This window comes from Cellulosimicrobium arenosum (genome assembly GCF_014837295.1).
Lineage (GTDB): Bacteria > Actinomycetota > Actinomycetes > Actinomycetales > Cellulomonadaceae > Cellulosimicrobium > Cellulosimicrobium arenosum.
The window spans coordinates 57672-114420 of sequence record NZ_JACYHB010000010.1; the positions used below are offsets into that span (position 1 = coordinate 57672).

At 72.4% G+C, this 56749-nt stretch carries 49 protein-coding genes, 1 tRNA gene and 1 pseudogene (2 of these 51 only partly in view); 18 read left to right on the forward strand and 33 right to left on the reverse strand.

Annotation, left to right across the window (positions count from 1 at the left end):
• The 9 genes from rhaI to IF651_RS12475 form a co-directional block, all read right to left on the reverse strand.
• On the reverse strand, positions 1 to 598 hold the 5' portion of the coding sequence (gene rhaI / locus IF651_RS12435) for an L-rhamnose isomerase (RefSeq protein WP_191829453.1). 569 nt of this gene lie to the left of the window's left edge; 598 of the gene's 1167 nt are visible here — the first part of the coding sequence; its start codon is at positions 596 to 598; its stop codon lies beyond the left edge, outside the window.
• A gap of 233 nt (positions 599 to 831) precedes the next feature.
• Complete coding sequence (locus tag IF651_RS12440) at positions 832 to 1836, reverse strand: LacI family DNA-binding transcriptional regulator (protein ID WP_191829454.1); 1005 nt, start codon at positions 1834 to 1836, stop codon at positions 832 to 834.
• A 62-nt stretch (positions 1837 to 1898) separates the two neighbouring features.
• Positions 1899 to 4343: a family 43 glycosylhydrolase gene (locus IF651_RS12445; RefSeq protein ID WP_191829455.1), complete on the reverse strand. Its 2445-nt coding sequence runs from the start codon at positions 4341 to 4343 to the stop codon at positions 1899 to 1901.
• A 108-nt stretch (positions 4344 to 4451) separates the two neighbouring features.
• Complete coding sequence (locus IF651_RS12450; protein WP_191829456.1) at positions 4452 to 5456, reverse strand: substrate-binding domain-containing protein; 1005 nt, start codon at positions 5454 to 5456, stop codon at positions 4452 to 4454.
• A gap of 91 nt (positions 5457 to 5547) precedes the next feature.
• Positions 5548 to 6609, reverse strand: a complete 1062-nt coding sequence (locus IF651_RS12455; RefSeq protein WP_191829457.1) for an ABC transporter permease — start codon at positions 6607 to 6609, stop codon at positions 5548 to 5550.
• A complete protein-coding gene (locus IF651_RS12460; protein ID WP_191829458.1) occupies positions 6596 to 7609 on the reverse strand; it encodes an ABC transporter permease in 1014 nt (337 codons plus the stop codon). The genes IF651_RS12455 and IF651_RS12460 overlap by 14 nt, the downstream gene beginning before the upstream one ends.
• A complete protein-coding gene (locus IF651_RS12465) occupies positions 7606 to 9126 on the reverse strand; it encodes a sugar ABC transporter ATP-binding protein (protein WP_191829459.1) in 1521 nt (506 codons plus the stop codon). The genes IF651_RS12460 and IF651_RS12465 overlap by 4 nt, the downstream gene beginning before the upstream one ends.
• Positions 9127 to 9265: 139 nt before the next feature.
• On the reverse strand, positions 9266 to 13684 hold the full coding sequence (locus IF651_RS12470; RefSeq protein WP_191829460.1) for a glycosyl hydrolase: 4419 nt from the start codon (positions 13682 to 13684) through the stop codon (positions 9266 to 9268).
• Between the two features lie 187 nt (positions 13685 to 13871).
• Positions 13872 to 14459, reverse strand: coding sequence for a sugar O-acetyltransferase (locus tag IF651_RS12475; RefSeq protein WP_206715305.1), 588 nt, complete (start codon positions 14457 to 14459; stop codon positions 13872 to 13874).
• 117 nt (positions 14460 to 14576) lie between these two features.
• Here IF651_RS12475 and IF651_RS12480 point away from each other — a divergent pair, with 117 nt between their 5' ends.
• On the forward strand, positions 14577 to 15401 hold the full coding sequence (locus IF651_RS12480) for a formate/nitrite transporter family protein (protein ID WP_191829461.1): 825 nt from the start codon (positions 14577 to 14579) through the stop codon (positions 15399 to 15401).
• A gap of 39 nt (positions 15402 to 15440) precedes the next feature.
• Here the strand turns inward: IF651_RS12480 and IF651_RS12485 are convergent, their stop codons facing one another.
• Both IF651_RS12485 and IF651_RS12490 read right to left on the reverse strand, forming a co-directional pair.
• Positions 15441 to 15842: a TIGR03618 family F420-dependent PPOX class oxidoreductase gene (locus IF651_RS12485; protein WP_191829462.1), complete on the reverse strand. Its 402-nt coding sequence runs from the start codon at positions 15840 to 15842 to the stop codon at positions 15441 to 15443.
• Positions 15843 to 15864: 22 nt separating this feature from the next.
• Positions 15865 to 16911 (reverse strand): YihY/virulence factor BrkB family protein, encoded by a 1047-nt coding sequence (locus IF651_RS12490; protein ID WP_191829463.1) that lies wholly within the window; start codon positions 16909 to 16911, stop codon positions 15865 to 15867.
• 126 nt (positions 16912 to 17037) lie between these two features.
• Between IF651_RS12490 and IF651_RS12495 the strand changes: the two are divergent.
• Positions 17038 to 18278 (forward strand): annotated as a pseudogene (locus IF651_RS12495) (APC family permease).
• A 27-nt stretch (positions 18279 to 18305) separates the two neighbouring features.
• Here the strand turns inward: IF651_RS12495 and IF651_RS12500 are convergent.
• Complete coding sequence (locus tag IF651_RS12500) at positions 18306 to 19856, reverse strand: SulP family inorganic anion transporter (protein WP_338403944.1); 1551 nt, start codon at positions 19854 to 19856, stop codon at positions 18306 to 18308.
• Between the two features lie 225 nt (positions 19857 to 20081).
• On the opposite strand from IF651_RS12500, the gene IF651_RS12505 reads away from it, so the two are divergent.
• The gene (locus IF651_RS12505) at positions 20082 to 20516 is read left to right on the forward strand and encodes a MerR family transcriptional regulator (RefSeq protein WP_191829465.1); all 435 of its coding nucleotides are present in this window, start codon (positions 20082 to 20084) and stop codon (positions 20514 to 20516) included.
• Between the two features lie 31 nt (positions 20517 to 20547).
• Here the strand turns inward: IF651_RS12505 and IF651_RS12510 are convergent, their stop codons facing one another.
• A complete protein-coding gene (locus tag IF651_RS12510; RefSeq protein WP_191829466.1) occupies positions 20548 to 20841 on the reverse strand; it encodes a DUF4287 domain-containing protein in 294 nt (97 codons plus the stop codon).
• Between the two features lie 109 nt (positions 20842 to 20950).
• On the opposite strand from IF651_RS12510, the gene IF651_RS12515 reads away from it, so the two are divergent.
• Entirely contained in the window at positions 20951 to 21931 is a 981-nt protein-coding gene (locus tag IF651_RS12515; RefSeq protein ID WP_338403938.1) for an ArsR/SmtB family transcription factor, read from the forward strand.
• A gap of 3 nt (positions 21932 to 21934) precedes the next feature.
• Here IF651_RS12515 and IF651_RS12520 read toward each other — a convergent pair whose 3' ends face one another.
• The 4 genes from IF651_RS12520 to IF651_RS12535 are packed head-to-tail and all read right to left on the reverse strand — an operon-like array spanning position 21935 to position 27671.
• Positions 21935 to 24445, reverse strand: coding sequence for a beta-xylosidase/alpha-l-arabinosidase (locus IF651_RS12520; protein WP_422110482.1), 2511 nt, complete (start codon positions 24443 to 24445; stop codon positions 21935 to 21937).
• 51 nt (positions 24446 to 24496) lie between these two features.
• The gene (locus tag IF651_RS12525) at positions 24497 to 25399 is read right to left on the reverse strand and encodes a carbohydrate ABC transporter permease (RefSeq protein WP_191829467.1); all 903 of its coding nucleotides are present in this window, start codon (positions 25397 to 25399) and stop codon (positions 24497 to 24499) included.
• Complete coding sequence (locus tag IF651_RS12530; protein WP_191829468.1) at positions 25396 to 26373, reverse strand: carbohydrate ABC transporter permease; 978 nt, start codon at positions 26371 to 26373, stop codon at positions 25396 to 25398. Before IF651_RS12530 ends, IF651_RS12525 begins: the two co-directional genes overlap by 4 nt.
• On the reverse strand, positions 26373 to 27671 hold the full coding sequence (locus tag IF651_RS12535) for an ABC transporter substrate-binding protein (RefSeq protein WP_191829469.1): 1299 nt from the start codon (positions 27669 to 27671) through the stop codon (positions 26373 to 26375). The genes IF651_RS12530 and IF651_RS12535 overlap by 1 nt, the downstream gene beginning before the upstream one ends.
• 161 nt (positions 27672 to 27832) lie before the next feature.
• Here IF651_RS12535 and IF651_RS12540 point away from each other — a divergent pair, with 161 nt between their 5' ends.
• The 3 genes from IF651_RS12540 to IF651_RS12550 all read left to right on the forward strand — a co-directional run bounded on the left by IF651_RS12540 (position 27833) and on the right by IF651_RS12550 (position 30708).
• Positions 27833 to 28834, forward strand: coding sequence for a LacI family DNA-binding transcriptional regulator (locus IF651_RS12540; RefSeq protein ID WP_191829470.1), 1002 nt, complete (start codon positions 27833 to 27835; stop codon positions 28832 to 28834).
• Positions 28835 to 28962: 128 nt separating this feature from the next.
• Complete coding sequence (locus tag IF651_RS12545; RefSeq protein WP_191829471.1) at positions 28963 to 29385, forward strand: transferase; 423 nt, start codon at positions 28963 to 28965, stop codon at positions 29383 to 29385.
• A 72-nt stretch (positions 29386 to 29457) separates the two neighbouring features.
• Positions 29458 to 30708, forward strand: a complete 1251-nt coding sequence (locus tag IF651_RS12550; protein WP_191829472.1) for a PrsW family glutamic-type intramembrane protease — start codon at positions 29458 to 29460, stop codon at positions 30706 to 30708.
• Between the two features lie 77 nt (positions 30709 to 30785).
• Here the strand turns inward: IF651_RS12550 and IF651_RS12555 are convergent, their stop codons facing one another.
• The gene (locus IF651_RS12555) at positions 30786 to 33047 is read right to left on the reverse strand and encodes an LLM class flavin-dependent oxidoreductase (protein ID WP_191829473.1); all 2262 of its coding nucleotides are present in this window, start codon (positions 33045 to 33047) and stop codon (positions 30786 to 30788) included.
• Positions 33044 to 33964 carry an LLM class flavin-dependent oxidoreductase gene (locus IF651_RS12560; protein WP_191829474.1) on the reverse strand — a complete coding sequence of 307 codons (921 nt, stop codon included), beginning with the start codon at positions 33962 to 33964 and terminating at the stop codon, positions 33044 to 33046. Before IF651_RS12560 ends, IF651_RS12555 begins: the two co-directional genes overlap by 4 nt.
• Before the next feature lie 90 nt (positions 33965 to 34054).
• Here IF651_RS12560 and IF651_RS12565 point away from each other — a divergent pair, with 90 nt between their 5' ends.
• Positions 34055 to 34597 carry a MarR family winged helix-turn-helix transcriptional regulator gene (locus tag IF651_RS12565; protein WP_191829475.1) on the forward strand — a complete coding sequence of 181 codons (543 nt, stop codon included), beginning with the start codon at positions 34055 to 34057 and terminating at the stop codon, positions 34595 to 34597.
• Here IF651_RS12565 and mnhG read toward each other — a convergent pair.
• The 8 genes from mnhG to dcd all read right to left on the reverse strand — a co-directional run bounded on the left by mnhG (position 34540) and on the right by dcd (position 42953).
• Positions 34540 to 34932, reverse strand: coding sequence for a monovalent cation/H(+) antiporter subunit G (mnhG, locus tag IF651_RS12570; protein ID WP_191829476.1), 393 nt, complete (start codon positions 34930 to 34932; stop codon positions 34540 to 34542). The genes IF651_RS12565 and mnhG overlap by 58 nt on opposite strands.
• Positions 34932 to 35336, reverse strand: coding sequence for an MrpF/PhaF family protein (locus IF651_RS12575; protein WP_191829477.1), 405 nt, complete (start codon positions 35334 to 35336; stop codon positions 34932 to 34934). Before IF651_RS12575 ends, mnhG begins: the two co-directional genes overlap by 1 nt.
• Positions 35333 to 35983, reverse strand: coding sequence for a Na+/H+ antiporter subunit E (locus IF651_RS12580; RefSeq protein ID WP_191829478.1), 651 nt, complete (start codon positions 35981 to 35983; stop codon positions 35333 to 35335). The genes IF651_RS12575 and IF651_RS12580 overlap by 4 nt, the downstream gene beginning before the upstream one ends.
• Complete coding sequence (locus tag IF651_RS12585; RefSeq protein WP_191829479.1) at positions 35980 to 37587, reverse strand: Na+/H+ antiporter subunit D; 1608 nt, start codon at positions 37585 to 37587, stop codon at positions 35980 to 35982. Before IF651_RS12585 ends, IF651_RS12580 begins: the two co-directional genes overlap by 4 nt.
• Positions 37584 to 38123 carry a Na(+)/H(+) antiporter subunit C gene (locus IF651_RS12590; protein ID WP_191829480.1) on the reverse strand — a complete coding sequence of 180 codons (540 nt, stop codon included), beginning with the start codon at positions 38121 to 38123 and terminating at the stop codon, positions 37584 to 37586. Before IF651_RS12590 ends, IF651_RS12585 begins: the two co-directional genes overlap by 4 nt.
• Positions 38124 to 38130: 7 nt before the next feature.
• Positions 38131 to 41175 (reverse strand): Na+/H+ antiporter subunit A, encoded by a 3045-nt coding sequence (locus tag IF651_RS12595; protein ID WP_191829481.1) that lies wholly within the window; start codon positions 41173 to 41175, stop codon positions 38131 to 38133.
• Positions 41176 to 41277: 102 nt separating this feature from the next.
• On the reverse strand, positions 41278 to 42363 hold the full coding sequence (locus tag IF651_RS12600; protein WP_191829482.1) for a hypothetical protein: 1086 nt from the start codon (positions 42361 to 42363) through the stop codon (positions 41278 to 41280).
• 14 nt (positions 42364 to 42377) lie between these two features.
• Entirely contained in the window at positions 42378 to 42953 is a 576-nt protein-coding gene (dcd, locus tag IF651_RS12605) for a dCTP deaminase (protein WP_191829483.1), read from the reverse strand.
• Between the two features lie 84 nt (positions 42954 to 43037).
• Between dcd and IF651_RS12610 the strand changes: the two genes are divergently transcribed.
• Positions 43038 to 43319 carry a hypothetical protein gene (locus IF651_RS12610; RefSeq protein ID WP_191829484.1) on the forward strand — a complete coding sequence of 94 codons (282 nt, stop codon included), beginning with the start codon at positions 43038 to 43040 and terminating at the stop codon, positions 43317 to 43319.
• A 6-nt stretch (positions 43320 to 43325) separates the two neighbouring features.
• Here the strand turns inward: IF651_RS12610 and IF651_RS12615 are convergent, their stop codons facing one another.
• On the reverse strand, positions 43326 to 43856 hold the full coding sequence (locus IF651_RS12615; protein WP_206715307.1) for an NINE protein: 531 nt from the start codon (positions 43854 to 43856) through the stop codon (positions 43326 to 43328).
• A 114-nt stretch (positions 43857 to 43970) separates the two neighbouring features.
• Here IF651_RS12615 and IF651_RS12620 point away from each other — a divergent pair.
• From IF651_RS12620 to IF651_RS12640, 5 genes are all read left to right on the forward strand, one after another.
• Positions 43971 to 44044 (forward strand) — tRNA-Gly (locus tag IF651_RS12620).
• A 106-nt stretch (positions 44045 to 44150) separates the two neighbouring features.
• Complete coding sequence (locus IF651_RS12625) at positions 44151 to 44882, forward strand: GntR family transcriptional regulator (protein WP_191829486.1); 732 nt, start codon at positions 44151 to 44153, stop codon at positions 44880 to 44882.
• The gene (locus IF651_RS12630) at positions 44879 to 45874 is read left to right on the forward strand and encodes an ADP-ribosylglycohydrolase family protein (protein ID WP_191829487.1); all 996 of its coding nucleotides are present in this window, start codon (positions 44879 to 44881) and stop codon (positions 45872 to 45874) included. The genes IF651_RS12625 and IF651_RS12630 overlap by 4 nt, the downstream gene beginning before the upstream one ends.
• 48 nt (positions 45875 to 45922) lie before the next feature.
• Positions 45923 to 47446, forward strand: coding sequence for a purine-cytosine permease family protein (locus IF651_RS12635; protein ID WP_191829488.1), 1524 nt, complete (start codon positions 45923 to 45925; stop codon positions 47444 to 47446).
• On the forward strand, positions 47446 to 48384 hold the full coding sequence (locus IF651_RS12640) for a PfkB family carbohydrate kinase (RefSeq protein WP_191829489.1): 939 nt from the start codon (positions 47446 to 47448) through the stop codon (positions 48382 to 48384). The genes IF651_RS12635 and IF651_RS12640 overlap by 1 nt, the downstream gene beginning before the upstream one ends.
• Positions 48385 to 48447: 63 nt before the next feature.
• Here the strand turns inward: IF651_RS12640 and IF651_RS12645 are convergent, their stop codons facing one another.
• On the reverse strand, positions 48448 to 49140 hold the full coding sequence (locus IF651_RS12645; RefSeq protein ID WP_191829490.1) for a FadR/GntR family transcriptional regulator: 693 nt from the start codon (positions 49138 to 49140) through the stop codon (positions 48448 to 48450).
• 107 nt (positions 49141 to 49247) lie between these two features.
• Here IF651_RS12645 and IF651_RS12650 point away from each other — a divergent pair, with 107 nt between their 5' ends.
• The 3 genes from IF651_RS12650 (at position 49248) to IF651_RS12660 (ending at position 51948) form a co-directional block, all read left to right on the forward strand.
• Positions 49248 to 49829, forward strand: a complete 582-nt coding sequence (locus IF651_RS12650) for a gluconokinase (RefSeq protein ID WP_191829491.1) — start codon at positions 49248 to 49250, stop codon at positions 49827 to 49829.
• Between the two features lie 81 nt (positions 49830 to 49910).
• Entirely contained in the window at positions 49911 to 51293 is a 1383-nt protein-coding gene (locus IF651_RS12655) for a GntP family permease (protein WP_191829492.1), read from the forward strand.
• 100 nt (positions 51294 to 51393) lie between these two features.
• Positions 51394 to 51948, forward strand: a complete 555-nt coding sequence (locus IF651_RS12660; RefSeq protein ID WP_206715314.1) for a gluconokinase — start codon at positions 51394 to 51396, stop codon at positions 51946 to 51948.
• 69 nt (positions 51949 to 52017) lie between these two features.
• Here the strand turns inward: IF651_RS12660 and IF651_RS12665 are convergent, their stop codons facing one another.
• From IF651_RS12665 to IF651_RS12675, 3 genes are all read right to left on the reverse strand, one after another.
• Positions 52018 to 53565, reverse strand: a complete 1548-nt coding sequence (locus tag IF651_RS12665) for a hypothetical protein (protein ID WP_191829493.1) — start codon at positions 53563 to 53565, stop codon at positions 52018 to 52020.
• Positions 53566 to 53647: 82 nt separating this feature from the next.
• Complete coding sequence (locus IF651_RS12670) at positions 53648 to 54904, reverse strand: hypothetical protein (protein WP_191829494.1); 1257 nt, start codon at positions 54902 to 54904, stop codon at positions 53648 to 53650.
• Positions 54905 to 55015: 111 nt separating this feature from the next.
• Positions 55016 to 56083, reverse strand: a complete 1068-nt coding sequence (locus IF651_RS12675; RefSeq protein WP_241744410.1) for a VIT1/CCC1 transporter family protein — start codon at positions 56081 to 56083, stop codon at positions 55016 to 55018.
• 109 nt (positions 56084 to 56192) lie between these two features.
• Between IF651_RS12675 and IF651_RS12680 the strand changes: the two genes are divergently transcribed.
• The gene (locus IF651_RS12680) at positions 56193 to 56564 is read left to right on the forward strand and encodes an FKBP-type peptidyl-prolyl cis-trans isomerase (protein WP_191829496.1); all 372 of its coding nucleotides are present in this window, start codon (positions 56193 to 56195) and stop codon (positions 56562 to 56564) included.
• Between the two features lie 10 nt (positions 56565 to 56574).
• On the opposite strand, the gene IF651_RS12685 is transcribed toward IF651_RS12680, so the two are convergent.
• Positions 56575 to 56749, reverse strand: the 3' portion of a protein-coding gene (locus tag IF651_RS12685; protein WP_191829497.1) for an Lsr2 dimerization domain-containing protein. The gene runs 35 nt beyond the window's last position; 175 of the gene's 210 nt are visible here — the last part of the coding sequence; the start codon falls outside the window, past its right edge; the stop codon is at positions 56575 to 56577.

The following is a 56749-nucleotide window of genomic DNA, read 5'->3' on the forward strand; positions in this document are numbered from 1 at the left end:
AGCTCGTGCCCCAGTCCGGCACGTCCGTGTGGTAGAACGCCGGCTCGAAGAACTTGTACTCGAGCACCAGGCGCTGGTCGTCGGCGAGCGCGGCGTAGATCGTACGCAGCGACTCGGCGACGCGGTCCTGGCGCGCACGCATGTCGCCCTGGCCCGGGTAGTTCGTCCCCTCGGCGAGCCAGATCTTCAGGTCGCGCGACCCCGTGGCGTGCATGATGTCGATGCACTCGAGGTGGTGGTCGATGGCCTTCCGGCGAATCTGCGGGTCGACGTGCGAGAGCGCGCCGAACTTGTAGTCGTCGTCCTGGAACGTGTTCGAGTTGATCGTCCCGAGCGCGACGCCCTGGTCCTTCGCGAAGGTGCCCAGGGCGGCGTAGTCGTCCACGTTGTCCCACGGGATGTGCAGCGCGACGGTGGGCGCGAGGCCGGTGTAGCGGTGAACCTGTGCCGCGTCGGCGATCTTCTCCTGGGGTGTGCGGGGCGTCCCGGGCGTCGCGAACACCTTGAAGCGGGTGCCGGAGTTGCCGAACGCCCACGAGGGCAGCTCGATCGCCTGCTCGGCGAGGAGCGGTGCGATGTCCGAGAACGTGGTCGCCATTGAGTCCATCTCTCTACGGGCCCGGTTCCTCCCGGGCTGCTATGAATCGTTTCACCGTTATACCTCCCGGCCCGGTCGCAACGCAAACGAGTGCCCGATCACGCTGCATCCGCAGAGGTTCCGTGGGCCCGGTGGTGCGCGGCTCGGAGCGCCGTCGGACCACGCTCCGGGCCGCGCACCGCAGACCGGCACGCACGGCTCGCTGCGGCACGGTGGCACGGTAGGGCAGCGCCTCAGGCCCCGGTCGAGGCCCGCGGGACGAGCTCCGGCTGGAACTCGATCTGCTCCCGGGGGGTGTCCGGCTCCTCCGCCTCGCGCACGAGGATCTCCACCCCGGTCTGGCCGATGAGGTGGCTCGGCTGGCGCACCGACGACAGGGGCGTGACCGTCGAGGCGGCGAACGCGATGTCGTCGTACCCGATGATCGCGAGCTCGTCAGGCACTCGGAGTCCTTCTGCCTGGGCGGCCGCCTGCAGGACGCCGACCGCGAGCAGGTCGTTCGCCGCGAAGACCGCGTCGGGCCGGTCCGCCGCGTCGCGCGCCGCGATGGCCGCTCCCGCCAGGGAGCCCTGGCGCACCGTGAGCGATTCGGTCTCGATCACCTCGAGCATGCACCCGGGTGCCGCCTCGACCGCCGAACGGGCACCCGCCAGCCGATCCCTCACCTGGTGAAGGTCTCGAGGTCCGCCGACGAACGCGATGCGCCGTCGTCCCTGTTCGATCAGGTGCTGTGCCGCGAGCCGACCTCCTGCGACGTCGTCCACGGACACGGAGGAGAAGGGCAGGTCGCCCGCTCGTCGGTCCACGAACACCGTCGCCGTCCCGCGGTTGCGCAGCCGCTCGAGCTGCTCCGTGACCTCACCGACCGAGGAGATCAGGACCCCGCGGACCCTCTGCTCCTCGAACAGGTCGAGATAGCGGGCCTCGCGAGCAGGGTCCTCGCCGCTGTTCCCCAGCAGGACCGCCAGGCCCAGCGCGGCCGCCCGCTCCTCGGCGCCCCGGGCGAGCTCGGTGAAGAACGGGTTGCCGACGTCGAGGATGACGAGCCCGATGGACTGGCTGCGGCCCGCCCGGAGCTGTCGGGCCGCGTCGTTGCGGACGAACCCGAGCTCACGGATGGCATCGCGGACACGGTCGACCGTGGTGCCCGACACTCGCTCGGGACGATTGAGCACGTTGGAGACCGTGCCCACGGACACGCCCGCGCGTGCCGCCACGTCACGCACGCTGACGGACATGCAACCTCCTACGGGATGGTGTTCCGACGTCGAGGATTATCCAGGTCTGGGGCATGCGCCGCTCACTCTCCTGTGCAGCTGAGCGCGTCGTACGTCACCGGGTACGCCTGTGAACCCTCGCCGTCGGGCAGGGAGCCCGTCACCGTGACCGATCCTGCACCCACGGACGGTGCACGCACTGCGAACGACTGGTACGCCGACCGGCCCGGCGCGACCGACGCGCTGACACTGTCGCCGAAGGGCGTCGACAACCGGATCGCGACCGGTACCTCGTCGTCGTTCGTCGCGCGCACCGCCACGTAGGCCGCCCCGGCGAGGCAGCGGGACTGCGCCGTCACGACGAGCTGGGGATCCGCCGCCGCCTGGACGTCCGCCTCGACGTGGAGCACACGTCCCGCCTCGACCGACCAGGTGGCGCCCGAGTCGTGGCTGATCGAGGCGACCCCGCCCGGGTACGGCGTGGTGTCGGAGTACGCGATGCCGTAGGACCCGGCGGTCGACGACGTCCGTGCGACGAGCACGAACCGGTCACCCGCGCGCACCTCACGCGGCTCGTCGAGCCGGACCTCGGCCCACGACGCCGCCCAGGAGATCTCGTCGGGCGGGATCTCCGACGTCGCGACGACGTCACCGGCGACTCCGTCGTCGCCGGCCTCCCGCAGCTCGAGGACGAGTGGCGCGTCGGGGTGGTCGGACTGGAACGTCGTGAAACGTGCGGCGGTGAGCAGTCCGTCGTCGGGGACGGTGAAGCCCTGGGACCGAGCGAGGCCCCCGCGGACGTCCCAGTGCGTGCGGTAGCCGACGTGCCCGGTCGAGACGGCTGCCGGCTCCGGGCCCTGCGCCTGCTCTCCTACCGGGATCGTGACGTCGTACGACCGTTCGCACCCGATCGGCAGGATCTGACCGTCGGCACCGAACGCGAGCGGCTGCCAGTAGTGCTTGGCGAGTGCCTCGTTCGGCTTCGCATCCATCCAGACGTCCGACTGGTAGAGGTAGACGGTGCCCTGCGACGTCTCCAACGGCAGGACGTCGGTGGGCTGGCCGCCGCACGACGTCCTGGTGATGTTCGTGCCCGTGATGCTCGACGCCGGCCGGTCCCACTGCTCGAGGCCGTCGTCGAAGTCGTCGGCGAGGAGGACCGTGCCGTCGGCGGCGACGACCCGCGCCGCATCGACCGCGACACGCTCGCGGTCCGACCCGCTCTCCCGGAACCCGACGCGCCCGGACCCGCTCGCGGTCGCCGTCGTCGTGTCGACGAGCTCACCGTCGATCCGCGTCTCGATGGTGTCCCCGTCGACCGTGATGTCGACGTCGTAGGCCTGGCCTGTGACGATCGGTAGGGGGAGCGGGACCGTCGTCGCGCCGTGTCCCGGGATCAGCTTGGTGAGGTTGCCCCCGGTCGCACCGGAGTGGGGATAGTTGCCGATGAGCCACTGGTACGAGCCCGCGTCGGACGCGCGGACGACGAAGCCCATCTGGCCGTACCCACCGGCACCCGCCTCCAGCGGGGTCGCGGTCGCGCTGAACGTGTAGTCGGTCCAGTCCTGGCCGTCGCGGCTCAGTCCGACATCGCCGCCCTCGACGTGCAGGACGCCGTCGGAGACGCTCCAGGCGTCGGGGGTCGATCCCGTGCCGGACCACGGGCCGAGCGGGCTCGGCGCCGTCACGTACCCGGTGCCCGTCGTCGTGTACCCGCGGTTGGGATCCGAGTACGTCAGGTAGTACGTCCCGCCCCGCTCGAAGATGGTGGGTGCCTCCGTCGAGCGGATGTTCACGCGCGTCCAGTCGCCCGTACCCGTCGTATACGTGTCGTCGAGCCGCTCGACGATCAGGTCGCCGCCACGGATCCAGTCGGTGAAGGCGAGGTACGCCTGCCCGTCGTGGTCGACGAAGACCTGGTGATCACCGTAGTTCACCCCGCCGGGTGCTCCCTCCGGCGCGGCGAGGTCGGGCTCGGCGACCTCGGTGAACGGACCGGCAGGGTCCGTGGCGGTGAGCACACGGTAGCCGGACCCGTTGTCGTAGGTGTTGATCCACAGCACGTAGCGACCGGTCGACTCGTTGTAGACCACGTGGGGGCGGTAGCAGCCATAGGTGGCTCCGTCGCAACGCTCCTGCCATGTCGGCGTCGACGCGTCGAAGAGCTCACCCAGGGCCGTCCAGTGCACGAGGTCCGGGGAGCTGTAGGCGACGAACCCGCAGAACGGGGCCCCCGGTGTGTTCCACTCGTAGCCGCACCCGTAGGTCGTGCCGTAGAGATAGTAGGTGTCCCCGAAGCGCTGGATCTGACCGTCGTGCGCGTCGATCGCCTCTCCGTCCACGTCGAACCGGATCGTCGGCTCGCCGTCGGCGTCCTGGTTCAGCAGGGTCACGGTCTGCTCGTCGCTCGTGACCGACGGGTTCCCGGCGGCACCGGCCGGGCCCGGCACGACGACCGCCGTCAGCGCGCTCACGGCCAGCAGGGCAAGGATCGCGCGGGCCCGCGCGCGGGCGGTGGTGCTCGACATCGTCGTCGACCTCTCCGTCGTCTCGGCACGGCTGCCGAGGTTGCTGATGCTCAGGGGTGGACCGGGTACCGGCGGACGGTGCGTGCGCGCCGCCCGCCGGTATGACTGCTACTGCAGGTAGTCCGCCACGTTGTCGGCGTCGACGAGCGTGACGGGCTGATAGACCTCGCGCTCCTCGGCGTTGTCGTAGTCGATCTCTTCGCCCGAGACGGCCTGGTCCGCCAGGTCGACGGTCAGCTCGCCCATCGCCGTCGGGTCCTGCGCGATCGTGGCCGACATGCCGTCGTCCGCGATCGCGGTCAGGGCCTCGGCGTCACCGTTGAAGCCCACGGTCACGACGTCGGACACGGGGCTGAGGCCGGAGTCCTTGATCGCGTTCGCGGCGGCGACACCCATCGGGTCGTTGCAGGCGAAGACGCCGGCGACGTCGGGGTCCTTGGCAAGGGCGTCCTTCATGATCTTGTAGCCCTCCTCCGCCTTCGAGTTGCCGGAGAGCTCGGTGACGACGTCGTAGCCGAGCTTCTGGATCTCGTCGACGAAGCCGACGTTACGGCGTGCGGCGTAGACGGCCGACGGCTCGCACGTGATCGACACGACCTTCTTCGACCCGCCGTTGGCCTGGATCTGCTCGTCCATGAACTCCGCGGCCTGCGCCCCGCCGTCCTCGTTGTCGGAGATGACGATCGCGTCGTAGGGCACGCCACCGCCACCGATGTCGTCGATGATCACCGGCACGTCGAGCTCCTGTGCCTTGGCGACGATCGGGCCGAGCGCGTCAGGCTTGAACGGGCTGATGATGAGCACGTCGACGCCCTTGTCGAGCAGGGCCTGCGCCCCGGTGACCATCTCGTTCTCGTCGCTCTTCTGGTCGTGGAGCTCGAAGTTCCAGCCCTTGGCCTCGGCCGCCGAACGAGTTCCCTCCTCCATGTACTGGAAGAACTCGTACTGCATGTCGTACACCGAGAACCCGACGGTGACCTGCTCGTCCCCGCCGGAGCTGGCTACGTCGTCCCCGCCGCTACCACCGGTGTCTCCGGTGGAGCATGCGGTGAGCACCGTGGCGGTGACCGTCGCGAGTGCTGCGGTCGCAACCCACTTCTTCGTGATCTTCATTGCGAATGCCTTTCTGGGACCGAAGCACGCTGTTCCGGGTACCTCGAGTGGGGGTGGGTGAGAGCGGGCAGGACGGTCGGGAGGACCGCCGTCATGCCGCCTTCGGTGTCCGGGGGCCGAACGACCTCCGAAGCAGGTTGACGCCTGCGAACCGCGTGCGCAGTCCGTCGATGGCGAGGGCGATGATGAGCACCGTGCCGAGGATGATGTTCTGGTAGGACGCGTCGACGCCGTGGGCGACGAGCACATCGTTGAGGACGGTGACCAGGAGGACCGCGGAGAACGTCCCGACGAGGGAACCACGGCCGCCCTGCAGGCTGGCGCCGCCGAGCACCGCCGCCGTGATGACGCTCAGCTCGAAGCCGTCCTGCGCCGCGCCGTCGGCTGTCCAGACCCGGGTGATGTACGTGAGCGTCGCGATCCCGACCGCCAGGCCGACGAGAGCGAACACCACGAACCGGATCCGCGCGGCGGAGACGCCGCTGAATCGGGCCGCGACCGGCGACGACCCGAACGCGACGATCCGGCGGCCGGTCGGGGTACGACGCAGCAGCACGTACGCGAGCCCGAAGACCACGACCATGAGGACGAACGGGAAGGGCACCAGAGCGAGGTTGAGGCTGCCGATCTGCGCGAAGGGCGAGTCGACCTCCGTGTACGGCAGCGTCGCCGGGCCGTTCTGCGTGAGCAGGTACGCGATACCACGGAAGACGAACAGCATCCCGAGGGTCGCGACGAAGGGCGGGACGCGCAGCGCGGTGACGAGGAAGCCGTTGACCATTCCGCACGCCGTCCCCGCCGCGAGCGCCGTCACGACCGCGAGACCCGTACCCCCGACGCCGTAGGCGAAGAGCGTCAGCACGCTGACGAGCGCGAGCTGGCCGCCCACCGAGAGGTCGAAGGCGCCGTTGATGATGAGGACGGTCATGGCGCACGCGACGATGCCCAGGTAGGCGCTCTCCCGCAGGATGGACTGCAGGTTCGAGATCGCGAGGAAGTCCGGGGTCGTCGCGACCGCGACGAGCACGAGCAGCACGAGCACGGACGTGATGCCCCACGTGTCCCAGAACGACCCGAAGTCGAGGCGTCGACCCGGGCGCGACGGATCAGAGGCCGGGGGCGTGGGCGCGGTGGTCAGGTCAGGGCTTGTCATCGAGGACCTCCACGGGTGCCTTGCGGCGGATCGCCTGGATCGCGAGGGCGGCGACCAGCAGGAGTCCAACGCTGATGCGCTGGTAGGCGGGGGGGACGTTGAGCAGGTTGAGACCGTTGCGGATCGTCTCGATCAGCAGCGCCCCGATCACCGTGCCCATGACCGCCGCGTGCCCACCGAGGAGGCTCGTCCCACCGATGACGACGATGGTGATCGCGTCGAGCTCGAACCCGAGGCCGAGCTGGCCGGAACCCTTCTGCAGCTGGGCGGAGATGAGGATCCCCCAGATCGCCCCCGCGACGCCGATCATCACGTAGACGGCGAGCCGGATGCGGTCGACGGGCAGTCCCGACAGATGTGCCGCATCACGGTTGCTCCCGATCGCCGCGACGTGCCGGCCGAACCGCGTGCGGTACGTGACCCACAGCATGACGGCGAGGGCGAGGACGGCGAGGACGATCGGCATCGGGATGCCGAGCGGCCGGCCGGCCGCCATGTACTTGAGCGTCGGGTCGTTGACGATGACGTCGCGCCCGCCGGACAGTGCCGTCGCCGCGCCGCGGACGATGACCATCGTCGCGAGGGTCGCGATGAACGGCGTGACGCCGAATCGCGTGATGACGAGGCCGTTGAGCACGCCCACGAGAGCTCCCGTGACGAGACCGGCGAGCATCCCGACGAGGCCGTGGGCCCCGTCGGCGATCACGGTGCACGTGATCACGCCGGTCAGCGCGACCGTGGAGCCGACCGAGAGGTCGAACTCGCCCATCGTGATGCACAGCGTCATGGCGAGACCCGGGATGACGATGATGCTCGCGGCGACGAGCACGTTCTCGAGGTTGCCCAGCGTGAGGAAGCGGGACGTGGCGAACGACAGCGCTGCGGCGACGAGGATCAGCGGGATCGTCAGGGGCGCGGACCGCAGCGCCGAGACGACGACGTCGACGACGGTCCGTCGGGGCGGCGCGCTCGTGGTTCGCCGCTCGGTCGTGGTGCTCATGCCGCCACCCCGATCCGGCGGCCGGTCGTCGCGCACGCGATGACGTTCTCCTCGGTACGTTCGTCGCCGTCGAGCCGGCCGACGACACGCCCCTGGGAGAGCACGACGACCCGGTCGCTCATGCCGAGCAGCTCGGGCAGGTCGCTCGAGACCATGAGCACCGCGACGCCGCTCTTGGTGAGCTCGCCGATGAGCTGGTGGATCTCGGCCTTCGCCCCGATGTCGACGCCGCGTGTGGGCTCGTTGAGCACGAGCAGGTCGCCACCGGGCGCGAGCGCGCGACCGAGCAGCACCTTCTGCTGGTTGCCCCCCGAGAGCTGGCCGATGAGCTGGGCCGGGCTGCTGGCCTTGATCCGCATGCGGCTCCGATAGCTGTCGTAGGTCTCCCGCTCCTTCGCGAAGGACAGGAGCCGCGCGACTCCGCGCATCCGGTCGAGGATCGTGATCGTGACGTTCTGCGCGACCGTCAGGTGCGGCAGGTTCCCCGCGGACTTGCGGTCCTCGTGGAGGAAGCCGACCCCGGCGCGCAGCGCGTCGGCGGGGCTGGACGGTGCGTACCTCTCACAGTGCAGGGTCATGCTCCCGCGGCGGGCCGCGAGCGCGCCGTACACCGCCTCCGTGAGCTCGGTCTGCCCGGCACCTGCGACCCCGCCGATCCCGACCACCTCACCGGCACGGACATCGAGGCTCACGTCCCGCAGGATGCGCCCGGCCGAGAGACCGTCGAGCCCGAGCACCACCTCCCCCGGGACACCGGGCTCGCGGGTGAACACCGAGGAGACCTCGCGACCCACCATGTGGCGCACGAGCTCGTCCTCGGTGGTGCTCGCGATGTCGAGCGTCGCGACGTGCTTGCCGTCGCGGAGCACCGTCGCGCGGTCCGCGATCTCGAAGACCTCTTCGAGGTGGTGGCTCACGTAGATGACGGAGCGCCCCTCGTCGCGCAAGCGGCGCACGACGTCGAGGAGCCGCGCGACCTCGCTGTGGGACAGGGCGGCCGTCGGCTCGTCCATGACGATGACCTGGCCCTCCACCGAGAGTGCCTTGGCGATCTCGACGAGCTGCTGCTCCGAGACGCTGAGGTCGCCGACCCGGGCGTCCGGGTCGATCTCCCAGTCGAGCATCCCGAAGACGCGACGGCACTCGTCGCGCATCACGCCGTAGCGGATGCCTCGGGTCGCAGCCACGACCGGCTCGCGGCCGACGAAGACGTTCTCCGCCACCGTCAGGTCGGGGAAGAGCGTGAACTCCTGGTAGATCACCGCGATGCCCGCGACGAGCGCGTCGTGCGGCTTCGCGGGAGAGTACGGGTTGCCGTCGAGGACGACCGTCCCCGCGGTCGGCGTGTTCACGCCACCCAGGACCTTGAGGAGCGTGGACTTGCCCGCGCCGTTCTCCCCGACGAGAGCGTGGACCTCGCCGCGGGCCACCGTGAATCCCACGTCGTCGAGCGCCCGGACCCCCGGGAACTCCACCGTGAGACCAGTGACCTCGAGCACCGGGTCGTGTTCCGACATCTGCGTCGTCGTTCCCTTCCGCATCTTCGCGTCGACGTCATGAATCGTTTCATGTCGCCGTTGCACGACTATAGGTGGCCGTTCGGCGACGCGTCAACACCATGCCCGCACGAGCACGGCACTGACACGTCTAGCGCTGTCATCCGCAAGAGGTCGCGCCGTACGACGCGGTGAGCTCCTGCTCGACGGAGCGTCCGTCGACCAGCGCCGTCACTCGCACCCCGGTCACGGCTCCAGGCACCTCTGAGGCGCGGGAGGAGAACGCCTGGTAGGCACTGTCGCCCACCTCGACGCCCGTGAAGGTCTTCGACCCGAACGGGGTCTCCAGGACGACGTCCACCGGGACGGCATCGGCGTTCACCGCTCGGACCGCTACGTAGGCCCGACCCGCCAGGCATCGAGACCGTGCCTCCACCTCGACGTCGACGGGGGTCTCGTCGTCGGCCGGGAGCGCCCACACGTCGGCGAGCGACGGATCGGCCACGTCGGGATTCGCACGGCTCTGGAACCGCACCGTCACCGTGTCGGACCGCACGAGCTCCGCGGGCACGACCAGTCGCCAGCCCTCGGTCCCCTCCCGTCGGACGTCCCGCACGTTCTCGCGCGTCGCCACGCGCTCGCCGCCGACGTACACCTGGTACCCCTTGACCTGCGGGTCATCGTTGTACGTCTCGAGACCCTGCAGCACGAACGACCTCCCTGCCTCGACCGCGAGGTCGACCTCGTACCAGGCGTCCGGCACGCGGTACCCCCCGTAGCGACGCGTCAGGCCCGCCTCGACGTTCGTCCCGCTCGTCGGCGAGCTCTCGAGGGCATGCGCGGCCTCCGAGTCGCGGTCCCCGAGGTCCACGTGATCGAGAGCGGCATCGGGTGGGGTGGCGAACGACGCGTCGAGCACGAGCGCTCGCGCCGCGACGAGCTGGTCGCCCACCGCGAACGTCGCCGTGAGGTCGGTGTCCCCGTCCGGTACGAACCCGGTGGACCGGGCCGTCGCGACCGCTGTGACCTCGCCGTGCGCCGGCAGGGTGACCGGCACGGCCACGCCGTCGACCCAGCCTGCCCCGAGAGCGCCGGGCACCCCGGTCACGGGCTCTTCGGAGTCGTTCTCGATCGTCAGTGTGACCTCGGCGCGGTCGCTCGTCACGGAGGTCTTCGCCGTGGCGGCGGTGATTCGCAGCGGGCTCGTCACGAGATCGCCCCCCGACGTCGCGAACGGCAGCAGCGCGACCGGGCCGAGCAGCCCCGACTCACCACCCTCGCCGCGCTCCGCGCCGTCCGTGTTGGTCACCGTGACCTCGACCGTGTTCGTCCCGACGACGAGCGCGTCGCCGACGTCAGTCCGGAACGGGGCGCGCAGGAGCGTCGCAACCTCTTCGCCGTTGACCGACACGCGCGCCGCGTGCGCGACGCGGCCGAGGTCGAGCGTCCAGTCGGCCGCGAGGTCGTCGGCGGTGAGCTCGAACGCCCGTGAGTACACGCCGTCGCCCGAGTACCGCGGCGCGAGGTCGTCCCACGAGCGCAGCGGTCGGTCGATCGCGTCGGAGCCGTCACCGAGCTCGAGACGCCAGTCGCCGTCGAGCCGGCGCTCGGTGGGTAGCGGCGGAGTCACGACGGCCCCCGTGAACGTCCGCGATCCGTCCGTCGCCGTGACGACGGTCGGTCCCGACCTGTCGGACCGCACGGTCACGCCCAGCGTCTCCTCGTCCTCGCCACCCGACGGGCCGACCGACCGGACCGTCCCGACGCCGTCGACGTGCACAGCGTGCGCCGACGCACCGGTCTCCGTCGAGATCGTCACGCCGACCGGCACGCCTGGCTCGAGCGTGAGCGGCATGGTGGTGCGGGCTTCCCCTGTGACGTACGACGGCGCACGGCGCACGTCGCCCGAGTCGAAGTCCCACAGCGCGGGGACGCCGCTCGCGGGGAACGTCGCGTCCGTCGTCATGGTGACCGTGCCCTCGTTGAGGAGCAGGTAGCCCGAGGACCCGTGCTCCTGGAAGCGCAGGACGCGCACGGTGGTGCTCGGGTCGTCGAGCACGACGGCGGCCCGCCCGAGCGACGCCGCGGCCGCTCCGGCGTCGGATGCCTCGTCCTGGACGACGACGCGGTCCCCGCCTGCGTCGACGAGGTGCAAGACGGCGGCGGCGAGCTCGTCGTCGCGGCCCTCGACCTCGCGCGTCGGGGCGGGGCCGGCGAGCACGACCTCCCCGCCCGCCTCGACGAGCTCGACGAGGCGCTGCACGGCCTCGAGAGACACGACCGGGGCGGTCGGGACGACGATGGTCGAGTACGTCATCTCGCCGACCTCCAGCCGTCCGTCGGCCGTGACGACCGCGTGCGCGAGGATCGACGGGTCGTCGCTGAGCGCGCCCTCGTCCAGCAGGTCGAAGTCGACCTGCCGGTCCTCGAGCGAGTGCTGTGCCGCGAAGAACGGGTCGTCGACCGCCGACTGCTCCTGCGCCGTCGACGAGGCACCTTGCGCGGCCTCGGCCGCACGCTGCATCTGGACGACGGCGGTCTGCGCGGCCGTGGTGTGCCGGCCGAACTCCATGAGTCGCCCCGTCCACTCCGACAGCTCCGGCACGTACTGCCACCACGCGTTCTCCTCGCTGAAGACCGGCGGGTAGGGAGCGGTGCCCGGTGCGTCGAAGGTCGCGTGGAACAGTGCCTTGTTGATCCCACGGACGGCCGACATCGCGGTACCGCGACGCACGTCCGCGATGCTCCTGCTCCACCCGGTCGCACCCATGAGCTCGTCGTAGACGAGGGGCCGGCCGAGCTGGTGGGCGACGCTCGCGGGCTCACGGGGCAGACTGCGCGCCCAGCCGCGCTCCACGTGGTCGTAGATCAGGTCGGTCCCGGGAACCTGCGCCCACTGATGCATCGTCAGGAGGTTGCCCGACTCGTGCAGGCGACCGGCGGGGCCGTACTCGTCGTACAGAGGGTTGGAGATCATCGCGACGCCGTGGGCCTCGGCCCACTCGTACTTCGTCTTCCAGTAGGCGTCGGCCCACTGGTCGGACATCGCGCGATAGAACCGGCCGCGCAGCTCGTCGCCCTCGGCACCCAGGTCGCCGTACACCGCGGCGATGGCGGCCGCGACAGGGACGCCGTCCTGCTCGAGTCGTTCGGCGAGGTCGGGCGACCACGGAGGCAGGTCGTCGCCGTGCCGGCCGACCTCGGGCTCGTCGTCGGCGAACCCGAGGAGCGTCGTCCCGAGGTACTCGCCGAAGCGGTCCGCATACTCGTCGAACACGACGTCGAGATACAGCTCCTGCGCCTCGACGGACATGCTGTCGAGGTACAGCGCGCGGTCGCCGGTGCGCGGCACCGACCGGTACGCCTCGATGCGCCACCGACCGTCCGGTGCGGGCCAGGTCCCGTCGTCCGTGCCGTAGAGGTCCGTGAGGTCGACGACGCGATCCAGGTCCTGCGCCCCCTCCCCGCTCGCCGGTCGGGCGGTCACGGCGACGACGTCGTCGAGCACGCGCGACCGTGTGTCGAAATCGGTGATCGAGGTCGCGTCCTCGAAGTCGTTCGCGTAGAGCGGGTCGCCGCCGGGCACGGTCGAGACCTCGAGGTCGTCCAGCGCCCACGCCTGCGGGCCGTCGACGCGCATGCCGACGCCGCCGCTCGCGTGCGCGGTGTCGGTCACCGTCGGCTCGGCGACGCCGTCGAGCGTCACGTCGATGTCAGCCCCCTCGACCCGGATCGTGATGTCGTGCGCGGTCGCGGGGTCCCAGCCGGGACGGGTGGTCGAACCGACGCGCAGGTTCACGAACGCGCCGCCGGTCTGCCGCCAGAAGTCCACCTGACCGTCGGCGCGGACGTCGACCAGGTATCCGTTGCGCGGATCCTCCGAGCGCACCATGAAGCCCGCCGTGGCGGAACGGATCGTGAAGGTCGCGTCGAGGCTGTAGTCCGTCCAGTGGGCCCCGTCGCGCAGCAGCGTGATCCCGGGCGTCCGGCTCGCGTCGGCCACGACCTGACCCTCCTCAGCAGAGAGCGATGCTCCGAAGAGGTCGTGCAGCGGCACGTCGGTGCCCCCCTCGCGGACGGCCGTGCCGCCGCTCATGAGCGTCTTGACCGCGAGGTCCGGTCGCGGCTCGTAGGTCCTGTCGCCCACCGTGCCGCCCTGCACGACGAACCCGCCGGCCATGCCGCTCGGAAACTTGGCGTCGTCGTCGAGCCACACCTTCAGGCCGAGCTCCTCGGACCTCTCGAGCAGGTGCCCGACACGGTCGAACCACGCCTCGCTGAAGTACTCCTCGGGCAACGAGCCGTCCCAGCGGAACACGACGACCTCTCGGAACCCCGCGTCGTGGATCGACTCGAGGCGCGCGTCCACCTGAGCCTCGGTCTGCGCCCGGTCCCAGAACCACAGCACTGCCGGCCGCTGGTCGGTCGGGTTCTCGAAGTCGCCGACGTCGAAGCCCGGGACGTCCGGTGGCAGCTCTGCGCCCATCTCCACGCCGCTCGCCCCGGCGCCACCGGCAGGGTCGGCTCCGCTCGGTGCGACCAGGGTCGCAGTCAGGCCACAGGCCACGAGCACTGCCACGGCGCCACGGCGGGCGTGCGACCAGCTGGTACGGAGTGACGTCGTCGTCATTGTCGTTCCCATCGTGAGCAACGTTGCCGAGGAGGAGTGAAACGATTCATCCACTCCGACATGTGACGCTACCGTGCGAGAGCATGGTGGTCAACGACTCCGGTCACCTGCCCGCGCGGGCTGCGGTCTCCGCCCGTCAGTCGAGCGCCCGCACCACCCGCGCCGGGTTGCCGACCGCGACGACGTCCGCGGGCAGGTCGCGCACGACGACGGACCCGGCCCCGACGACGGTGTTCGCGCCGATCGTCACGCCGGGGCACACGATCACACCGCCACCGAGCCACACGTTGTCCCCGATCGTGATGGGCTGTCCGCCCTCCCACTTCGCGCGGCGTGCCCCCGGCTCGGTGGGGTGCGTCGGCGTCAGGAGCTGCACTCCCGGGCCGATGAGCACGTCGTCACCGATCGTGACCGCTCCGACGTCCAGGCACTGCATGCCGTAGTTGACGAACGAGCGAGCGCCGATGCGCGTCTGGTAGCCGAGGTCGCAGTAGAACGGCGTCCGGATGTCGGAGCCCTCGCCGAACGCGCCGAGCAGCTCCGTGAGCAGGGCTCGACGCTCGTCGGCCTGCGACGGGTGCAGCGTGTTGATCCGGTGCTGGAGGTCTTCGCGGCGGGCGACGTCCGCCAGGATCTCGGGGTCGTCGGCCAGGTAGTCGTCACCCGCGAGCATCCGCTCGCGCATGGACCGCGTGTCATCGGTAGTCCCGTTCTCGTCCGTCATGCCTCCAGCCTAGGAATGTTGCGGGCATCCGCCTCGATCGGCTGACGACGGGCGGGCTCGCGCGCCCTGAGGCAGCCTGGTGTCGCGGCGACCGGCCCGCACGGACCGGAGGACGACGTGGACACGAAGGACGACCCGCAGCGCAGCCCCGACGCCCGAGAGGACGAACCCAGCACGACCGAGGAGAAGGACGAGGCGCTCGACCGCGTCATCGTCGAGGGCACGCCCCGGCTCTACCGCAGCACACCAGACCTGCTCGCCACCGGCGTCGTCGCGGGCATCGAGGTCGGCATCGGTGTGCTCGCCCTGCTCGTCGTCGTGCACGAGACCGACAGCATGCTGCTGGGGGCGCTCGCCTTCTCCGTCGGGTTCATCGCTCTCCGGCTCGGCCACAGCGAGCTGTTCACCGAGAGCTTCCACGTCCCCGTCATGGTGGTGGTCGCCGGCGAGGCGCGCTGGACCCACCTGCTCCGGCTGTGGGGCGGCACCCTGCTCGGCAACCTCGTCGGCGGCTGGGTGCTCGCGTGGCTCGTCGCCGTGAGCCTGCCGGACCTGCACTCCACGGCGGGCGCGCTGAACCGCGAACTCATCGACCGCCCCCTCGACCTGGGCACCTTCGCCCTCGCGGTGCTCGCGGGTGCGGCGATCACCCTGCTGACCAGGATGCAGAGCGGCACGGAGGACGACATGGCGAAGGTCGTCGCGGCGGTCGCGATCGCGTTCGTCATCGTGGGCACAGGGCTGCTGCACTCGGTGCTCGACACCCTGATCACGTTCGTCGCGGTGCACGCCGGGGAGCCGGGCGCCTCCCTCGCCGCGTGGCTGCCGTGGTTCGGGTGGGTCGTGCTCGGCAACCTCGTCGGCGGGCTCCTCCTCACCACGCTGCTGCGGGTCGTCCGCAGCCGCGAGCGCCTCGAGCAGTGGCGCAGCGCGGACACCTGATCGGCGGAGAGCACGAGGTCGTCCCCAGACCCGTGCACACTACTCCTTCGCCGCGCCCCAGCCGTACCAGCGCTCGACCTCGAGCAGGGCGCTGACGCGTGGGCTCGCACGGTCCGGGTACTCGTGTCCCGTGTAGTGCCGCGAGACGCGGTCGATGTCGGCGAGGTCGGGGTCGTCGCGCAGCTCGACGCTCCCGATGACGGTCAGGTGGGTGTACCAGTTCTCGTCGAGGACGGTCAGCGACACCCGCGGGTCACGCCGTAGGTGCTTGAGGCGGACGCGGGTCGCGTCGAGGTTGAGCAGGACGCGGCCGTCGTCGTCCCAGAGATACCAGGTCGCGGCGGTGACGGGTGATCCGTCGGACCGGACGGTCGCCATGACAGCGGCGTTCGGGCGACGCAGCAGCTCGACGAGATCGTCCGGCAGGGGTGGGTGGGGCACGTTCGCTCCTCGGGTAGGGCTGTCAGGGTCGGGTCGTCTCGTCCTCGGCGCGCGCCTCGGCCTGGTCCTCGGCGCGCGCGGCGACGCGCACCTCGCGGGCCTTGTCGACGTCGTCCTGCCGCTTGGCCGCGCGCTTCTCGATCGCGCTCGTGTCCTTCGGCCGGAGCTGGAGGGACTCCTCGGCGGCCATCCCCGCGCGGAGCTCGCGGGTGCGCTCCAGCTCGGCGTCGAGCTCGGCGCCGAACAGCATCGCGAGGTTCGTGATCCACAGCCACAGCAGGAAGATGATGACGCCGGCGAGGGTCCCGTACGTGGCGCCATAGCTCGCGAACCCGGAGCCGATGTAGAACGCGAACGCGGCCGACGCGAGCGCCCACACCCCGATCGCGACGAGCGCGCCGGTGCTGAACAGGCGGAACTTCGGCTTCCTCACGTTCGGGGTCACGTGGTAGAGAATCGCGACGAGGACGACGACCAGGGCGAGCACGACCGGCCACTTGAGGATTCCCCACACCGTCACGGCCGTGGAGCCGAGCCCGACGAGCTCGCCGACGGTCCTCGCGAACGGTCCGGTGAGGACGAGAGCACCGACGACCAGGGCCGCGATCACCACGGTGATCACGGTGACGAGGAGCATCACGGGGCGCAGCTTCCAGATCGGGCGCCCCTCCTCGACGGCGTACACGCGGTTCATCGCCCGGCCGAAGGCCCCGATGAACCCCGACGCGGACCACAGCGCCAGGACGACACCGAGGATCAGGGCGAACCCGGCACCGCCGCTGTTGCCCACGGCGTTCGCCACGAGCGGCTCGATCTGATCGGTCATGTCTTGGGGCACGAAGTCCTCGACCGTGGTCATGACCTGGTCCACCATCGTCTCGGGGTCGCCGACCAGACCGAGGAGCGAGACCAGCGCCAGCAGCGCGGGTGCCGACGCCAGCACCGCGTAGTAGGTCAGCCCTGCCGCCAGGTCCGTGCACTGGTCGCGCGAGAACCGTGCGAACGTCGCCTTGAGGACGTCGAGCGAGGAACGCGTGGGTGCGTCGTCGGTGCTGTCGGTCTCGGCCATCGGGGCCCTCCGTCGGGGTCGGTCGCCGCCGAGCGTCCTCGGCCTCCCTCAGACGGTATGCCGGTCCCGCGCGTCCACAACTCGAGGGGCTCCCGGCGCAGCGCGCCGACCTGCCACGATGGACCCGTGGACGCGCCCGGCAGCCTGGTCCGACGCCTCGGCACGCCCGACGCCGTGGTGATCGGCCTCGGCGCCATGCTCGGGGCCGGCGTGTTCTCCGTGTTCGCTCCCGCCGCCGCAGCAGCAGGGTCCGGTCTCGTCGTGGGGCTCGTGCTGGCGGCGCTCGTCGCGCTGGCGAACGCGACGTCGTCGGCCCAGCTCGCGGCCCAGCACCCGACGTCGGGCGGCACCTACGTCTACGGGCGCGAGCACCTCGGACCCTGGTGGGGGTACGTCGCCGGGTGGGGGTTCGTCGTGGGCAAGACGGCGAGCTGCGCGGCCATGGCGCTCGTCCTGGCCGCGTACGCGGCGCCGTCGGGGTGGGACCGCCCGGTCGCCGCGGGCGCGGTCGTCGCGCTCACCGCCGTCGGGTACCGGGGCATCACCCGCACCGCGAAGGTCGCGCGCGTGATCGTGGTGGTCGTGCTCGTCGTGCTCGCGACCACGGTCTCCGCCTCCCTCGCCGGAGGCACGCCCGCGTGGGTCCCGGTGCCCGACGGCGCGCACGGCGGCTGGTACGGGATCCTGCAGTCCGCGGGACTGCTGTTCTTCGCCTTCGCGGGGTACGCGCGGCTCGCGACGCTCGGCGAGGAGGTGCGCGACCCGCGCCGCACGATCCCGCGCGCGATCCTGCTCGCGCTGGGGATCGTGGTGGCCGTCTACGCGGTGGTCGCGGTGACGCTGCTCGCGACGCTCGGGCCGGACGGCCTGGCGACGTCCCCGGCGCCGTTGTCCGACGCCGTCGCCGCCGGTCCGTGGGCGTGGGCGGGCCCGGTCGTCGCGGTCGGTGCCGTCGCCGCGAGCGCCGGGGCGCTCCTCGCCCTGCTCGCGGGGGTGGCCGGACGACGCTCGCGATGGCCCGCACGGGCGACCTGCCGGGCCGGCTCGCGGCGGTCCACCCGCGCTTCGGCGTGCCGCACCGGGCAGAGCTCGCGGTCGGCGCCGTCGTGCTGGTCCTCGTGCTGACCGTGGACCTGCGGGGCGTGATCGGGTTCTCGTCGTTCGGCGTGCTCGTGTACTACCTCGTGGCGAACCTCGCGGCGCTGCGTCAGGGCGACGGGCGCCGCCGCTACCCGCGCTGGGCCCAGGTGCTCGGCGCGGCCGGGTGCGTGCTGCTCGTCGCCACGCTCCCGGTCACGGCAGTCGCGACAGGTCTCGCGGTGCTCGCTCTCGGCCTGGTGCTGCGCCGGTGGCGGCTGCGGGCCTGAGCGCGGCGTCGGGACGCGCGGAAGGGCTCAGTGCCCGGCGCCGAGGTTTCCGGCGAGCAGCTCGTAGCGCACGGCGCTGTCGTCGTTCAGCCCCACGACCTCGAGGTGCTTGCCCTTGGCCGCGTACTTGGTACGGATCGCGTCGAGCGCGGCGACCGTGGAGGCGTCCCACACGTGCGCGTTCGACAGGTCGATGACGACGTTCTGCGGGTCGCCCGCGTAGTCGAACTGGTAGACGAGGTCGTTGGACGAGGCGAAGAACAGCTCGCCGTCGACCCGGTAGGTGCGGGAGCCGCCGTCGGGCACCTCGGACCCGTCCGCGGCACCGGCGGCACCGGCGGCACCGGCGGGAGCGGCGGGAGCGGCGGGATCCAGGCGCGTGACCGTCGTCAGGTGGGCGACGCGGCGGGCGAACAGCACGGTCGCGGTGAGCACGCCGACGATCACGCCGTACGCGAGGTTGCTCGTCGCGACGGTCACCACGACGGTCGCGAGCATGACCGCGGTCTCGGACCTCGGCATCCGCCGCAGGGTCGAGGGCTTGACCGAGTGCCAGTCGAACGTGCCGACGGACACCATGATCATGACCGCGACGAGCGCGGCCATCGGCATGATCGCGACGACGTCGCCCAGCCCCACGACCAGGCCGAGCAGGAACACGCCCGCGAGGAAGGTCGAGATCCGGGTCCGCGCTCCGGACGCCTTCACGTTGATCATCGTCTGGCCGATCATGGCGCAGCCGCCCATGCCGCCGAAGAACCCGGTGACGATGTTCGCGACGCCCTGGCCCCACGCCTCGCGCGTCTTGTTCGAGTGCGTGTCCGTGATGTCGTCGACGAGCTTCGCGGTCATCAGCGACTCGAGGATGCCCACGAGCGCCATGCCGAGCGCGTAGGGCGCGATGATCTGCAGCGTCTCGAGCGTGAACGGCACGTTCGGGACCAGCAGCGACGGCAGCGACTCGGGCAGCGCACCCTCGTCCCCGACGGTCGGGACGTCGATCGCCCCGGCGACGACCGCGGCGGTGAGCAGCACGATGGCGACGAGCGGCGCCGGCACGACCTTGGTCCAGCGCGGCAGCAGCACGATGAGGGCGATCCCGACCGCGACCAGCGGGTACACCTGCCACGGCACGTCGATCAGGTGCGGGAGCTGGGACAGGAAGATGAGGATGGCGAGCGCGTCGACGAAACCGACCATGACCGAGCGCGGGATGAAGCGCATGAGCCGCGCGATCCCCGCGACGCCCAGCAGGACCTGGATCACGCCGCCGAGGATCACCGTGGCGATCAGGTAGTCGACGCCGTGGTCGGCGACGACGGGCGCGATGACGAGGGCGATGGCCCCGGTCGCGGCGGAGATCATCGCCGGCCGGCCGCCGACGAACGAGATCGTCACGGCCATGGTGAAGGCCGCGAACAGCCCGAGGCGCGGGTCGACGCCCGCGATGATCGAGAACGCGATCGCCTCGGGGATCAGCGCCAGGGCGACGACGAGACCGCCGAGCACCTCGATCCGCAGGCGGCGCGGCGAGCGCAGCGCGGCGCGCACGGACCAGGACTGGTCGGCCTCGGGCACCGTCGCGGGGGACGGGACGGGGGCGGGCAGGGGCGTGGGAGCGTCGTTCGGCACGCGCGTTCCTCCGGTGGGGACGATGCCCGACGCCGCGTGGCGGGGTCGAGCAGGACGGGGGCGCGCGGCGCTGCGCACGAGAGATCAGGGGGCGGCCCGGTGGGACCGTGCGGAACTCTACCCTTACGTGAGGGTAGAGTTCCACTCTCCCCGATCAGGAAGACTGTCCCCATGAGCGATCCCGGCAACGCCCCGACCTCGACGGCGCCCACGTCCCACATCGGCGCGGTCGCGGAGCGCACCGGGCTGTCGCTGCGGACCCTGCGCCACTACGACGAGATCGGGCTCGTCCCCCCGTCGGCCCGTTCCGAGGGCGGCTTCCGCCTCTACACCGACGCGGACGTCGAGCGGATCCTGCTCGTGCGCCGCATGAAGCCCCTCGGCTTCTCGCTCGACGAGATGGCAGACCTGCTGGAGATCACCGACCGCCTCCTCCCGCCCGACCGCGACGCCACCGCCGTCCGCGGCGAGCCGGGAGCGCAGGTCGACGAGAACCTGCGCGCCCGGCTCGACGCGTACGTCGTGGCGGCCGAGGAGCGCCGCGCCGACCTCGCGCGCAAGCTCGACTGGGCGGACGAGCTCATCGCGCTCCTCCGCTCGCGCTGAGCCCTCCCGGGACACGACGTGGCAGCGGGGCTCACTCGTCCGCGGGCCGGGACGCCTTCCCGTCGAGCCAGAGCGTGTCGCTCGCGTCCCGGTGCGTGCCGTCCGTGCCCACGTGCTTCGTATCGATCCGGTCCCCCTTGGTGATGACGTGCACCATCGCCATGGCGTGTCCGCGACCGAGCCCGTAGTCGGCGGCGAGCCAGGCCACGATCGGCGTCGCCTTCGTGCCGGGGCCGAAGCCCTGCTCGTGCGCACGCTGGACGAGCTCGCGCGGGGTCATGCCGGTCTTGGTCTCGACGGCGTCGAGGTAGGCCTGGAAGCTCATCAGCGGTTCTCCTGGATCATCGAGGGTGGACGCACCTGGTGCCGCGCGCCGTCGGAGCGCGACCGGGCCCAGCCTGTCCCGGGCGACGTCGTCCGGCTACAGTTTCGACGTGCGTCGAAAGATGGTCGAGCTCCGCCTGGCGCCCGACGACCTGTCGGCGATCCGCTTCGGCCTGTCGCCGGGGCACGAGCTCGCCCACGCGGTCCGTGTGCTGGTCCGGCCCCAGCACCACCCGCTCCAGTGGGGCTGGCTGCGCAGCACTCGTCCACGCGTCCCGCGCGAGGCGTTCGACCTCCTGCGGCTCGTCGTGGGCGAGGTCGGCTACCTGCCGGACTTCCTCACCTCGACCCCCGACTGGGACCTGACGCCCGACGAGGAGCTCGAACGTCTCCGACGGGCCGACGTCGGGCCGATGCGCGTCGACCTCGGCAAGCGGGTGCTGCGCACGACCGGTCACGAGCAGCGAGCTCTGCGGGCGATGGCGGCAGACCCGGCACGGACGCGGACGAGGGTCGCCGACGCGTGGGAGACCTTCTGGGAGGCCGCGCTCGCACCGCACTGGTCGCAGGTCGACCGGCTGCTGCGCGCCGACATCGCGGCCCGTTCACGGCGGGTGGCGACGCACGGCGTCGGGGCGATGGTCGCGACCCTCAACGAGGCCGTCACGTGGGGCTCGGATGCCGTCCGCGTCCGCACGGAACGCCACGAGGAGGTGCTGGACTGCGCCGGCAGCGGCCTGGTCCTGGTGCCTTCGGTGATGTCCGCGGGCTGCGCGGTGCTCACGGAGCGCCCGGCGCAACCGACCCTCTTCTATCCCGCGCTCGGTGTCCGCGAGACGTGGACCACGGACGGCCGGGACCTCCCCGCCGCGCTCGCCGCGGTCCTCGGCGACGGGCGGGCGCGCGTGCTCCTCGCCCTGCGCGAACCGATGTCGACGAGCGAGGTGGCGGCCGGCACCGGTCTGGCGATCTCGACGGCCTCGCACCACCTCGCCGTCCTGCGCGTCGCTCGCCTGGTCGACGCCCGGCGGGAGGCCAACCGCGTCATGCACACCCTCACCCCCCTGGGCGAGGCCCTGACCACCCGCTGACGCCTACCGCCGTCCAGCCGTGACCTCGACGTCGACCAGGCGGGCGTCGGCGGGCGTCACCTCGTGGACGTCCCCCGTGAGGCGCACGACGACGCGGGGCGTCGTCTCGCCCGGGAGCGAGCGACGCGCCGTCGGGCCCTGGGCGACGATCGCGCCGCCCGTCATGTCGTCGATCGCGGTCGCGGGACCGGTGCCGGCGTGCGCCGCGACCCACACCTCGACGTCGCCCGGCTCCACCACGCGCACGAGGCGCCGGTCGGAGAACGCGAGCCGCGTCGTCGGGACACGGAACCGCACGCGCCGCGACTCGCCCGGTGCGAGGTCGACGCGCGCGTAGCCGAGCAGCTGCACGGCGGGACGCGGGACGGACCCGAGGACGTCGCGCGCATAGAGCTGGACCACCTCGGCACCCGCCACGTCGCCCGTGTTCGTCACGGTCACCGCGGCGTCGAACGACCCGCTCGTGGGCACCGCGGCGTCCACGTCGAGGTCCGCGTAGGAGTAGGTCGTGTACGACATCCCGAACCCGAACGGGCGGACCGGCGTCGGGTCGGTCGAGGTCACGTCCGAGGGCCCGCCCAGCACCGGGTGCAGGTAGGAGTACGGCTGCGCGCCCGCGGATCGCGGGAGCGAGACGGGCAGCCGGCCGGAGGGGTTCACGACGCCGGTGAGCAGGTCCGCGATCGCGTGCCCGCCCTCCTCGCCGGGGAAGAACCCCTGCACGACGGCGGCAGGCAGGGCCCCGCCGGAGTCCGCGCGACCGGTCGCGGAGCCATCGACGGCGGCACCGTCCAGCGCCCAGCCGATCGCGTACGGCCGGCCGGTGAGCAGCACGAGCACGACGGGGGTCCCCGTCGCGACGAGCTCGGCCACGAGCGCGCGCTGCACGCCCGGCAGCTCGAGCGACTCGACGTCGTTGCCCTCGCCGACCGTCCCGCGCCCGAACAGCCCGGCGTCGTCGCCGACGCACACGACCGCGACGTCCGCCGCTCGGGCCGCCTCGACCGCGGCGGCGAACCCCGACGTGTCGGACCCGTCGACCGTACAGCCCGGCTCGTGGACGACGTGGGACCCGGGGAGAGCCTCGCGCAGCGCGTCGACGACCGTGGGGAGCTCGATGCCGCGCGGTGTGCCGGGGTGGTGCGCGAGCACGTGGTTGACGAACGAGTAGCAGCCCATGAGTGCCTCGGCCCGGTCCGCGTTCGGCCCGACGACGGCGACCGTCGTGGGCGCCGGCCGCGCGGTCGCACCGACAGCACCTCCGCCGAGCGGGAGCACCCCGTCGTTCGCGAGGAGCACGAGCGACTCCTGCGCCAGCCGACGGGCGGTCGCCCGGTGGGCCGGCGGGTCGAGGTCGACGACCGCGGGCGGGCCCCCGGCGAACGCGTCGGGATCGAGCAGACCGAGCTCCTCCTTCTGCTTCAGCACCCGCAGGACGGCGCGGTCCACGAGCGCCTCGTCGACGAGGCCGGCACGCACGCGGGCCGCGAGCGGCTCCAGGTAGGCGTCTCCCGACGGCAGCTCGACGTCGATCCCGGCCTCGAGCGCCAGGGCCGCGGCCCCGCCGCGATCGGCCGCGACGCGGTGCATGACCTCGAGGAACGCGACGGCGAAGTAGTCGGCGACGACGACGCCGTCGAAGCCCCAGCGACCGCGCAGGACGTCGGTGAGCAGCTCGGGGTTCGCGGCGACGGGGACCCCGTCGACCTCGGCGTAGGAGTTCATGACCGAGCGGGCACCGCCGTCGCGCACGGCCATCTCGAAGGGCGGCAGGAAGACGTCCGCCAGCTCGCGCGGCCCCGCGCTCACCGGCGCGTGGTTGCGTCCCGCGCGGGACGCGGAGTAGCCGACGAAGTGCTTGAGCGTCGCGTGCACGCCCGCCTCCTGCAGCCCGCGGACGTACGCGGTCCCGAGCGTCCCCACGAGGTACGGGTCCTCCCCGATGCACTCGTCGACGCGGCCCCAGCGCGGGTCGCGCACGACGTCGAGCACGGGCGCCAGTGCCTGGTGCACACCGATGCTGCGCATCGACCCGCCCATCTGCCGCGCCATCTCCTCGACGAGACCCGGGTCGAACGACGCACCCCACGCGAGCGGGGTCGGGTACGTCGCGGCCCGCCAGGCGGCGAGCCCCGTGAGCGCCTCCTCGTGGACGATCGCCGGGATCCCCAGGCGCGTCTCGCGCACGAGGCGGCGCTGCTCGGCCCAGAGCCATGCCGCGCGCTCGGCCGGGTCCACCGGACGCGTGCCGTACACGCGCGTGTAGTGGCCGATGCCGTGCTCGGCGATCTCGGCCAGGCGCCCCGATCCCCGCTGGCCGGCCGTCATCTCCGACTGCATCGGTGCGACGGTGCCGTTCTGGTCGATCCAGTAGCCCACGAGCTGGGCGAGCTTCTCCTCGAGGGTCATGCGCTCGTGCAGCGCGGTCACGCGCAGCGGCACGCCGGGCGTGGGGGCCGGGGCCGGATCGCTCGTGGTGGGTGCCTGCTGCAGTGCAGGGACGACGTCGGTCACGTGACCGTTCTCCTTCGGTGGTGCGAGGCGTGCGGCGCGGTGGAGGGCGCTCTAGCCCTTCACCGCTCCCTGCAGCCCGTTGACGATGCGCTTCTCGAGCGCGAGGAAGAATATGAGCGCCGGGATCATCGCGAGCGTGGTGAAGGCGAGGACGCCCGCAGTGTCCGACGCGTGCTCGGACGAGAAGTCCGCGACGCCGAGCGGCAGCGTCTTGGCCCCCGGGTCGTTGAGCACGAGCAGCGGCAGCAGGTAGGCGTTCCACGACGCGACGAACGCGAGCACGCCGACCGTCACGATCCCCGGCCCCGACAGCGGCAGCAGGATCCGCCAGAAGAACCCGATGCGCGACGTGCCGTCGAGCAGCGCGGCCTCCTCCAGCTCCTTGGGCAGCGCCATGAGGAACGGGCGCAGGATGACGATCGTCATCGGCAGCGCGAACGCCGCCTGCGGCAGGGCCACGCCCCAGAACGTGTTGTTGAGCTGCAGGTCCCGCACCATGAGGAACAGCGGGATGATCGCGACGGTCAGGGGGAAGAGCAGACCGAGCGTGAAGACGAGGAACAGCGCCTCGCGCCCCCGGAAGCGGTACCGCGCGAGCGGGTAGGCGGCCATGACGCCGAACACGGCGACGACGGCCGTCGTGACGAGCGCGATGACGGACGAGTTCAGCGCGTAGCGCCAGAACGTGTCGGACGTCAGCACGTTCGTGTAGTTGCTCAGCACCCAGGGGTCGGGGAGGCCGACGGGCTCCGACGCGAGCTGGGCGTTGCTGCGGAAGCCGCCCAGGACCGCGTAGACGACCGGCGCGACCGTCACCGCGACCACGACGAGCGCGATCGCGTACACGAGCGGGTTCCCGCCCGCGTTGACGCCGGAACGACGACGGCGGGGCGGACGCCCGCCCCTGGTGGTCGACGGCGCGCCCGCGGTGGGCGCGAGGACGGGGGTGCTCATGAGCTCACCTTCGTGTCACGGCGCAGGACGAACACCTGGTAGATGGCGGCGAGGATCAGCGAGATGGCGAACAGGAGCACCGCGACCGCCGACGCGTACCCGTACTGGCTGCGGTCCGTCCCCTGGTTGATGAGGTACGTCGCCATGGTCACCGTCGAGTTCGCGGGCCCGCCCTTGGTGAGGATCCACACCATGTCGAAGAGCTGGAGCGAGCCGATCATGGACAGGAAGCCCCACGTGCGGATCGTCGGGCCGAGCAGCGGCACCGTGATCCGGCGCTGCACCTGCCACCACGACGCGCCGTCGATCTGCGCGGCCTCGTACAGCTCGTCCGGCACGCCCTGCAGGCCGGCGAGGAAGAGGATGACGGCGAGGCCGAGGTACTTCCACGTGAGCACGACCAGCACGGTGTACAGCGCCACGTCCGGGTCCCCGAGCCACAGCTGCGTGAACCCGCCCAGCCCCACGGCGTCGAGCACCGCGTCGACCGGTCCGTCCGGCTGCAGCAGCATGAACCAGACGACACCTGCGACGACCTCCGCGAGGACGTACGGGACGAAGATCACGACGCGCAGGAACGTGCGGCCCCACATCTGGCGGTTCAGCAGGAGCGCGATGCCCAGTCCCAGCGGGAGCTGGACGACGATCGACAGCACCACGATCGTCAGGTTGTGCTGGACGGCGCTCGTGAACACGTCGTCGGAGAGCGCGCGGACGTAGTTCTGCAGCCCGACGAAGTCGTCCATCGGGCCGAGGCCGTTCCAGTCGTACAGCGAGTACCGTCCGGCCTGCAGGATGGGTACCACCACGAAGACGGCGAACAGCGCGAGCGCGGGCGAGACGAAGAACAGGATCTCCAGCCGCTGGCGCCACGCGGAGCTCAGTCGCCGGCGCGGGGCCCCGCCCGTCCCCGACCGCGCCGGGGCGCTGTCGGGGACGGGCCGGGTCGCGAGCGCGTCGTCGGCCACACTCATCACGCAGTGCCGGCCGCGGACTGGATCGAGTCGACGATGTCCTGCGGAGACGCCTCACCGGCGAACATGAGCGCGATCGTGTCGTTCATCGCGCCGCCGACGTTCTCGCCGAACGCGGTGTCGAGGTAGAGCTGCACGTAGGGCGCGTCGTCCCGGACCGTGAGCAGGTCGGCGAGCGCCGGGTCTGCGACGGAGCCGCTCGCGGCCGGGTTGGTGGGCAGACCCATCGACTGCTCCGCGAACCCGATCTGGACGTCGTCCGAGAGGAGGTACTCGATGAAGTCGACGCACTCCGGCGGGGCCTCCGCGGAGCAGGCCCACGCGTCGCCGCCACCGAGCGCGGCCGTCGGGTCGCCCTCCCCCTGCTGCACGGTCGGGAACGCGAACCAGCCCGTGTCGTCGCCGAGCCCGGTGCCGTCCTCGGTGAGGCCCTGCATGACGCCCGGCTCCCAGTGCCCGGCCAGCTCCATCGCGACCTTGCCCGACGCGAGGAGACCGGACGCGCTCGTCGGCCCCGTCTGTGCCGGCGTCGCGAGGAAGCCCGCGTTGAACGGCTCGGTGGCGATGAAGGCCTCGAGGTCCTCACCGGCCCGGAGGAAGCACGGGTCCGAGAAGTCGAGCGAGGTCACCGCGTCGGCCAGCACGTCCTGGGAGCACTGCCGCACCGCGTAGTAGTACCAGTAGTGGGCCGCGGGCCACTTGTCCCCGGCCCCGACCGAGATCGGCTCGACGCCGGCGTCCTTGAGCTTCTGGACCGCGTCGTCGAGCTCTTCCTGGCTGGTCGGCGGCTCGGTGATCCCCGCGTCCTCGAAGTGCGCCTTGTTGTACCAGAAGCCCACGACGCCGACGCTGAACGGCAGCGCGTAGGTCTTGTCCTCGACCTGCCAGCCGGCCACGGAGCCGCCCAGGTTCTCGATCGTGTCGGCCGCGGGCTCGGACAGGTCCATGGTGAGCCCGGCCTCGACGTGGTCGGCGAGCTCGCCGCCCCCGCGCTCCATGTAGACGTCCGGGGTGTCGCCGGTCTGGAACGCCGCGTCGAGCTTGGTCAGCATGTCCTCGTGCGCCATGGCCTGGACGTCGATCGTGACACCGTCGTGGTCCGCCTCGAAGTCCTCGGCGACCTGCTCGTAGTAGCCCTTGCCGGGCTCGTTGTTCGAGTTGTGCCACCACGTGAGGGTGACGTCCCCGCCGCTCTCCGCCGGGTCGTCCCCGCCGGACCCGCTGCTGCACGCACCGGCCACCAGGGCCACTGCGGTGCCCAGCGCGAGCACGGTGGCCGCGCGCCTGTTCCTCGTCATCGGAATCTCCTCGGTCGTCGTTGACGGATCACCGCGAGTCTGGCACCGCCCCCGACCCGTCGTCAATCGTTGTCGATAACGTTTTCGACACAACCCGCACGAGACCCGTCGCGGTCGATCCGGTGCGACGATCGAAGGCCCGGACGGCTACTGTCATCACCATGCAGGCGTCCGGGAGAGTGACCATCGGCGACGTCGCGCGCACGGCGGGCGTGTCGGTGGCCACGGTCTCCAAGGTCATCAACGACCGCTACGGGGTCGCCCCGGAGACCTCGGCCCGCGTGCACGAGGTCATCGCCGATCTCGGCTACGAGTCGTCGATCGTGGCCCGCAGCCTGCGCAGCCGCCGCACCAACGTGATCGGCATCCTCGTCGCGGAGTTCGAGCCGTTCTCGACCGAGCTCCTCAAGGGCATCTCGGAGGCCGTGGAGAGCACCGGGTACGAGCTCCTCGCGTACTCCGGCGGCCTGCGCCGCGACGACCGCGTCGGGTGGGAGCAGCGCTATCTCTCGCGTCTCGCCGGGACGTTGATCGACGGCGCGATCATCGTCACCCCGACGGTCGTCAACCCCCGCAACTCGATCCCCGTCGTGGCCGTCGACCCGCACCGCGGCCCGTCGGGCCCGCCGACCGTCGACTCGGACAACCTCGCCGGGGCCCGCGCCGCGACGGAGCACCTCGTCTCGCTCGGGCACACGCGCGTCGGGTTCCTGGGCGGGCGCCCGGACCTCGAGTCCGCCCGGCTGCGCGAGCAGGGGTACCGCGACGCCCTCGCGGACGCCGGGATCCGGGTCGACGAGGACCTGGTGCTCGTCGGGGGCTACCGCCCGGACCTCGCCGACACCCCCGCCCACGAGCTGCTGCGCCTGCCCGAGCGACCCACCGCGATCTTCGCCGCCAACGACCTGTCGGCGATCCGAACCATCGAGGTCGCCCGCGAGCTCGGGCTGCGCGTCCCCGAGGACCTGTCCGTCGTCGGCTTCGACAACGTGCCCGAGTCGGCCCTCACCGTCCCCCCGCTGACGACCGTCAGCCAGCCGATCCACCAGATGGGGGCCGAGGCGCTGCGGATGGTCGTCGACCTCATCCAGGGCAACCCGCGAGACCCGCACGTGCGGCTGCCCACCGAGCTCGTCGTCCGCGGCACGACGCGCGCGCTCTGAACCGCCGGACAGGCCGGCCCCCCGGGCCGGTCCTGGAATCCTGCGCGCCCCGGGGGCGTTATGTCAGCAGTGACCACGAGCAGCATGCGCAGCACGCGCAGCACTGCCGACAACCGGAGGAGGTCCGCATGGTCCGCCGACCCGCCCGCCGCGTCCAGGTGGAGAACGACGCAGGCAAGATCGTCAACTACGTCCGCCACACCGGCGACGGCGTCGTCTCGCCGCACGCCGAGGTCCCCGAGTCCGTGCCCGTCGGCGCGGGCACCTACGTCGAGTCCGGCGCACGCGTCGGCCCCGGGTCCCGGGTCGGGGACGGGAGCTGGGTCGACCACGACGTGGTCGTCGGGCGCGACGTGCGCGTCGGCGACAACGTCCACCTCGGCCCCGAGACCGTCGTGGGCGACCGCGCCCGCATCGGGCACGGCGCCCGCCTCGGCGCGCGCGTCCGGGTCGAGGCGGGCGCGCACGTCCAGCCCGACGCGGTCGTCCCCGAGGACGCCACGGTGCGCCGGCCGACCGGTGGTCGTTCGACGTACGACGTCGCCGCCTGACCTCACCCGCACCGCGGGACCGGGGACCGGACCCCGTGTCGCGCCGCGCGCGAAGTGCGTACGATCCGCCACGTGAGCCTCCCCGACCCGCGGTACGCACCGCCGCAGCAGCAGCCCCGTCCCGCGCGCCGGTTCGACCCGCGGGCCGTCCTCGACGGGCGGCCCCCGGGCCGTGCGCCGGTCGGCGCGATCGTGACGATCGTCGTCGCGAGCCTGTGCCTCTTCGCCGTGCTCGCGCTCACGGCGCTGCAGGGGATCGCCCCGTTCGGAGCCGGGCTGCTGCTCGCGCTGGTCCCGCTGGGCGTGTGGATCCCGGTCGTGCTGTGGCTCGACCGGCTCGAGCCCGAGCCGCCGATGAGCCTGACCGTCGCGTTCCTGTGGGGCGCTGGCGTCGCCACGCTGTTCGCCATGCTCCTCAACGACGCGGGGCTGCGGTTCGTCGCCCTGCCGCTGTTCGGTCCCGAGAACGCGATGTACGCCGTCGCGACGGCCGGTGCGCCGGTCGTCGAGGAGCTGCTCAAGGGCGCGGTGCTGTTCGGCATGCTGTGGTTCCGACGGCACGAGATCAACGGCTGGACGGACGGCGTGATCTACGCGGCGATGGTCGCGCTCGGCTTCGCCGCGGTCGAGAACATCACCTACTTCGTCGCCGCCTCGTACACCGGGACGCTGACCAGCACGTTCGTGCTCCGCGCGCTCATCTCCCCGTTGCTGCACCCCCTGTGCACGGCGCTCACCGGCATCGGCGTGGCCAGCGCCGCGATGAGCCCGCCCGGTCCGCGGCGGGTGCTCGCGCCCCTCGGCGGCCTGCTCGCGGCGATGGCGCTGCACGCCCTGTGGAACGGCTCGACCGGGTTCGGCTACGTCGGTCTCGGGTTCGCCTATCTCGTCGGCCTCGGTGTCCTGGTGACGATCGTCGTGCTCCTGGTCCGCGACCGGCGACGCACGGTCGCCACGATCTCCCAGCAGCTCGGGCGCTACGTGCCCTCCGGGCTCGTCACCCCGCCGGACCTGACCATGCTCTCCTCGCTCAAGGGCCGGCGACAGGCGCGGGGCTGGGCGCGCTCGTCGGGCGGAGCAGGCGCCGAGAAGGCGATGAACGACTACCAGCGGGCCGCGACAGAGCTCGCGCTCCTGCACGACCGCGTCGCTCGCGGCGCGACCGAGCCCGCACGGGTCGAGCCGCGCCGGCAGGGGCTGCTGGGCCTCATGGACGTCACTCGTCACGCGTTCGTCGTCCGCGCGCCGCAGCCGACACCCCCGCCCTGGTCCCCGCACGCGCCGTCGGGCTTCACGCCTGCTCCCCCGCACCGCACCTACTGACCCCTGGCGGTCGCTGCGGGGGCCGATCTCGAGGAGCCGGTCCTCGCGCGCCGGGAGCGCAGCGTCGGCATCGGGTGTCAGCTCTCGGCCGTCGGGGTGGGTTCCGGGCCGAGGACCGGCATGTTGTCGCGGAAGACGTTGCCCGGGTCGACGCGGCGCTTGAGCTCGCGGAGTCGCTCGAGCGTCGCCGGCGGGTACGCGTCCGCGACGCGCTCGGGGCGCTGGTCCGACTCGAAGCTCACGTACAGCCCGTCGAAACCGTCGGCGAGCGAGTCCCAGCGCGCGTCGAGCCGTCGCCGGCTCGCACCCATCGCGAGCACCGAGAAGTTCGCCGCACGGTGCGCGTACGCCGTCGCGTCCGCCGGGACGTCCGACGCCGCGCCCCCGGTCGAGCGGATCTGGAAGAAGTACGTCTCGCCGCTCGCGACGAGACCGGCGAGCCTGCCCGAGAGCTCGGGCGTCAGGTGCTCCGCGAGCCCCGTGCGCGACACCGGCTCGCCCGATCCCCGGTGCGGACCAGGAGCCGGCGGCGACACCACCGCGTCGTACGGCAGGATCTGCGCGGACTGCCCGAGCAGCGGCGCGAGGTCCGCGAACGGCTGCAGGCGCGCGACCACGACGTCCGGGTCGTCCGAGTCGACCATCGTCATGGACTGCGCCACGACCGGTTCGCCCGGTCGGGGCCGGCCCATCAGCAGGAAGCTCGTCGTGTCGCGCGGCGACGCCTCGACCGTCGCACCCCAGCGTTCGAGGAACTCCGCGGTGTCCGAGGCGTCGTGCACGAGCTGGGCGAACCCGACCGCGCCGACCTCGTCCGCGACCATCTCGAACGACGTCACGATCCCGACCTGGGCGCCCGCACCGCGGACCGCCCAGAACAGCTCGGAGTTCTGCGCGGCGTCCGCGCGGACCGTCGACCCGTCCGCGAGCACCATCTCGACGGCCCGCACGTGGTCGATCGTCAGCCCGTGCGCACGCCCCAGGAAGCCGATGCCGCCGGCCGTCGCGAGCCCGCCGACCCCCACTCCCCCGGAGTCGCCCGAGGAGATCGCCCAGCCGTGCGGTGCCAGCACGCGCGCGACGTCGCCCCACCGTGCACCCGGACCGACCCGGACGAGGCGAGCGTCCTCGTCGACGACCTCGATCGTGTCGAGCTCGCCGACGTCGAGCACGATCCCGCCGTCGTTCGTCGACCGCCCGCTCATGCCGTGCCCGCCCGACCGGACCGAGAGCGGCACCCGCCGCGTCACGTCCTGCGCGCGCGCGAACGCGAGCGCCTCGACGACCTCGGCGGTGGTGCGCGGCCGCAGCACCAGGCCCGGCGACCCGCCGCGCATGTAGGTCGCGGCGACGGCCGCGTGCTCGGGGTCGCCCGGCTCGACGGATCGCTCGGCGAGCGCGGCGGGGACGTCGTCGTACGCGATGCCGTCCCGGCGCAGGGCGCGCACGCCGCGCGGCACGACCCGTCCGGTGTCGGTGCCGCGTGCCGCGCGCTCACGCGCGACCTGCTCGCGCAGCGCGGGCACGACCTCCGCGGCGAACCGTCGCATGGTCGGCTCGTCGTCGGTCGCGAGGATCAGCGTGGACACGCCGTCCTCGAGCACGAGCGGGAGCAGCCGCTCGACCCACGCCGCGGGCGAGCCCGCGAGGTCGGACCGGCCGCCCGGCGCGGACCCGGTCCGCGTCGCGTCGTCGAAGGTGCCCGAGACGTTCAGCAGGCGCGTGATCTCCCGCGGGTCGCGCCCGGCCGCGGCCGCGGCCGCGTCGATCGCGGCGTTCCCCGCGCGCAGGCCGTCCGTGCCGATGCGGCCGAGGGACGGGAGCCACCCGTCGGCGGTCGTGCCGGTGAGCCGCAGCATGCGTGGGCCGAGCGCGCCGAGCCACACGGGGATGCGCCGCGACGTCGGCGGGCCCTCCGCCCACGTCGCCCGCACGACGTCGATCGCGTCCGCGAGGGCGTCGACGCTCTCGCCCGGGGTGCGCCGCGCGACGCCCATCGCCTCCATCGCGTCCCAGAACGCGCCCGCACCGAGGGCCAGGTCGACGCGCCCGTCGGAGAGCAGGCCCAGGCTCGCTGCCGCCCGCGCGAGCACGGCGGGCGGGCGCATGGGCACGTTGGCGACGTTCGGCGCGACGTGGATGCGCTCCGTCGCCGCGGCGACGTACGACAGGAGCGTCCAGGTGTCGAGGAACCGCGGCTGGTACGGGTGGTCCTGGAACGTCACGAGGTCGAGGCCCACGTCCTCCGCCAGCCGGGCGCGCGCGACGGTCTCCTCCGGGTCCGCGGCCAGCGGCGTGACGAACGTGCCGAACCGCAGCGGGTGGCCGTAGTCGGTCATGCTCGCGCACCGCCGTCCGTGGTGCCGCGCTCGGCGGCCACGAGCTCGCGCGCGGCCGGCGCGACCTCCTGCCCGACGACGGCGAGCGTCGTCGGGTCGTCTCCCATCACCACGTAGGTCGAGACCCCGTGCTCGAGCGTCACCGCCGCGAGCTGCTCGGCCCACTGGCGCGGCGGCCCCTGGAGGAACCCGTCGCCGCCCTGCGCGGTGAGGCGGCCGCCGACGTTGAGGAGGCGCCGGACCGCCGCGGGGTCCCGGCCCGCGTCGCGCGCGGCGTCGTCGATCGCGGCGTTGCCGCGGCCGAGCGCCTCCAGGCTCTTCAGGTACGCCAGCGACGGCAGCCAGCCGTCGGCCTTCGTGCCCACGAGCCGCAGCATGCGCGGCTTGAGCGCACCGACCCAGATCTCGACGTCGTGCGCGGGGGCCGGACCGCGCTTCGCGCCGTCGACGTGGTGCTGCGGGCCGCCCGCGACGAGGCGCTCGCGGTTCTCCACGTCCCACAGCCCCCGCACGACGTCGATCGCCTGGCCGAGCGCGTCGACGCTCTCCCCCGGCGTGAGCCGGGTCCCGCCCATCGCGACGATCGGGTCCCAGAACCCGCCCGCCCCGAGACCGAGCTCGACCCGACCGCCCGAGAGCCGGTCGAGGCTCGCGACGGAGCGGGCGAGGACGCCCGCCGGGCGTAGCGGCAGGTTGAGGACGTTGCCCGCGAGACGCACGCGCTCGGTGCGCGCCGCGACCCACGACAGCAGCGTCCACGTGTCGAGGAAGCCCGGCTGGTACGGGTGGTCCTGGAACGTGACCAGGTCGAGGCCCGCCTGCTCGGACGCGACCGCGAGGTCGACGACGTCGCGCGGCGACGCGGCGGTGGGGGTGATGAACGCGCCGAAGCGCAGGTCGTGGCCGTAGTCGGGCATGGTCCCCTCGCGATCACTTTAGGTTGCTGAACAGAACATATCTGCAACAGATAGATGGTGCAACCGCATTCCTGCCGGTATCCTGGGCGGATGAGCACGACGACGACGCCCCCGGCGACAGAGCGCGACGCCGACCTGGGCTGGCATCTCGGCGTCCTCCTGCGCGGTTACCACGCGACGGTGGCGACCACGCTCGCGGACGTCCCCCACGGCCCGCGCGGCTACCAGGTCCTGGTCTCGGTCGTCCAGGGCGACCAGCCCACGCAGCTCGCCCTCGCCGAGCACCACGGCATCGACCGCACGGTCATGACGTACCTGGTCGACGACCTCGTCGCAGCAGGACTCGTCGAGCGGCAGCAGAACCCGACCGATCGCAGGGCCCGCCGCGTCGTCGCGACGGCCGACGGCCGACGCCGGCTCGACGGCTGGGCGCGCGCGGTGCACGACGCCGAGGAGCAGCTCCTCCAGATGCTCTCGGACGACGAGCGGAGCACGTTCCGCCACCTCGCCCGTCGGGTCGCGTGCGACCTGCGCGACATCGACTCCGGCACCGACCCGTGCGCCGTCGGTCCCCGTCAGTCCCCGGAGCGCGGCTCCGGCGGCCCGGCCGCCTCCTCGTCGGCGCGCGCCTGATCGCGCGTCAGCTCGTCGACGACGAGGTCGGCGGTGTCGACCTTGCCCGTGCGGAACCCGGCCCGGCCGACCATGTGCGCGGCCACGGGCGAGGACAGGAGCTGGAACACCACGACGAGCAGCAGGGTCGCGGCAGCGCCCCAGCTGTGCAGCCGCAGCGCCAGGCCCGCGAGCACGAGCACCAGCCCCAGCACCTGCGGCTTCGTCGCCGCGTGCATGCGGGCGAGCAGGTCGGGGAAGCGCATCACACCGACCCCGGCGGCGAGCGCGAGGAAGCCGCCGGTCAGCAGCAGCACCGCCGACGCGACGTCGGCGACCGCGATCCACCCGTCCATCAGCGCACCTCCCCGTCCGGCCCGCCGCCGTGGTGCTCGGGGTCGACGGCGGCGCGTTCCTCGTCGTCCTCCGTCAGCCTCGCAGCCTCTTCCGCGGCGATCTCCTCGGCGGTCCGCACGCGGCCCTCCCCCTCCGGCTCGACCGACGCGAAGCGCGCGACGGTGACCGAGCTGACGAACCCGACGAGCGAGAGCACGACGAGCAGCGGGATCGTGTCGGTCCGACGCGAGAACGCCGCCTCGAGCGCGATGGCGCCCACGAGCGTCGTGGTGAACACGTCGAGCGCGATCGTGCGGTCGAGCGTGGACGGACCCCGCTCGACCCGCGCGACGGCGAGCACCGCCGCAGCGGCGAGCAGCACTCCGCACACCACGACCACCACGAGGAACCAGGTGTCGGTCATCGCTCCCCCTCGCTCGGCCGCGTGGTCTCGGCGGCCGGTGCCGCGGTCCGCCGGTCCGCCGTGGGCCCGCCGTCGTCGTGCAGGTAGAGCCCCGACCTGCGCAGGTCGGCGTTCGACGCGAACGCACGCAGCACGCGAGCCTCGAGCGCCAGGGTGTCGGCGCGGACCTTCTCGATGCCGCCGGACTGGTCGACGTCCAACACGTGGACGTACAGCATCCCGGTCAGGCGGTGCGCCTCGACGACGACCGATCCGGGCACGAGCGAGCACAGCTCGGCGGTCGCGGTCATGTAGACGTCGGACGGGTTGCGCAGCCGGATCCCGACGACGGCACCGCGCGGCGTCCGGCGCGGGTCGAGCGCGAGAGCGCTGACCTGGAAGGACGCGACGACGAGGTCGGCGACGAACCGGCCGGCGAGCACGAGGAACGGCCACGGCCGGAAGCCGCCGTGCGTCGCGACGGTCGGCAGCGGGAGGAACGTCACGACGGCGAAGCCGACGACGACGCCGGCGATCACGTTCGCCCACGACAGGTCGCCCCACAGCATGACCCAGACGAGCGCGAGCCACGCGGCGGTCCGCCACTGCGTCGTCGCGCGCTCGAACCAGCCGGCGGTGACGGTTCGACGACGCGGGTGCAGGCTCATCCGTCGCCTCCCTCGTCCGTCCCGCCGGTCTCCTCGAGCGGCGGCTCGTCGGTCGCGACCTCGTTCGACTCGCCCTCGCCGCGGTCCCCCTTGGAGAAGACCGCGTCGACGTAGGAGTGGCCGTCGAGCAGCGTCCCGGCCGCCCGCTCGGAGTAGGCGTAGAGGGGCCCGGCGACCACGGTGAGGCCCAGCCCGAGCACGACGAGCGCAGCGGCCGGCCCCACCATGCCGCGCGGGAGGCGCGTGTCGGTGGGGATCTCGGCCGGCGCCGTCTGCCAGAACGCCTTGTTCCAGGCCTTGACGATCGCGTACAGCGTGAGCAGCGACGTGACGACGGACCCCACGACCAGCACCCAGGTCAGCCACGTGTCCTGGGCGATGCCCTCCTGGACGAGGCCGAGCTTGCCGAGGAACCCGGACATCGGCGGGATGCCCGCCAGGTTCATCGCGGGGATGAAGAACAGGATCGCGAGCCCGGGTGCGAGCTTGGCCAGGCCACCGAGCCGGTCGAGCGACGTCGACCCGCCGCGCCGCTCCACGAGCCCGACGACGAGGAACAGCGTCGTCTGGACCGTGATGTGGTGCACGACGTAGAAGATCGCCGCGGACATGCCGGGCTCCGTCGCGAGCGAGATGCCGAAGATCATGAACCCGACATGGCTCACCAGCGTGAACGAGAGCAGTCGTTTGATGTCGTTCTGCGCGACCGCGCCGAGGATCCCCACGAGCATGGTCAGCAGCGCGAGCCACATGAGCACCGTGTCCGCGTGCCCCTCGGGGAACAGCAGCGTCTGGGTCCGGATGATCGCGTAGACGCCCACCTTGGTGAGCAGGCCGGCGAACACCGCGGTGACGGGCGCGGGCGCGGTCGGGTAGGAGTCCGGCAACCACGCGGACAGCGGGAAGATCGCGGCCTTGATCCCGAACGCGAGCAGCAGCAGGAGCTGGATGACGAGCCGCACCCCCGGATCGATGTCGGCGAAGCGTTCCGAGAGCTGTGCGAGGTTCACCGTCCCGGTCGCGGCGTACGTGACCGCGATGGCCACGAGGAAGATCACCGACGAGAGCAGCGCCACGACGACGTAGATCGACCCGGCACGGATGCGTTCGCCGGTCCCGCCGAGCGTCAGCAGGACGTAGCTCGCGGCGAGGAAGACCTCGAACCCGACGTACAGGTTGAACAGGTCGCCCGACAGGAACGCGTTGAACACGCCCGCGGCGAGCACCATGTACGTCGGGTGGTAGATGGCGGTGGGTATCGACGCGTCGTCGCCCGCGGCGTCGTCCGCCACGCCCTGCGCGAGCGAGTACAGCAGCACGCACAGCATGACGATGCTCGACACCGTGAGCATGAGCGCGGACAGCCGGTCCGCGACCAGGTCGATCCCCACCGGCGCGGCCCAGCCGCCGACGTCGACCACCACCGGGCCCGAGTCCGCGGCGACGAGCAGCACGACGGAGATGGCCACCACGGCCGAGAGCGTGACGACGGTGATGATCCGCTGCGCACGGGAGTGCCGCCACAGCGCGAGCGTCAGCCCGGCGGCGAAGAGCGGGAGCATGACGGGCAGGGGGACCACGTACTGCGCGGCGTCGGGGGTCATCGTGGCTCCCTCGTCGTGCGGCCTTCGGCGTCGTCGGTGCCGTCGGTGCCGTCGGTGCCGTCCGCACTGTCGGTGCCCGTCTCGTCGCGCACCTGTGCCGCCTCGTCGTCGAGCGTCTCCCCGCTCTCCTCGCTGTCGGTGTCGGTGAACGCCGGTGCGTTGCGCGCGGCGTGGCGTGCGACGCGGCGGTCCTCGAGGTCGTCCTGCACCTCGTCGTGCCCGTGGAGCTGCCACGAGCGGTAGGCCATCGCGAGGACGAACGCGGTGATGCCGAGCGTGATGACGATCGCGGTCAGCACCATCGCCTGCACGAGCGGGTCGCTCATCTCGTCCTCGGGCGTGGTCCCGACCAGCGGCGCACCGCCCGAGCGGCCGCCCGCGACGAGGAACAGCAGGTTCGCGCCGTTGCCCATCAGGATGAACCCGAGGAGCACGCGCGTGAGGCTGCGCTCCAGCAGGAGGTAGACCCCCGCGGCGAACAGCACCCCGATCGCGAGGACGAGGGCGAGGCTGGGCGTGGTGTCGATGACGTTCACGGGGCGCTCACCTCCTCCCGCCGCCGACGGCGTCGGGCTCCATGGCCTCGAACGGCCCGGTGTCCTCGCCCGGGTCGCGACCGGTCTCGGCGCGCTCGGCGTGCCGGTCGATCTCGGCGCCGAGCGTGCGCAGGATGTCGAGGACGAGCCCGACGACGAGGAGGAACACACCGAGATCGAAGAACAAGGACGTCACGAGGTGGACGTCGCCGAGCACGGGCACGTGCAGGTCGAAGGTCTGGCTGTACAGCGCCTTGCCGGTGAGGAGCAGCGAGACCAGCCCGACGCCCGCGGACAGGAACATCCCGGTCCCCAGCAGGATGCCCGGGTGGATCGGGGCGGCCTCGCCGAGCTCGTAGCGCCCGCCCGCGAGATAGCGCACGATCAGCGCGATCCCCACGACCAGCCCTGCGGCGAACCCGCCGCCGGGCGCGTTGTGGCCCGAGAAGAGCAGGAACAGGGCGAACACGATCATGGCGTGGAAGATCACGCGCGTGACGACCTCGAAGATGACGGAGCGCCGCCGGGGCGCGAGGGTGCGCCCGGCGTTGAGCCACACGACCATGCGGGGCTGGGCGTCGTCGGTCACGCCGTGGCGCCGCAGCGCCGCGTGCGGGTCGGTGCCGTCGGACCAGACGCCGGCACCTTCGCGGGTCGCGGAGCGCGCGTCGCGCGCTCGCATGATCTCGCCGCTGCGCGTGCGCAGGAACACGAGCGACGCGACGCCGGTGGCGGCCGCGAGGAGCACCGAGATCTCCAGCATCGTGTCCCACGCCCGGATGTCGACGAGCGTGACGTTGACGATGTTCTTGCCGCCGCCGTACTCGTAGGCCTCCGCGGGAAAGTCCACGGACACCGGCGTCGCGATCCGCGCGAGGGGGGCGACGAGCGCGAGACCCATCATGACGACCCCGACGCCGACACCGACTCCGAGGCGCACCCACCGGCTCGCGGCGAGCGGCCGGTCCGAGAAGTACGGGGGCAGGCGCCGCAGGACGAGCACGATGATGACCAGGGTGATGGTCTCGACGAGCACCTGGGTGAGCGCGAGGTCCGGCGCGCCGTGCAGCAGGAACAGCGCCGCGTTGCCGTACCCGGCCACGCCCACGAGGAGCACGGCCTTGAGCCGGCGCCGAGACCTCGCCGCCAGCACGGACGCGACGCAGATCAGGCCCACCGTGACGAGCTGCGCGGGCCGGTCCCACGCCGTCACGTCGCGCGGCCAGGCCGTGCGCGCGAACATCACCCCGCCGGGTCCGACGACGAGGACCACGAGGATCGCGCCGAGGTAGAACGGCAACGAACCACGCTGAGTGAGCGCGGTGACGTCGGCCGCGAGGTCGTCGAGTCGCCGCATCACCCGGCGGTAGACGACGTCGGCCTCGAGGATGCGCCACAGCGACGCCTGGAAGCGCTCGACCCGCGAGCGCTGCCAGAACAGCACTGCCCCCACGCCCAGCACGAGCGCGGTCAGCCCGAGGGCGGGCGTGACACCGGCCCAGAGCACCAGGTGGCCGGGCTCCCCCGCCGGGTACGTGTCGGCGTACGGTGCCAGCAGCCTGTCGCCCAGGTGGGGCACCAGGCCGGCCGCGAGCCCGAGCACGGCGAGGACGAGCGCGGGCGCGACGAGCTGCACCGGCTGCCGGCGGAGCCGGGCCGGGTCGATCGGTGGTTCGTCCGACTCGGCGAGCGGACCGCGGCCCGGCCGGAGGTCGACGTGCTCGTTCGCGCGTGCCGGGGCGTGCAGATGGCTCTTGGACCAGAACGCCCCCCACCAGAACCTCAGCCCGTACGCGACCGTCAGCATCGACCCCACGACGACGGACCACAGCACGACGAGCGCCACCCACCGCGGCCCGTCGGTGTGCAGCAACGCCTCGAGCGCCGCCTCCTTCGCGACGTAGCCGGCGAAGGGCAGCAGCCCGATCATCGACGCGGTCGCGAGCCCGCCCGCGAGGGCCGTCCACGGCAGGGCCCGTCCGACCCCCGTGAGCCGGCGCAGGTCCCGGGTCCCGGCCGCGGCGTCCACGACCCCGACGACGAGGAACAGCGACGCCTTGAACATGGCGTGGGCGCCGATCATCGCGAGCCCGGCGAGCGCGGCCCCCCGCGTGCCGAGGCCGACGAGCAGGATGATCAGACCGAGCTGGCTCACGGTGCCGAACGCGAGGACCAGCTTGAGGTCGTACTGGCGCAGCGCCCGGTACCCGCCGACGAGGAGCGTGCCCGCGCCGAGCGCGATCACGATCGTCCGCCACACCGTGGTGTCCGCGTAGGCGGGTGCGAACCGCGCGACGAGGTAGACGCCCGCCTTGACCATCGCGGCGGCGTGCAGGTACGCGCTGACCGGCGTCGGCGCCGCCATCGCGGCGGGGAGCCAGAAGTGCAGCGGGATCAGGGCCGACTTGCTGACGGCGCCGACGAGGATGCACACGACCGCCGCGGTGACCGCGCCACCGGTGGGCGGGTCCGCCACGATCTCCGAGAGCCGGTAGGTCCCGGCCTGGACCCCCAGCACGACCAGGCCCACGAACATCGCGAGACCGCCCGCGGTCGTGATGACGATCGCCTGCATCGCCGCGCGCCGGCTCGCCTTGCGGTCCGCGTAGTGCCCGATCAGCAGGTAGGAGAAGACGGTGGTCAGCTCCCAGAACACGAACAGGAGCAGCACGTCGTCGGCCACCACGAGGCCGACCATCGCCCCCGCGAACGCCGTCAGCACGCCGCCGAAGCGCCCGAGACCGTGCGCGGTCCGCGAGAAGTACGCGGAGCAGTAGACGAGGACGAGCGCTCCCACGCCGCCGACGAGGAGCAGCATGAGCCACGACAACGTGTCCATGCGGAACGCCAGCTCGAGGCCGAGGCCGGGGACCCACTCGACCACCTGCACCGGCTGCTGCCCGTGCATCACCCGCTCGGTCCACGCGAGCGCGTAGGCGGCGGCCGAGGCCGGGGCCAGCGCCATCACCAGGAACGCACGACGACCGAGGAACGAGACGAGCGCGGGCGCACCGAGTGCCATCGCGAGATGCGCGAGGAGCACGTAGAGCACGGGCCGCTCCGTCCGGGTCGGGGGCGGGGTGGGCAGGAACCATTTTATCGGTCCGCGACCGATGCTCCGTGCCGTGGCTGCCGACCGGGCCCTACGCCGAGGTCAGAGGTCCTCGGGCTCGACGAGGAACTCCGACTCGTCGGCGATCTCCCCGCCCGCGGCGGCGTGCAGGGTCCGGGTGATCGCCGCGACGGCCTCGCCCGCGCGCTTGCGCGCGACTCGGTGCTCGAGCGACGGGTGCTCCTGCTGGGACTCGACGAGGTCTCGCGGCTCCCAGCGCACGCGGTAGCAGACCGCTCCCTGCGACGCCCACGGCAGCGCGCGCAGCAGCAGCGGGAGCCGGTCCTCGCCGCCGACCTCGACCGCGACCATGCCGTCCATCGCCAGGTCGACCAGCAGGCCGTACCCGTCGAGGACCGTCCCGGTCGTCAGCGCCGCGATGTCCACGTCGTCGGCCCGGGCGTGGATCGCGCGCCGCAGCTCGGGGTCCATCTGCTCGCCCGGGTACAGCGGCAGCTCGCCGATCCCGCGCGGAGGTCCCCCGTACGACCGCCCCTCCGTCGCGAGCGTGACACGCGGGTGCAGCCGCGCGACGACCGCCCGCGCGGCGTCCGGGTCCAGCCAGACGTCGGAGTACAGCGTCATGTCGATCGCCGCCCCCGGGTCCGGGGTGAGAACCACCGCGGGCGCGGCCGGGTTCCCGACGTCGGTCCGCAGCGAACCGCCCAGGCGGCGTGCCGTCGCGACGAGCCACGCGACGACACGCTCCTCCTCGCGTGCCGGCATGCCGCCGGGAAAGGCACGGGCGATCCCGTCGCGGTCCCCGCCGCCGGGGTACGGCGCCTCGCCGCGCTCGCGCGGGCACACGACGTCGAACACCATCTCGGTGCCCGGGGGCAGGCCGGCGCCCGACGGCGCGTACGGGCCCGTGAGCGTCGTGTGGCGGGAGGTGCGCAGCACACCGGGCTGCCCCGGGCCCACGGTCCGCGCCGGCGGCACGAGCGGGTCGGTCCCCGCCGGGGCGGCGTCCCAGCGCGCCCCGCCGAACCGGGACAGCGCGAGGGTCTCGAGCTCGTCGACCAGCACGTCGCCAGGCAGCGCGAGCAGGTGCCGCGACTGGTACGACTGCGCAGATCCGACCCCGTGGGGGTCGGGGAGCGGGAGGAGCCGGGTCGTCGGGGGAACCATGGTCCGAGGGCTCCTCACACGTCCGTCCGGTGGAAACCCTGCCACGAGCGCGACGCCGTCGGGCCGCGCTGGCCCTGGTACCGCGACCCGTACACGCTCGATCCGTAGGGGTTCTCGGCGGGCGAGGAGAGGCGGAAGAAGCAGGTCTGGCCGATCTTCATCCCCGGCCACAGGGTGATCGGGAGCGTCGCGACGTTGCTCAGCTCGAGAGTCACGTGCCCGGAGAACCCGGGATCGATGAACCCGGCCGTGGAGTGCGTCAGCAGCCCGAGCCGGCCGAGGCTGGACTTGCCCTCGAGCCGGGCCGCGACGTCGTCGGGCAGCGTGACCGACTCGAACGTGGAGCCGAGGACGAACTCCCCCGGGTGCAGGACGAACGACTCGCCCGGCTCGACCTCGACGAGACGCGTCAGGTCCGGCTGCTCCTGCGAGGGGTCGATGAACGGGTACTTGTGGTTGTCGAACAACCGGAAGTACCGGTCGAGGCGCACGTCGATGCTCGACGGCTGCAGCATGCTCGGGTCGTACGGCTCGAGGCGGACACGCCCGGCGTCGAGCTCGGCGCGGATGTCGCGGTCGGAGAGCAGCACGGGGCCACGCTAGCCGACGCCGCGAGGTGCGTGGTGCCAGGTCCGTCGCTAGGTTCGCGGGAACGTCGAACGAGGGAGACCACCATGAAGTCGAAGATCGCGCTCGTCGTCGGCATCGGCATCGGGTACGTGCTCGGGACCCGGGCCGGCCGCGAACGGTTCGAGCAGATCCGGGGCAAGGCCGAGGAGCTGTGGCACTCCGAGGACGTCCAGTCCGCCGTGGGCTCGGCGCAGGAGAAGGTGACGGCGGTCGCCAAGGAGCAGGGCGCCAAGGTCGCCGGGGTGATCAAGGAGCAGTCGGTCAGCGCGCTCGGGCGGCACAAGGACGAACCCGACCCGAAGAGCGCCGACGACTTCCGGATCTGAGCGGCGTCAGGCGCGCAGCGGACGGCCCGTCGAGTCCACGGCGTACGAGCCCTGCTTCGCGGTCAGGTAGAGGATGCCCTCCACGAGTCCCCAGACGGACACCGCGACCGGCGCCAGCCCGAACGTCGGGAACGCGCCGAGGACCGACACGAGCAGCATCGTGAGGCCGATCCCCGTGTAGCCCAGGTAGAACCGGTGGATGCCGAGCGACCCGAGGAGGATGCCGAGCAGGCCCGCTGCGAGGCGTGACTTCGCTGCCGGGTCCTGGTTCGGGTCGTAGCCGTACCCGTATCCCGGGGCCACCGGGGGGTACGCGGCGCCGGGCTGACCGTACGGCGGCTGGCCCGCGGGCGGCCCGTAGGGCGGCTGGCCGGCGGGCTGTCCGAACGGCGCACCCTGGGGCGCGTGACCGTAGGGCGGGTTCGCGGGGGTCCCGTAGGGCGCGCCCTGCGGAGGCTGCCCGTAGACGGGCTGGTCGCCGGGCACGTTCGGCTCCCCCGGCTGCGGGGGCTGCTGGTGGTACGGGTTCTCGGACACGGGGCTCCTCGCAGGCGGTTCGGGCATCGGGCGTCTCGTCCGCTATGATCGGGGCGCGCGCTGGTTCGCCGAGGATCCTCCCAGAGGTTCGCAGGCGGACGCCACCAGCGCCGCGCGGGTGTAGTTCAATGGTAGAACTTCAGCTTCCCAAGCTGATAGCGCGGGTTCGATTCCCGTCACCCGCTCCAGCACGCGAAGGGCCCCGACCGCCGTCGGGGCCCTTTCTGCATCTCCCGGCCATCGTGCGCCACCGGCCCTTGACAGCGGACTGTACAGGTGTGTACATGTATATACATGGCAGCCAACGTCGTCTACGGCAAGCGGGACCTCGTCGTCGAGGCCCTCGCGCAGAAGATCCGTTCGGGAGCGCTCGCGCCCGGACAGCGTCTCGAGGGCGAGCACCGGCTCGCCGAGGAGTTCGACGTCTCACGGGGGACCATCCGCCAGGCCTTGTCCGAGCTGGCCCGGCAGGAGCTCATCGCGACGCAGTCGGGCATCGGCTCGTTCGTCACGTTCGACGACAAGCCGCTCGACCAGCGCCTCGGGTGGGCGCAGGCGCTGTCGGACGCAGACGCACAGATCGTGACCCGGGTGCTCGCCATCGCAACCGTCGCGCCCGACGACGCCCCCGACCTTCCCGCGATCGTCCCCGGCGGACCCCTGGTGGCGGTGCGTCGCACGCGCGAGCTCACCCGACCCGAGCTCCCGGACGTCGTGTCGTTCGAGAACGCGTTCGTCCCCGCGACCGGAGTGCTCCGGGACCTGCCGCGGACCGGCCTGCGGGACGGTTCGTTGTCGGCAAGCCTGGCAGCGGCCGGACTGAGGCCCGCACGGGGCGAGCAGCGTGCAGCCCTCCACCGCCTCACCCGCGACGAGGCCCGTGTCCTGCGGCGCGAACCCGGCGACGCGTTCCTGCGGACCGCGCGCACCTCGTTCACGAGCGACGGCCGCTTCGTCGAGCACGTCGTCTCCCTGCTCGACCCCGACCACTTCCAGCTGCACTACACCTTCGGAGACCAGCGATGACCACGGACCTCCAGCAGGACCGAGCCGTCGGTGCGCTCACCGGACTGGCGATCGGTGACGCGCTGGGCATGCCGACGCAGTCGATGTCACGCGACCAGATCAGCGCACGGTACGGCCGCATCACCGGCTTCGTCGCGGCCGCGGCGGACCAGCCGATCGCCCCCGGCATGGCGGCCGCGTCGATCACGGACGACACCGAGCAGGCGCTCCTGCTCGCGCGCCTGCTGGTCGAGGGCGCCGGCCGTCTCGACCTGCAGACGTTCGCCCAGGCGCTCGTCGACTGGGAGAGGTCGATGATCGAGCGCGGCTCGCGCGACCTGCTCGGCCCGTCGACGAAGTCCGCCCTGGTCGCTCTCGAGCACGGCACCGACCCCGCGCTGACCGGCAGGTACGGCACCACCAACGGCGCCGCCATGCGCGTGGCACCGATCGGGATCGCCTCGCGCCCGGGCGCGGGCCTGCACGGTGCCGTGGAACGCTCAGCGCAGGTCACCCACAACACCGGGCTCGCCATCTCCGGGGCTGCAGCGGTCGCGACCGCGATCAGCGCCGCCCTCGACGGGGCCGGCACCGACGAAGCCCTCGACGCGGCGGTCGAGTCCGCGCACGCGTGCGAGTCGCGCGGCCACTGGGTCGCCGGCGCCTCCGTCGCGAGCAGGTTCACGGCGCTGCGGCCGATCGCACGAGCGCTCGACGATCCCGGCCTCACCGCGTTCCTGTACGAGGTCGTCGGAACATCGGTGCAGTCCCAGGAGTCCGTCGTCTCGGCCCTCCTGCTGGTCGACCGATACCGGGACGACCCGTTCGCCGGTCTGTGCACCGCCGCGAGCCTCGGCGGGGACACCGACACCGTCGCTGCGATGGCCGGCGCCGTCCTCGGCGCGCTGCACGGCGTCCACGCCTTCCCTGACACGGCGGTCGACGCGGTCCTCCGCACCAACCACCTCGATCTCGACGACCTCGCCGCGCAGCTTCTCGCGCTGCGCGGCTGACCTTCCGACCACCCCGGCCGACCCCGGCCGGCGACCAAGGAGACGACGATGTCCACACTCACGCCAGGGACTCCGGCGCCTGTCGCGGCCGCGCCCACGCAGAGGGCTCTCGCCGCCGTCGAGCAGCGCGGCATCGAACCGGTGCCCGTCGACGAGCGCACCGGAAACCCGATGCAGCTCTTCTGGGTCTGGTTCGCCGCGAACATCTCGGTGCTGGGCCTACCGCTCGGTGTCGCTCTCGTCGCGAGCGGGCTGTCCGTGTGGCAGGCGGTGATCGCCGCGGTGCTCGGCGCGTTCGGGTCGTTCGCCGTCGTCGGCGTGATCTCGATCGCGGGTCGTCGCGGTGGTGCGCCGAGCCTGACGCTCTCCCGGGCGACGTTCGGTGTCCGGGGGAACATCGGACCGACGATCGTCTCGTTGTGCTCGCGGCTCGGGTGGGAGACGGTCAACACCTCGACCGCCGCGCTCGCCTTCGTCACCATCTGCTCCATCGCCTTCGGCACCGGGGCTGCGGCGAAGCAGGTCCCGGTGCTGACGATCATCGGTGTCGTCCTGTTCGTCGCCTGCACGGTCGCGGTCTCGGGCCTCGGGCACGCCGCCATCCTCGTGGTGCAGAAGTGGTCGACCTGGATCTTCGGCGCGATCAACCTCGTCGTCATCGGCTTCCTCGTCGTGAACATCGACTGGTCTGCCGTGCTCCAGGCCCGTGGCGCGTCGACCGCGGTCGTCATCACGGGCATCGGGACGATCGCGGCAGGAACCGGGATCGGCTGGGCGAACTCGGGCGCCGACATGGCGCGGTACCAGTCCCCCTCGGCGACGGCGGGGCGCCTGATCGCCTCCGCGTCGGCCGGCGCGGGGATCCCGCTCGTCATCATGATCTCGATGGGCTCGATGCTCGGCACGTCGAGCTCGAGGGTGCTCGAGTCGCCCAACCCTCTCGACGCGATCCGCGACACGCTGCCGACCGGCGTGGCCATCGTCTACCTGATCGTCTCGTTCGCAGGCCTGCTGCTCTCGAACCACCTCTCGGTCTACTCGGCCGGCCTCACGACCCTCACCCTCGGCGTCCGGCTCGAGCGGGTCTACGCCGTCGTGGTCGACGTCGTGATCACCACGACCGCCTCGCTGTGCTTCCTGCTCATCGCCGACGACTTCTACGGCCCGTTCATCACGTTCATCTCGCTGCTCGCGGTCCCGATCATCGCGTGGGTCGGCGTGTTCCTGGTCGACATGATCGGCCGCCGCACCTACGACGCGGACGCGTTGCTGGACCTGAGCCGCCGCTCGGGCTACTGGTACACCCGCGGTATCGCCTGGCGGGCCTTCGGGTCGTGGGCGGCCGCGATCGTCGTGGGCGCGCTGTTCCTGCAGATCCAGCCCGGTGACGTCCCGTGGTTCACGGGCGCGCTGCACGACTCGTGGCTGGGTCACAACGGTCTGGGATGGGCGGTCACGGGCGTCCTCGCCGCAGTCTTCTACGCCGTCCTCGGTGGCGCGCGTGCCGGCCGCGCCGGTACGCCCGACACCTCCGGGACGGATCGTCGCCCGGCGCACGAGGGGGATCGCTGATGCCCAAGGTGGTGCACACCGGTCAGGCGATCGTCGATCTCGTCATGGAGGTCGACAGGCTCCCGACCGCCGGAGGAGATGTCTTCGCCTCGGCACACCGGTTCGCCGTGGGTGGTGGCTTCAACACCATGTCCGCCGCCTCCCGGGACGGAGCGACCGTGGTCTATGCGGGCGGTCACGGCACCGGACCGTTCGGCGACATGTGCCGCGAGGCGATGGCCGCGGAAGGCATCGCTGCCGTCGCGCCGGTGGGCACGACGATGGACTCCGGCTTCTGCGTCGCGATCGTCGACGGCGAGGCCGAGCGCACGTTCGTGTCGACGCTGGGCGCAGAGGGCCAGGTCACGATCGAGGACTACCGGGCCGCCGACGTCGGGCCCGAGGACGTCGTCTATGTCAGCGGGTACTCGCTGCTGCACGCCAGGAGTCGCGAGGCACTGCTCACGTGGCTTCCCGACCTGCCGTCGTCGGTCACTCTCGTGGTCGACCCGTCACCCGTCATCGGGCAGGTGCCCGCCGACGTCGTGCGCGCCGTCGCGCAGCGCGCCGACGTCTGGACGTCCAACGAGGACGAGGCCACAGAGCTCGCCCGCATGCTCGACATCCCCGGTTCCGGTTCCGAGCTCACGGCAGCCGTCGCCCTCTCGCTCCGTTGCACGGTCGTGCTGCGCAGAGGCGGCGCGGACACGCTCGTGGCCGTGGCCGACGACGCGGTGCGGGCCGTCCCGGTACCAGCAGTCCGGGCAGTGGACACCAACGGTGCAGGCGATGCACACACGGGCGTGCTGTGCGCAGCGATCGCAGGCGGGCTCGGCCTGGACGTCGCCGTCCGCCGGGCCAACGCGGCCGCAGCCTTGGCGGTCACTCGTCGGGGACCGGCGACGTCACCTACCGCCTCGGAGATCGACGCGCTGCTCGACAGGCTCCCCTCGCAGTGATCGGGACCGCTCGCGGACAGCGGCACCCAGCGGTCCGACCCGCCTGACCGGGACGGCGCACGGTCACGTATCGGCGGGGAGCGCTCGTCGCACCTCGCCCACGATCGAGGACATCGCTGCCTCTGCGGCCTCGGGGTCTGCGTCCGCGACGGCGCGCGCGACGGCCTCGTGCTGGTCCAGCGCCTCTGGGACGGGCGATGCCGGCATGAGGCCGAGGTGGGTGCGTCCCGACAGGACGGCGGCGACGACGCCCGCGAGCGCCCCGAACATCTCGTTGCCGCTCTCGCGCAGCAGCAGCTCGTGCATGCGGATGTCGAGCCGCAGGAACTCCTCGAGGTCCCCTGCCTCGCCGAGCACCCGCATGCGCGTCGCGGTCTCGACGAGCGACGCCCGCGCGGCGTCGGACGCGTTGCGAGCGGCTCCGGCGGCGGCGAGGGGTTCGACGGCGTGCCGCAGCTCGGTCAGCGTCCGCAGCTGGGCGTCGCGACCAGGGCCTTCGAGCCGCCATCGGATGACGCGCGCGTCCAGCACGTTCCACTCGTCGGCACCGAGCACGACGATCCCGACGCGCCTCCCGGAGCGTACGAGCCCGAGCCACTCGAGCAGGCGCATGACCTCGCGCGCGACGGTCCGCGAGACCCCGAACTCGGTGCCGATCGACTCGAGCGTGAGCGAGGTGCCGGCGGGGACGTCACCACTCGTGATGCGTCGGCCGATGGTGTCGAGCACGGTGGTGTGCAGGGCCGTCGTCGCCATGTCGGCGAGCCTAGTGCCGAGGATTGGTGTGATCAATCGCTTGCCAATGGTGCTATCAATGCGTCATGGTGGAGCATCCGAGACCGAACGACACGGAAGTCGACGACATGGACACCGACGTCAGCTCCACCGCGAGCGCACCCGACGCGCCCGACGCCCCCGAAGCGCTGCCCGAGCATCTCGTCGTGATGGGCGTGGCAGGCTCCGGCAAGACGACGATCGCGACGCTGGTCGCGGAGCGCCTCCACACCACCTACGCCGAGGCGGACCAGTTCCACCCGCAGGCCAACATCGACAAGATGAGCGCGGGGACCCCGCTCACCGACGACGACCGCTGGCCATGGCTCGAGGCCATCCGCGACTGGCTCAGCAGCGAGGCCGACGCCGGACGGTCCGGCGTCGTGACGTGCTCGGCGCTGAAGCGCTCCTACCGCGACCTGCTGCGGACGGCTCACGGGAGCGTCTGCTTCGTCCACCTCGACGGATCGCGCGAGCTCCTCGGCGAGCGCATGGAGCATCGCAGCGGCCACTTCATGCCGACGTCCCTGCTGCCGTCGCAGCTCGCGACGCTCGAGCCCCTCGCCGACGACGAGCGGGGGTTCACGCTCGACGTCTCGGCCACGCCCCTGGACCTGGCGGACGAGATCCGCGACCGCACGAACCTGCAGGTCGCCCCCCGGACGCGCTGACGCCGCGGATGCACCGACGCCGCGCGGACGCACCAAGACCCGACACACCAGACCCCTGACCACGACGTCGACGGAGACACCATGCCCCCCGAGGACTGGACCCAGACCCTGACCGCCGGACCCCTGCTCGCGATCGCCGCGGGCGCCATCGCGGTCCTGCTGTTCCTGATCATCAGGCTCAAGCTGCACGCGTTCCTCGCACTGATCCTCGTCAGCCTGCTGACCGCGCTCGTGGCGGGCATCCCGACGGGCTCGATCGTCGAGGTGCTCACGACCAGCTTCGGCTCGACCCTCGCGACCGTGGCGCTCCTCGTCGCGCTCGGCGCCATGCTGGGCCGCCTCGTCGAGACGAGCGGCGGCGCGCAGGTCATGGCCGACTACCTGATCGGGAAGTTCGGCGAGAAGCGGGCGCCGCTCGCCCTCGGCATCGCGTCCCTCATCTTCGGGTTCCCGATCTTCTTCGACGCGGGCCTCGTCGTCATGCTCCCGATCGTCTTCTCCGTCGGTCGCAAGCTCGGCGGCTCGTTGCTGCTCTACGGCCTGCCCGTCGCGGGCGCGTTCTCCGTCATGCACATCTTCGTCCCACCCCACCCGGGTCCCGTCGCGGCCACGGAGTTCCTCGGCGCCAACATCGGCATCGTCATCGCGCTCGGCCTCGTCGCCGCGATCCCCACCTGGTACGTCACGGCCTACCTCTTCAGCCGCTACGTCGGCAAGCGCATCACGCTGCCCATCCCGAGCATCCTCGGCACGGCGGACGAGGAGCAGATCCAGAACCCGCCGAAGTTCAGCACCGTGGTGCTCATCCTCCTGCTGCCGCTCGTGCTGATCTTCGCCAACACGGGGCTCGACGCGCTGGGCGCAGCGGGCACGGTCGACCGGGACAACCCGGCGGTGCAGGCGCTCCGAGCCGTCGGTGCCACGCCCATCGCGCTGCTCATCACCGTCCTGGTGGCGTCGTGGGTCCTGGGTCGCCGCCGCGGGCTCAGCGGGACGGCGCTGGAGAAGACCCTCGACTCCGCTCTCGGCCCCGTCTGCTCCGTCATCCTCATCACCGGTGCGGGCGGCATGTTCGGCGGCGTACTGCGCGCGACGGGTATCGGGGACGCGCTCGCCGACGTGCTCGGCGACCTCGGGCTCCCGGTGATCGTCGCCGGGTTCCTCATCGCCGCGATCCTCCGGGTGGCCCAGGGCTCCGCGACCGTCGCGCTCACCACGGCGGCCGGCCTCATCGCTCCCGCCGTCGCCGCCGGTGGTTTCAGCTCGGTCGAGCTCGCCGCGATCGTGGTCGCCGTGGCCGCCGGGTCGGTCGTGCTCAGCCACGTCAACGACTCGGGGTTCTGGCTCGTCGGCCGGTTCTTCGAGATGGACGTCAAGACCACGCTGCGCACCTGGACCGTCATGGAGACCGCGATCGGCGTCATGGGCTTCGCGATCGCGGCGCTCGTCTTCGCGGTCGCCTGACCGGGACCGTCTGCCGCACGTGGCGGGCTCCGTCGCTGCTCAACGACAGCCGTAGAGTGCGATGCGCACGCACGCTGCCGCACCCGACGACAGGGACCCCATGGACCGCACCGACGACGCACGCGCCCCCGGCACGACGCCGGAGCACGTCGTCGTCATGGGCGTGTCCGGATCGGGGAAGTCGACGGTCGCGGGGCTGCTCGCGGCCCGCCTGCACACCACGTGCACCGAGGCGGACGCGCTCCACACCGCGACGAACGTGCGCACGATGCGGTCCGGCACACCGTTGACCGACGCCGAGCGCCAGCCATGGCTCGAGTCGGTCCGCGACCGCCTGAGCAGCGAGGCGGACGCCGGGCGGTCGGCCGTCGTGACCTGTTCCGCGCTCAAGCGCAGCTATCGCGACCTGCTGCGCACGGCGCGGGGCGACGTGTGGTTCGTCCACCTCGACGGCGAGCCGGAGCTCCTCTCGTCCCGCATGGGACGTCGCACGGGCCACTTCATGCCCGCGTCGCTCCTGGCGTCCCAGCTCGCCGCGCTCGAACCGCTGGACGACGACGAGCGCGGGTTCGTCCTCGACGTCGCACAGCCGCCCGAGGAGCTCGTGGACGAGATCCTCGCGCGGACGCGCACGCCGGACGTGCGCGACGTCTGACCCTTCGGGCGGGTCGGCGGCCACGCCCGGACGGCGCCGCGCGAGGTGCGCGACGCCGCCCGGAACCTGTTACGACCGACCGTGCCCGAGCATCCGGGCGTACGCGTCGCGGTCCGCCATGCCCGGACGACGACGACGCAGCCCGCGCATCGCCAGACCGAGCGCCGTGAGCAGGCCGGCCATCACGAGCAGACCCACATCACCAGACGTACCGGTCGTCGCGAGGGTGGAGGGCCCCTCGGCGGCCACCCAGGTCCCCTGCGCCGAACGCAGGCCCGACGACGACGCCATGTCCGTCACCGGGTAGGAGACCCGGACCACCGAGTCACCGGTCGACCCCGTGGTGCCCGTCGGGCCCGAGGGGTCCGCCGGGTTCGTCGGGTCGGTGGGATCCGTGGGGTCCGTCGGGTCCGTGGGATCCGTGGGGTCCGTCGGGTCCGTGGGATCCGTGGGGTCCGTCGGGTCCGTGGGGTCCGTCGGGTCCGTCGGGTCCGGGTCGGCAGCGGCGTTCGCGCAGTCCGCGCTCACGTCACCCAGCACTCCCACCCCGATGCACGAGACGTCGACGGGAACCGTCACAGGCAGGTCCACGTCCACGTCGGGCAGCGACCCGAGCAGGTCGTCACCCAGGATCCCGTCCTCACCGAGCAGACCTCCGTCGCCCAGGATCCCGTCCTCACCGAGCAGACCTCCGTCGCCCAGCAGCCCCTCGTCGCCGAGCAGCCCGTCGAGGAGTCCGTCGTCGTCCACGAGCCCGTCGTCGTCCAGGAGCCCGTCGTCACCGAGGAGTCCGTCGAGGAGATCGCCGTCGGTGTCCACCGGGCTGCTCGGACCGCCGGTCGGGGCGCCGTCGTCGCCTGTTCCCGTCGTGCTTCCGCAGCTCACGGCCGCGTCGCCGAGGATCCCTGCTCCGATGCACGAGACGTCGACCGGCACCGTGACCGGCACGTCCACGTCGAGGTCGGCCGAACCGGCGTCCGCGGGCTCGGCGGGCGCGACCGGCTCGGGCGCCGGGGCCCCCGACCCGTCCACGGTCGCGTCCCCCAGGACGCCCACCGCGACGTCGGACACGTCGACCGGCACCGTGACCGGCACGTCCACGTCCACGTCCGCCGGCTCGGCCGGCGACTCGGGCGCGGGCTCCGGCTCCGGCTCGGGGGCGGGCTCGGGGGCCGGCGCGGGCTGCACCGACTCCTCCACGGCCGCGTCCCCCAGGACACCCACCGCGACGTCGGACACGTCCACCGGCACCGTGACCGGCACGTCCACGTCCACGTCCGCCGGCTCGGCCGGCGACTCGGGCGCGGGCTCCGGCTCCGGCTCGGGGGCCGGCTCGGGCTCGGGGGCCGGCTCGGGCTGCGTCGGCTCCTCCACGGTCGCGTCGCCGAGGACGCCGACCGCGACGTCGGACACGTCGACCGACAGGTCCACCGGGACGTCGACGGACACGTCGGGCAGGACCTCGGCGACGTCGCTCAGCTGAGCGTCGACCGCGACGTCGAGTCCGGGATCGCCGAGGCCGTCGCCCTCGGCTGCGTGGGCCCCTGCGGCCCCGACGACCACGAGGCCGCCTGTGACGAGCGCTGTCCTCAGCGCGCGCCGAACGAAGGTATGCATGATGAGTTCTCTTCCTGTCTGAGGTGAGGTGGCGCATCGGCGCCGGGTCGCGTGCCGCGTCCGAGGGCGCGGGGCGACCGCCTCAGGCAGGAGAGACGGGGACGTCGAAGAAGGTGCCGGACAGCTCCGCGCGGGCGTCGCCGCCCGCGACCAGCCACGTCCGCACCGGGGCGGACAGGGCGTCGGGCCCGACGGCGGGGTGGTCTCCCGAGCCCGCACGCTGGCCGACGTTGCCGGAGGACCCGGGGGACGTGGCGGGTGCGTCGTTCGCGGGGGCACGGGCCGGCCCGCCGGTCTCGTGCGACCCGACGGCGGACGACGGGGTGTCCTGCGCCGGCGCGGCGGCCACGTCGAGGCGCGAGGGGACCCCTCGCTGGGGGCTCGCCGTGCGGACCGCGTCGACGACCGCAGGGCCGTCCTGCGGTGCGGACGCCGAGGAGCCCTGCTCCGGTGGGACGAGCTCGCGCACAGGGCCGTCCGGAGGGCTCGCCGGGACACTGTCCGCAGGGCCGTCGGCGACCGCGTCCGGGCCGGCTGAACCGGATCCGTCCGCACCGGGCGCCGTCGGCAGCACGGGGGCGAGCGGCTCGAGCGGGGTGAGAGGCGCGATCACGGGACCCACGAAGGGATCGGTGACGGGCGCGAGGGAGTCGACGACGGGCGCCACGAGGTCGAGCACGGGGTCGGTGACGGGCGTGAGGGCGGGGGCCGCCGCCTCGAGGACGGGGTTGACGATCGACGCCACGGCACCGACGACCGGTGTGAGCGACGGGGCGACGGAGTCCGCCACCGGGGTCGTCACCGGCGCGACCGCTTCGGTCACCGGGCGAACGACGTCGGCGACGGGCTCGACCACCTCGTCGACGGCCGGCGCGACGGGCTCGACGACCTGCTCCACCACGGGGGCGACCGGCTCGGCGACCTTCTCGACCACGGGGGCGACCGGCTCGACGACCTGCTCCACCACCGGCGCGGCCGGTTCGGTGGCCGTGCGGACGGGTTCCGCGACCTTCTCGACGGGTTCCGCGACCTTCGCGACCGGTTCGGTGACCTTCTCGACGGGCTTCACGACCTCCTCGACGACCGGCTTCACGACCTCGTCGGTGACCGGCGCGACCACGTGCTCCACGAGCGGGTCGACCACGGTCTCGACGGTGGAGGTGACGGGCTCGAGCGCCGTGCCGAGACCCAGAGGGTCGTGCTCCGCGGCGGTCGCGCCACCGGCGGTCGCGATGCCGAGGGCGACGCCCAGACCCAGCCCGCCGCTGGTCATGAGCCCGCGCAGCAGCCAGCGGCGGACGCCGTGGCGCCTGCCCTGCGCTTCCTGCGTGCCGGCCATGACCGTTCCCCTGAGTCGGTGCGTGTGCTGGACACCCGGCCCGTCGTCGGACCGGTGCCGTCCCAACGTAGGCACATCGTGCGGGTTATCACCACCCGACGCGACCGGATTTCACCCGACCGTTGCTCCGAACACCAGACCGAGGACGTACGTGGCGGCAGCCGCGCCGTACCCGATCGCGATCTGCCGCAGCGCACGCGACAAGGGCGAGGTCCCGGACAGGAGGCCGACGGTCGCGCCGGTCGCGAGGAGCGCGATCCCGACGAGGGCGGCCGCGAGGGCCACCGCGGGGAACCCGCTCGACCCGAGCAGGTACGGCAGCACCGGGATCAGCGCGCCGGAGGCGAAGAAGAAGAACGATGAGACCGCGGCACCCATCGCGGTCCCGTGCGTCTCGTGCTCGTCGTCGCTGGGCGCGGGCGCGATCTCGGTGGTGGCGCTGTAGGTGCGCAGGACCTCCGCCGCGTGCCCCTCGGCCTCGTCGGCGGACATGCCGCGCGCCCGGTAGACGAGCGCGAGCTCGTTCGCGTCGACGTCGAGGTCCGGCAGTGCCGCGGACGCCTGCGGGCTCGGGGTCGACGCGTCCAGCAGCTCTCGCTGCGAGCGCACCGACACGTACTCGCCCGCCCCCATCGACAGGGCCCCGGCGAGGAGGCCGGCCAGCCCGGACAGCAGGACCGTGGCGTTCGAGGCACCCGACGCCCCGATCCCGAGGATGAGCGCGAGGTTGGACACGAGACCGTCGTTCGCGCCGAACACCGCGGCACGGAAGGTGCCGGACATGCGGTTGCGTCCGCGCGTCGCCAGCCCGCGAACGACCTCCTCGTGGATCCGCTCGTCGGCCGCCATGGTCGCGGTCGCGTCGTCGTCCGTGTCGTAGCTGGACCGTGCCTCGGCGCGCTGTGCGAGCGCGAGGACGAAGACCCCGCCGAAGCGGCGCGCGAGCCAGCCGAGCGACCGGGTCCGCCAGGCCCCCCGCAGGGGCATGCCGACCTCGTCCCCCAGCAGGTCGAGCCAGTGCTGCTCGTGACGGCGCTCCGCCGCAGCCAGGGCGAGCAGGATCTCGCGCTCCTCGCCGGTGCGGCGGCTCGCGAGGTCGCGGTAGGCGGCGGCCTCGGCGCGCTCGTCCGCGAGGTAGCGGCGCCACCGGCGGACGTCTCGTGGTTCGGGTCGGGGCATGGGTCCATGATCGCGAAAAACGTGCCGCCGGTGTTTCGCACGGGCGAACTGCCGTGCCCGGCATGCCCGCGACCTGCGGTCCGGGTCCCCCGCGTGATTGGATCGAGGCATGAGCACACAACTGGAACGCCCCGAGGTCGACCCGCCCGAGGGTCCGGCCCCCACCGAGCTCGTCGTCGAGGACATCACCGTGGGTGACGGCCCGGCCGCGACGCCCGACTCGACGGTCGACGTGCACTACCTCGGCGTGGAGTACGAGACCGGCGAGGAGTTCGACGCCTCGTGGAACCGCGGGCAGTCGATCAACTTCCCGCTGCGCAGCCTCGTCGCGGGCTGGCAGCAGGGCATCCCCGGCATGCAGGTGGGCGGGCGTCGCAAGCTCGTCGTGCCGCCGGAGCTCGCCTACGGTCCCGCCGGAGGCGGGCACCGCCTGTCCGGCAAGACCCTCGTGTTCGTCATCGACCTGCTCGGCGTCTCCTGACCCTTCCGGGTCACCGGCCGGGGCCGCCCGACGCGCGGCTGCCCCGGCCCACCCGCCGGCTCGCGTCGATGTAGGGCTGCAGGGCGCGCAGGAAGTCGTCGCGGTGCTCGTCGCTGAGGTCGATCTCGTACCGCGCGTCCTGCCACGCGAAGCGGTAGGTCTTGGCACCTTCCGCGCCGTCGAGG

What these genes read in the sequence shown, in the direction of transcription:
- IF651_RS12575 (WP_191829477.1), bottom strand. Translation starts at nt 35,336, where the DNA reads ATGACCGACACCTGGTTCCTCGTGGTGGTCGTGGTGTGCGGAGTGCTG.
- IF651_RS12635 (WP_191829488.1), top strand. Translation starts at nt 45,923, where the DNA reads ATGTCCACACTCACGCCAGGGACTCCGGCGCCTGTCGCGGCCGCGCCC.
- IF651_RS12645 (WP_191829490.1), bottom strand. Translation starts at nt 49,140, where the DNA reads ATGGCGACGACGGCCCTGCACACCACCGTGCTCGACACCATCGGCCGA.
- IF651_RS12560 (WP_191829474.1), bottom strand. Translation starts at nt 33,964, where the DNA reads ATGCCCGACTACGGCCACGACCTGCGCTTCGGCGCGTTCATCACCCCC.
- IF651_RS12630 (WP_191829487.1), top strand. Translation starts at nt 44,879, where the DNA reads ATGACCACGGACCTCCAGCAGGACCGAGCCGTCGGTGCGCTCACCGGA.
- IF651_RS12655 (WP_191829492.1), top strand. Translation starts at nt 49,911, where the DNA reads ATGCCCCCCGAGGACTGGACCCAGACCCTGACCGCCGGACCCCTGCTC.
- IF651_RS12525 (WP_191829467.1), bottom strand. Translation starts at nt 25,399, where the DNA reads ATGAGCACCCCCGTCCTCGCGCCCACCGCGGGCGCGCCGTCGACCACC.
- IF651_RS12675 (WP_241744410.1), bottom strand. Translation starts at nt 56,083, where the DNA reads ATGCCCCGACCCGAACCACGAGACGTCCGCCGGTGGCGCCGCTACCTC.
- IF651_RS12580 (WP_191829478.1), bottom strand. Translation starts at nt 35,983, where the DNA reads ATGAGCCTGCACCCGCGTCGTCGAACCGTCACCGCCGGCTGGTTCGAG.
- IF651_RS12665 (WP_191829493.1), bottom strand. Translation starts at nt 53,565, where the DNA reads ATGCATACCTTCGTTCGGCGCGCGCTGAGGACAGCGCTCGTCACAGGC.
- IF651_RS12650 (WP_191829491.1), top strand. Translation starts at nt 49,248, where the DNA reads ATGGACACCGACGTCAGCTCCACCGCGAGCGCACCCGACGCGCCCGAC.
- IF651_RS12555 (WP_191829473.1), bottom strand. Translation starts at nt 33,047, where the DNA reads ATGACCGACTACGGCCACCCGCTGCGGTTCGGCACGTTCGTCACGCCG.
- IF651_RS12505 (WP_191829465.1), top strand. Translation starts at nt 20,082, where the DNA reads ATGAGCGATCCCGGCAACGCCCCGACCTCGACGGCGCCCACGTCCCAC.
- IF651_RS12640 (WP_191829489.1), top strand. Translation starts at nt 47,446, where the DNA reads ATGCCCAAGGTGGTGCACACCGGTCAGGCGATCGTCGATCTCGTCATG.
- IF651_RS12680 (WP_191829496.1), top strand. Translation starts at nt 56,193, where the DNA reads ATGAGCACACAACTGGAACGCCCCGAGGTCGACCCGCCCGAGGGTCCG.
- IF651_RS12535 (WP_191829469.1), bottom strand. Translation starts at nt 27,671, where the DNA reads ATGACGAGGAACAGGCGCGCGGCCACCGTGCTCGCGCTGGGCACCGCA.
- IF651_RS12545 (WP_191829471.1), top strand. Translation starts at nt 28,963, where the DNA reads ATGGTCCGCCGACCCGCCCGCCGCGTCCAGGTGGAGAACGACGCAGGC.
- mnhG (WP_191829476.1), bottom strand. Translation starts at nt 34,932, where the DNA reads ATGGACGGGTGGATCGCGGTCGCCGACGTCGCGTCGGCGGTGCTGCTG.
- IF651_RS12455 (WP_191829457.1), bottom strand. Translation starts at nt 6,609, where the DNA reads ATGACAAGCCCTGACCTGACCACCGCGCCCACGCCCCCGGCCTCTGAT.
- IF651_RS12625 (WP_191829486.1), top strand. Translation starts at nt 44,151, where the DNA reads ATGGCAGCCAACGTCGTCTACGGCAAGCGGGACCTCGTCGTCGAGGCC.
- IF651_RS12565 (WP_191829475.1), top strand. Translation starts at nt 34,055, where the DNA reads ATGAGCACGACGACGACGCCCCCGGCGACAGAGCGCGACGCCGACCTG.
- IF651_RS12600 (WP_191829482.1), bottom strand. Translation starts at nt 42,363, where the DNA reads ATGGTTCCCCCGACGACCCGGCTCCTCCCGCTCCCCGACCCCCACGGG.
- IF651_RS12540 (WP_191829470.1), top strand. Translation starts at nt 27,833, where the DNA reads ATGCAGGCGTCCGGGAGAGTGACCATCGGCGACGTCGCGCGCACGGCG.
- IF651_RS12530 (WP_191829468.1), bottom strand. Translation starts at nt 26,373, where the DNA reads ATGAGTGTGGCCGACGACGCGCTCGCGACCCGGCCCGTCCCCGACAGC.
- IF651_RS12440 (WP_191829454.1), bottom strand. Translation starts at nt 1,836, where the DNA reads ATGTCCGTCAGCGTGCGTGACGTGGCGGCACGCGCGGGCGTGTCCGTG.
- IF651_RS12660 (WP_206715314.1), top strand. Translation starts at nt 51,394, where the DNA reads ATGGACCGCACCGACGACGCACGCGCCCCCGGCACGACGCCGGAGCAC.
- IF651_RS12610 (WP_191829484.1), top strand. Translation starts at nt 43,038, where the DNA reads ATGAAGTCGAAGATCGCGCTCGTCGTCGGCATCGGCATCGGGTACGTG.
- IF651_RS12585 (WP_191829479.1), bottom strand. Translation starts at nt 37,587, where the DNA reads ATGACCCCCGACGCCGCGCAGTACGTGGTCCCCCTGCCCGTCATGCTC.
- IF651_RS12510 (WP_191829466.1), bottom strand. Translation starts at nt 20,841, where the DNA reads ATGAGCTTCCAGGCCTACCTCGACGCCGTCGAGACCAAGACCGGCATG.
- IF651_RS12465 (WP_191829459.1), bottom strand. Translation starts at nt 9,126, where the DNA reads ATGTCGGAACACGACCCGGTGCTCGAGGTCACTGGTCTCACGGTGGAG.
- IF651_RS12445 (WP_191829455.1), bottom strand. Translation starts at nt 4,343, where the DNA reads ATGTCGAGCACCACCGCCCGCGCGCGGGCCCGCGCGATCCTTGCCCTG.
- IF651_RS12450 (WP_191829456.1), bottom strand. Translation starts at nt 5,456, where the DNA reads ATGAAGATCACGAAGAAGTGGGTTGCGACCGCAGCACTCGCGACGGTC.
- IF651_RS12670 (WP_191829494.1), bottom strand. Translation starts at nt 54,904, where the DNA reads ATGGCCGGCACGCAGGAAGCGCAGGGCAGGCGCCACGGCGTCCGCCGC.
- IF651_RS12460 (WP_191829458.1), bottom strand. Translation starts at nt 7,609, where the DNA reads ATGAGCACCACGACCGAGCGGCGAACCACGAGCGCGCCGCCCCGACGG.
- IF651_RS12475 (WP_206715305.1), bottom strand. Translation starts at nt 14,459, where the DNA reads ATGACGGACGAGAACGGGACTACCGATGACACGCGGTCCATGCGCGAG.
- IF651_RS12490 (WP_191829463.1), bottom strand. Translation starts at nt 16,911, where the DNA reads ATGGCCGAGACCGACAGCACCGACGACGCACCCACGCGTTCCTCGCTC.